This window comes from Parasphingorhabdus sp., from assembly GCF_048269865.1.
Classification (GTDB): domain Bacteria; phylum Pseudomonadota; class Alphaproteobacteria; order Sphingomonadales; family Sphingomonadaceae; genus Parasphingorhabdus.
Genome location: NZ_JBLWUA010000011.1, coordinates 1 through 57,671, shown reverse-complemented (window position 1 = coordinate 57,671; position 57,671 = coordinate 1). Strand labels below are relative to the sequence as shown.

The 57,671-nt window shown below is 59.3% G+C and carries 47 protein-coding genes and 1 riboswitch (1 of these 48 running past the window's edge); of the genes, 27 read left to right on the top strand and 20 right to left on the bottom strand.

What is annotated here, in order from left to right:
• The 5 genes from ACN0WW_RS14740 to ACN0WW_RS14720 all read right to left on the bottom strand — a co-directional run.
• Positions 1-1,245, bottom strand: partial view of a carboxylesterase/lipase family protein gene (locus tag ACN0WW_RS14740; protein ID WP_417613632.1) — the 5' portion only. 300 nt of this gene lie to the left of the window's left edge; 1,245 of the gene's 1,545 nt are visible here — the first part of the coding sequence; the start codon lies at positions 1,243-1,245; its stop codon lies off the left edge, out of view.
• Positions 1,246-1,545: 300 nt separating this feature from the next.
• Positions 1,546-2,256, bottom strand: a complete 711-nt coding sequence (locus ACN0WW_RS14735) for a TetR/AcrR family transcriptional regulator (protein WP_417613631.1) — start codon at positions 2,254-2,256, stop codon at positions 1,546-1,548.
• A gap of 2 nt (positions 2,257-2,258) precedes the next feature.
• On the bottom strand, positions 2,259-3,896 hold the full coding sequence (locus tag ACN0WW_RS14730) for an AMP-binding protein (RefSeq protein WP_417613630.1): 1,638 nt from the start codon (positions 3,894-3,896) through the stop codon (positions 2,259-2,261).
• Between the two features lie 11 nt (positions 3,897-3,907).
• A complete protein-coding gene (locus ACN0WW_RS14725) occupies positions 3,908-5,542 on the bottom strand; it encodes a carboxylesterase/lipase family protein (RefSeq protein WP_417613629.1) in 1,635 nt (544 codons plus the stop codon).
• Between the two features lie 28 nt (positions 5,543-5,570).
• Complete coding sequence (locus ACN0WW_RS14720; protein ID WP_417613628.1) at positions 5,571-7,868, bottom strand: TonB-dependent receptor; 2,298 nt, start codon at positions 7,866-7,868, stop codon at positions 5,571-5,573.
• 291 nt (positions 7,869-8,159) lie between these two features.
• Here ACN0WW_RS14720 and ACN0WW_RS14715 point away from each other — a divergent pair, with 291 nt between their 5' ends.
• From ACN0WW_RS14715 to ACN0WW_RS14655, 13 genes are all read left to right on the top strand, one after another.
• Positions 8,160-10,595, top strand: coding sequence for a response regulator transcription factor (locus ACN0WW_RS14715; RefSeq protein WP_417613627.1), 2,436 nt, complete (start codon positions 8,160-8,162; stop codon positions 10,593-10,595).
• Positions 10,596-10,732: 137 nt separating this feature from the next.
• A complete protein-coding gene (locus tag ACN0WW_RS14710) occupies positions 10,733-12,286 on the top strand; it encodes a hydantoinase/oxoprolinase N-terminal domain-containing protein (RefSeq protein ID WP_417613626.1) in 1,554 nt (517 codons plus the stop codon).
• Positions 12,287-12,291: 5 nt separating this feature from the next.
• The gene (locus ACN0WW_RS14705) at positions 12,292-13,395 is read left to right on the top strand and encodes a DUF917 domain-containing protein (protein WP_417613625.1); all 1,104 of its coding nucleotides are present in this window, start codon (positions 12,292-12,294) and stop codon (positions 13,393-13,395) included.
• Positions 13,395-14,129, top strand: coding sequence for an aspartate/glutamate racemase family protein (locus ACN0WW_RS14700; RefSeq protein WP_417613624.1), 735 nt, complete (start codon positions 13,395-13,397; stop codon positions 14,127-14,129). Before ACN0WW_RS14705 ends, ACN0WW_RS14700 begins: the two co-directional genes overlap by 1 nt.
• Before the next feature lie 13 nt (positions 14,130-14,142).
• Positions 14,143-16,323, top strand: a complete 2,181-nt coding sequence (locus tag ACN0WW_RS14695) for a TonB-dependent receptor (protein ID WP_417613623.1) — start codon at positions 14,143-14,145, stop codon at positions 16,321-16,323.
• 241 nt (positions 16,324-16,564) lie between these two features.
• Positions 16,565-18,190 (top strand): FMN-binding glutamate synthase family protein, encoded by a 1,626-nt coding sequence (locus tag ACN0WW_RS14690; protein ID WP_417613622.1) that lies wholly within the window; start codon positions 16,565-16,567, stop codon positions 18,188-18,190.
• A complete protein-coding gene (locus tag ACN0WW_RS14685; RefSeq protein WP_417613621.1) occupies positions 18,187-19,152 on the top strand; it encodes a mechanosensitive ion channel family protein in 966 nt (321 codons plus the stop codon). The genes ACN0WW_RS14690 and ACN0WW_RS14685 overlap by 4 nt, the downstream gene beginning before the upstream one ends.
• Entirely contained in the window at positions 19,145-19,951 is an 807-nt protein-coding gene (locus tag ACN0WW_RS14680; protein WP_417613620.1) for a class II glutamine amidotransferase, read from the top strand. The genes ACN0WW_RS14685 and ACN0WW_RS14680 overlap by 8 nt, the downstream gene beginning before the upstream one ends.
• A gap of 54 nt (positions 19,952-20,005) precedes the next feature.
• A complete protein-coding gene (locus tag ACN0WW_RS14675) occupies positions 20,006-21,721 on the top strand; it encodes a thiamine pyrophosphate-dependent enzyme (protein WP_417613619.1) in 1,716 nt (571 codons plus the stop codon).
• Positions 21,722-21,823: 102 nt separating this feature from the next.
• Complete coding sequence (locus ACN0WW_RS14670; protein WP_417613618.1) at positions 21,824-22,768, top strand: cytochrome c oxidase subunit II; 945 nt, start codon at positions 21,824-21,826, stop codon at positions 22,766-22,768.
• Positions 22,765-24,870 (top strand): cbb3-type cytochrome c oxidase subunit I, encoded by a 2,106-nt coding sequence (locus ACN0WW_RS14665; RefSeq protein ID WP_417613617.1) that lies wholly within the window; start codon positions 22,765-22,767, stop codon positions 24,868-24,870. The genes ACN0WW_RS14670 and ACN0WW_RS14665 overlap by 4 nt, the downstream gene beginning before the upstream one ends.
• Positions 24,867-25,493 carry a cytochrome c oxidase subunit 3 gene (locus ACN0WW_RS14660; RefSeq protein WP_417613616.1) on the top strand — a complete coding sequence of 209 codons (627 nt, stop codon included), beginning with the start codon at positions 24,867-24,869 and terminating at the stop codon, positions 25,491-25,493. The genes ACN0WW_RS14665 and ACN0WW_RS14660 overlap by 4 nt, the downstream gene beginning before the upstream one ends.
• Complete coding sequence (locus tag ACN0WW_RS14655; RefSeq protein ID WP_417613615.1) at positions 25,490-25,870, top strand: cytochrome o ubiquinol oxidase subunit IV; 381 nt, start codon at positions 25,490-25,492, stop codon at positions 25,868-25,870. The genes ACN0WW_RS14660 and ACN0WW_RS14655 overlap by 4 nt, the downstream gene beginning before the upstream one ends.
• A 52-nt stretch (positions 25,871-25,922) precedes the next feature.
• Here the strand turns inward: ACN0WW_RS14655 and ACN0WW_RS14650 are convergent, their stop codons facing one another.
• The 3 genes from ACN0WW_RS14650 to ACN0WW_RS14640 form a co-directional block, all read right to left on the bottom strand.
• Positions 25,923-26,327: a hypothetical protein gene (locus tag ACN0WW_RS14650; protein WP_417613614.1), complete on the bottom strand. Its 405-nt coding sequence runs from the start codon at positions 26,325-26,327 to the stop codon at positions 25,923-25,925.
• 28 nt (positions 26,328-26,355) lie between these two features.
• Entirely contained in the window at positions 26,356-26,754 is a 399-nt protein-coding gene (locus ACN0WW_RS14645; protein WP_417613613.1) for a hypothetical protein, read from the bottom strand.
• A 71-nt stretch (positions 26,755-26,825) separates the two neighbouring features.
• Positions 26,826-28,985 carry a TonB-dependent receptor gene (locus ACN0WW_RS14640; protein WP_417613612.1) on the bottom strand — a complete coding sequence of 720 codons (2,160 nt, stop codon included), beginning with the start codon at positions 28,983-28,985 and terminating at the stop codon, positions 26,826-26,828.
• 132 nt (positions 28,986-29,117) lie between these two features.
• Here ACN0WW_RS14640 and ACN0WW_RS14635 point away from each other — a divergent pair, with 132 nt between their 5' ends.
• The 3 genes from ACN0WW_RS14635 to ACN0WW_RS14625 all read left to right on the top strand — a co-directional run bounded on the left by ACN0WW_RS14635 (position 29,118) and on the right by ACN0WW_RS14625 (position 32,953).
• The gene (locus ACN0WW_RS14635; RefSeq protein WP_417613611.1) at positions 29,118-29,939 is read left to right on the top strand and encodes an AraC family transcriptional regulator; all 822 of its coding nucleotides are present in this window, start codon (positions 29,118-29,120) and stop codon (positions 29,937-29,939) included.
• Positions 29,940-30,056: 117 nt separating this feature from the next.
• Positions 30,057-30,746 (top strand): YoaK family protein, encoded by a 690-nt coding sequence (locus tag ACN0WW_RS14630; RefSeq protein ID WP_417613610.1) that lies wholly within the window; start codon positions 30,057-30,059, stop codon positions 30,744-30,746.
• Positions 30,747-31,093: 347 nt separating this feature from the next.
• Positions 31,094-32,953, top strand: a complete 1,860-nt coding sequence (locus ACN0WW_RS14625; protein ID WP_417613609.1) for a diguanylate cyclase — start codon at positions 31,094-31,096, stop codon at positions 32,951-32,953.
• Between the two features lie 93 nt (positions 32,954-33,046).
• Here ACN0WW_RS14625 and ACN0WW_RS14620 read toward each other — a convergent pair whose 3' ends face one another.
• The 3 genes from ACN0WW_RS14620 to ACN0WW_RS14610 are packed head-to-tail and all read right to left on the bottom strand — an operon-like array spanning position 33,047 to position 34,966.
• On the bottom strand, positions 33,047-33,922 hold the full coding sequence (locus ACN0WW_RS14620; RefSeq protein ID WP_417613608.1) for a class I SAM-dependent methyltransferase: 876 nt from the start codon (positions 33,920-33,922) through the stop codon (positions 33,047-33,049).
• A 16-nt stretch (positions 33,923-33,938) separates the two neighbouring features.
• Positions 33,939-34,337: an ArsR/SmtB family transcription factor gene (locus ACN0WW_RS14615; RefSeq protein WP_417613607.1), complete on the bottom strand. Its 399-nt coding sequence runs from the start codon at positions 34,335-34,337 to the stop codon at positions 33,939-33,941.
• A complete protein-coding gene (locus ACN0WW_RS14610) occupies positions 34,334-34,966 on the bottom strand; it encodes a peroxiredoxin (protein WP_417613606.1) in 633 nt (210 codons plus the stop codon). Before ACN0WW_RS14610 ends, ACN0WW_RS14615 begins: the two co-directional genes overlap by 4 nt.
• A 100-nt stretch (positions 34,967-35,066) precedes the next feature.
• On the opposite strand from ACN0WW_RS14610, the gene ACN0WW_RS14605 reads away from it, so the two are divergent.
• From ACN0WW_RS14605 to ACN0WW_RS14570, 8 genes are read left to right on the top strand one after another with little or no spacing between them, the layout of a single operon-like run.
• Positions 35,067-35,984, top strand: a complete 918-nt coding sequence (locus tag ACN0WW_RS14605) for an MBL fold metallo-hydrolase (protein WP_417613605.1) — start codon at positions 35,067-35,069, stop codon at positions 35,982-35,984.
• Positions 35,984-36,424, top strand: a complete 441-nt coding sequence (locus tag ACN0WW_RS14600; RefSeq protein WP_417613604.1) for a YeeE/YedE family protein — start codon at positions 35,984-35,986, stop codon at positions 36,422-36,424. Before ACN0WW_RS14605 ends, ACN0WW_RS14600 begins: the two co-directional genes overlap by 1 nt.
• Positions 36,421-36,828: a DUF6691 family protein gene (locus ACN0WW_RS14595; protein ID WP_417613603.1), complete on the top strand. Its 408-nt coding sequence runs from the start codon at positions 36,421-36,423 to the stop codon at positions 36,826-36,828. The genes ACN0WW_RS14600 and ACN0WW_RS14595 overlap by 4 nt, the downstream gene beginning before the upstream one ends.
• A 24-nt stretch (positions 36,829-36,852) precedes the next feature.
• The gene (locus ACN0WW_RS14590) at positions 36,853-38,100 is read left to right on the top strand and encodes an NAD(P)/FAD-dependent oxidoreductase (RefSeq protein ID WP_417613602.1); all 1,248 of its coding nucleotides are present in this window, start codon (positions 36,853-36,855) and stop codon (positions 38,098-38,100) included.
• Between the two features lie 8 nt (positions 38,101-38,108).
• Complete coding sequence (locus ACN0WW_RS14585) at positions 38,109-39,878, top strand: SulP family inorganic anion transporter (RefSeq protein WP_417613601.1); 1,770 nt, start codon at positions 38,109-38,111, stop codon at positions 39,876-39,878.
• A complete protein-coding gene (locus tag ACN0WW_RS14580; protein WP_417613600.1) occupies positions 39,875-41,296 on the top strand; it encodes a cytochrome ubiquinol oxidase subunit I in 1,422 nt (473 codons plus the stop codon). Before ACN0WW_RS14585 ends, ACN0WW_RS14580 begins: the two co-directional genes overlap by 4 nt.
• Positions 41,293-42,297 carry a cytochrome d ubiquinol oxidase subunit II gene (gene cydB, locus ACN0WW_RS14575; RefSeq protein ID WP_417613599.1) on the top strand — a complete coding sequence of 335 codons (1,005 nt, stop codon included), beginning with the start codon at positions 41,293-41,295 and terminating at the stop codon, positions 42,295-42,297. Before ACN0WW_RS14580 ends, cydB begins: the two co-directional genes overlap by 4 nt.
• Complete coding sequence (locus ACN0WW_RS14570; RefSeq protein ID WP_417613598.1) at positions 42,297-42,446, top strand: DUF2474 family protein; 150 nt, start codon at positions 42,297-42,299, stop codon at positions 42,444-42,446. Before cydB ends, ACN0WW_RS14570 begins: the two co-directional genes overlap by 1 nt.
• A gap of 26 nt (positions 42,447-42,472) precedes the next feature.
• Here ACN0WW_RS14570 and polA read toward each other — a convergent pair whose 3' ends face one another.
• Positions 42,473-45,277, bottom strand: a complete 2,805-nt coding sequence (gene polA, locus ACN0WW_RS14565) for a DNA polymerase I (RefSeq protein WP_417613597.1) — start codon at positions 45,275-45,277, stop codon at positions 42,473-42,475.
• A 50-nt stretch (positions 45,278-45,327) separates the two neighbouring features.
• On the bottom strand, positions 45,328-46,188 hold the full coding sequence (locus ACN0WW_RS14560) for a GGDEF domain-containing protein (protein WP_417613596.1): 861 nt from the start codon (positions 46,186-46,188) through the stop codon (positions 45,328-45,330).
• Between the two features lie 237 nt (positions 46,189-46,425).
• On the opposite strand from ACN0WW_RS14560, the gene ACN0WW_RS14555 reads away from it, so the two are divergent.
• On the top strand, positions 46,426-46,842 hold the full coding sequence (locus ACN0WW_RS14555; RefSeq protein WP_417613595.1) for an MAPEG family protein: 417 nt from the start codon (positions 46,426-46,428) through the stop codon (positions 46,840-46,842).
• A 54-nt stretch (positions 46,843-46,896) separates the two neighbouring features.
• On the opposite strand, the gene ACN0WW_RS14550 is transcribed toward ACN0WW_RS14555, so the two are convergent.
• On the bottom strand, positions 46,897-47,643 hold the full coding sequence (locus ACN0WW_RS14550; protein WP_417613594.1) for an energy transducer TonB: 747 nt from the start codon (positions 47,641-47,643) through the stop codon (positions 46,897-46,899).
• An 88-nt stretch (positions 47,644-47,731) separates the two neighbouring features.
• Positions 47,732-47,815: riboswitch (ZMP/ZTP riboswitch) on the top strand.
• Between the two features lie 18 nt (positions 47,816-47,833).
• Between ACN0WW_RS14550 and ACN0WW_RS14545 the strand changes: the two genes are divergently transcribed.
• Together ACN0WW_RS14545 and ACN0WW_RS14540 are read left to right on the top strand one after the other, a co-directional pair.
• Positions 47,834-48,517 (top strand): DJ-1/PfpI family protein, encoded by a 684-nt coding sequence (locus tag ACN0WW_RS14545; RefSeq protein WP_417613593.1) that lies wholly within the window; start codon positions 47,834-47,836, stop codon positions 48,515-48,517.
• A 51-nt stretch (positions 48,518-48,568) separates the two neighbouring features.
• On the top strand, positions 48,569-49,783 hold the full coding sequence (locus tag ACN0WW_RS14540) for an MFS transporter (RefSeq protein ID WP_417613592.1): 1,215 nt from the start codon (positions 48,569-48,571) through the stop codon (positions 49,781-49,783).
• On the opposite strand, the gene ACN0WW_RS14535 is transcribed toward ACN0WW_RS14540, so the two are convergent.
• From ACN0WW_RS14535 to groEL, 6 genes are all read right to left on the bottom strand, one after another.
• Positions 49,780-50,784 carry an NADP-dependent oxidoreductase gene (locus ACN0WW_RS14535; RefSeq protein WP_417613591.1) on the bottom strand — a complete coding sequence of 335 codons (1,005 nt, stop codon included), beginning with the start codon at positions 50,782-50,784 and terminating at the stop codon, positions 49,780-49,782. The genes ACN0WW_RS14540 and ACN0WW_RS14535 overlap by 4 nt on opposite strands.
• A gap of 106 nt (positions 50,785-50,890) precedes the next feature.
• The gene (locus ACN0WW_RS14530) at positions 50,891-51,964 is read right to left on the bottom strand and encodes an MBL fold metallo-hydrolase (protein WP_417613590.1); all 1,074 of its coding nucleotides are present in this window, start codon (positions 51,962-51,964) and stop codon (positions 50,891-50,893) included.
• 19 nt (positions 51,965-51,983) lie between these two features.
• Positions 51,984-53,360: an L-serine ammonia-lyase gene (locus ACN0WW_RS14525; protein ID WP_417613589.1), complete on the bottom strand. Its 1,377-nt coding sequence runs from the start codon at positions 53,358-53,360 to the stop codon at positions 51,984-51,986.
• Positions 53,361-53,461: 101 nt separating this feature from the next.
• Positions 53,462-54,793: an MATE family efflux transporter gene (locus tag ACN0WW_RS14520; RefSeq protein WP_417613588.1), complete on the bottom strand. Its 1,332-nt coding sequence runs from the start codon at positions 54,791-54,793 to the stop codon at positions 53,462-53,464.
• An 80-nt stretch (positions 54,794-54,873) separates the two neighbouring features.
• On the bottom strand, positions 54,874-56,721 hold the full coding sequence (locus ACN0WW_RS14515; protein ID WP_417613587.1) for a DUF885 domain-containing protein: 1,848 nt from the start codon (positions 56,719-56,721) through the stop codon (positions 54,874-54,876).
• Positions 56,722-56,873: 152 nt separating this feature from the next.
• Positions 56,874-57,671 (bottom strand): chaperonin GroEL (gene groEL / locus ACN0WW_RS14510; protein WP_417613586.1); only part of this gene is annotated, 798 nt, incomplete at its 5' end.

The following is a 57,671-nucleotide window of genomic DNA, read 5'->3' as shown; positions in this document are numbered from 1 at the left end:
GATGGCATCATCCAGATTGCCAAATACAAAGGGAAGCTCGCTGGCATGAAAAGCACAAAGATCGCGAGTGGCGGCAGCGGGATAGCAATGATCGAAGACGTACAGATAAGACGGGATGCCTGCATCCGTCTGTCGCTTCGCGATACGCTCTGCTGCCCAGCCATATATGCCGTCTCTCAGCGCAGACAGCATCGACCCTTCCATGTCGGTTGCCGGATAGTGGCGCAGGAAATCGGCCGCAAGCTTTCCATATCCGCTCTCAATCGCGTCAGCATAAGCGGCCTCCGTCGCGGGGATGGGCGGCAGAAATATCCGCTGCGATCGTACTTCACCACTGTTGAAGCCAACCAGGACAGGCACCTTGGCCTGCTCGCCCTGATCAAAGACATCGACAATTTGCTGTGGCAGAATCGTGCCATCTATCGTTCCCTGCGGTACGAAACCGCGAGCAGTGGCGACATCAGTAATTTTTTGGGCGTCCAAAGTTCTGGCCTCTTGAATATTCCCGACGTTCAGCGCCTCAACCAATTTCGCCCCCTTCGCTTCGGCAGAAGGGAGACCAAAGCGGGATTGCGACAGTTCCGGGAAGGAGCGGCTGTTCGGGCTCTGGATGATGGCCTTGTCGAATAATCCGCGCGCCGCTGGCGAAGCCATCAGATAGGTGACGCTAAGAGCGCCAGCGGACTCACCCATGATGGTAATATTGGCCGGATCGCCGCCAAAACTCGCGACATTTTTCCGGACCCAGCGCAGGGCAGCGATCTGATCGAGCAGACCGTAATTGCCTGAGACTCCTTCTGGCGATTGTCCGGACAGCTCAGCATGGGCCATCCATCCGAGAACGCCGAGCCGATAATTCAGCGAGATGAAGACGACGCCGCGTTGCGCGAATTTTGTGCCGTCATACATGCCCAGTCCGCTGCCACCAATGCGCAGCGAACCACCATGGATCCAGACGATCACCGGAGCGTTTTCGACGGATACGGGTGCCCAGACATTCAAATTGAGACAGTCTTCCGATGTGCGCGCCGGCGGATCGTTATATATGCTCGCGGCTGGAACCTGAGGCTGGATGCAGGCAGCGCCGAAAGCAGTGGCGTCGCGCGTGCCGTTCCACGAAGCAACGGCTGCAGGCGCGCTCCAGCGCAGCGGCCCGACGGGAGGTGCCGCATAGGGAATGCCCTTGTACGTGGCAATTTGCCCGTCGCTTTGCCCGCGGAGCGCACCGTCGGCAATTTCGGTCACGGGCGCCAAACCTCGGCTCTCCGCCTTGTTCACCGAAGCGCAGCCGCACAACAACAGGCAAGCCAGAAGAATATAACAGCCGATCAGGGGACGGCAATCGACGGTTATCACGCCACGATGCTCGCACTATTGAAACAAGGGACACGTCCCGCCAGCCCGGCCAATTCGCTTCCAGCGATCATCTTCCACTCCTAGTTCGCAGGGCGTTTTTGAGAACCCCCTTGCACAGTCACTATCGAGATAGTGAATGAAATAATCAACATATTCGTCCCGCATCCGTCCGCGCGGACCGGCGCAAGACTATTTTGCCAGTTTCTCTGCTCTTTCCTGCGCGCGCTGGTCGCAAATCGTGCAAAAACCGGATGCCATGAAACTGGCCAGCCGCTCTTTCACCGCGTCAAAATCATCGGAATGGCACAAGCCGTCCGAAAGACGGTCGATACGCCCAGTCCGCGCCAGGGTCAGCATCAATGCCCCCGATACGAAATGATATCCCCAGAAAATGTCTTCCTCGGGGCAATCCGGAAGCGCCCGCTTCAGCAAATCGATGAGCCGGAGAACCACAGGGTCGAACCAGTTATCAAACATTTCCGCCCCCCATTCGGGCGTGACGGCAACCAGTGCAGCGAGCGTCCCCGCGTTGCGCCAATGGTCTCCACCATTACCGTACAGATCGAGGTTGGTATCAAGAAAAGCGAGCAAAGCACCTTTTACGGTCGGCTCATCCTCCAGATTTGCTTCATATTCATCCAGCGCCTGCATCCGGACATCATTGGCTACAATCGCACGACGCGCGAACACCTCGTCGAACAATTTCTGTTTGTCGTCGAAATAGTAATTGAGCAGCGTGTGGTGGACACCGACCTCCTTCGAGACATCCTTCAGTGTGACACCATAAAAGCCATGCCGCGAAAACAGCAGTTCAGCAGCATCAAGAATCTTCTCGATCATTTCTGCGCGCTGATCAGCCTTCGACTGGCGTTTGCCGTTTGCTGGTGTGGTCGTAGCCAATTTTAGTCCCTCGTCTCAAGGCTTTCGAGAGCGTCCGACGCTCCCGAGCTCGCCTCGGCTGTGCTATATCGATCCTGTAAAAGCAACTTATTGATCTTTCCAGTCGGTGAAAGCGGCATGGTGGCGACACGTTCGATGGCGTCTGGCAACCACCATCGCGGCACTTTACCATGCAGCGCAGCGAGCAGGTCTGCGTCGGACAACCTGTCCGTTCCGCGCGTCTCCACCACCAATAGCGGGCGCTCGCCCCATTTTGCGTCTTGCCGTGCAATCACCGCGGCATGGGCGACGCCGGGCAATCCGGCGACATGCGCCTCCAGGATGGAGGGATTTATCCACTCTCCGCCAGACTTGATAAGATCTTTCGACCGCCCGGTGATCGACAACAGTCCGGCATCGTCAATCATCGCAAGATCGCCGGTTGGAAACCAACCATTGGTGCAAGCACTTGTCCTCTCGCCGAGATACCGGTCGAGCACCGAATGGCCGCGAGCATACAAATGTCCTTCGACTCCGCGCTGCTGCTCCAAAGTGCGCCCTTCATGATCGGCCAGCATCAGATCAATGCCTATCGCTGGTCGACCAACGGTCTCCGGGCTACGGTTTGGTGAGGAAAGCACTGTTGCGGTCCCCAGCGGCGACAGCTCGGTCATGCCCCAACTGGTCTGCAATATGACGCCGCTTGCTTCAATCCGCTGCATAAGAGCGGGCGGCATCGGCGCCCCGCCGACCATGATCCGTTTGAGAGACGGCAATTTAGTGCCGCTCTCATCCAGATAATCATAGAGCGCCAGCCAGAGCGTCGGCACGGCGACGCCTAATGTCACCCCTTCTTGCACAATTAGCTCCGCAAGCGCTTTCCCGGTGGTGACTTTGCCGGGCAGCACGAGCTTAGCTCCGACGGCTGGTGCAGCAAACGGGAGGCCCCAGGCGTTGGCGTGAAACATCGGCACCGCAACGAGTATGGCATCACTCGCCACAATGCCGGACACGTCCGCCTGCAATTGGCGCATGGTGTGGAGGTAATTCGCTCGATGGGTATAGGTGACGCCCTTGGGTGCCCCTGTGGTGCCGGACGTGAAGCAGAGTCCACAGGGAGAATTCTCGTCAAATTGGCCCCAGCGGACATCCATTCTGGCTTCGGAGATCAGCGATTCCAGATCCGTCCCACCACCAGAGGATCTTACCTCGCTTTCCTGCTCTACATCTATGACCAAGATATATTCAATCCCGCTGACGCGCGAGCGGATTGCCTCCGCTGCCTCTGTCATATCTGCTGCGACAATTAATATTCTGGCACGCGACTGCGAGAGCATGTCCGCCAGATCCTTTATATCCAGCCGCGGGTTGAGCGTATGGCAGACAGCGCCCATGCCCATGATAGCATACCAGCACTCCAAATGCGCTTGGCTGTTCCATGCCAGAGTTGCCACCGCATCGCCCAGTTTCACGCCATTTGCCGCCAGCACGCTGGACACCTGTTTTGCCCGCGCGTGCAATTGCGCATAGCTCGTGCGACTGACCGGTCTTTGCACGTCAGAGGCACTGCCGTCACCGGTCGCCGTAACAACTTGAGAACCGGAATGCCATTTGGCGGCGTGATCAATGAACTTATCGATGGTTAGGCTATAGTCTTGCATAGCACCGGGAATCATTGGCAGCCCTCGGTCTCGGCGGGCAGCGGCGGAGAGGCCACGCCGACATTCCAGTTCCAGGCAATATCGCCAGCCGCCCGGCGACGGCACATGACCGCTTCGTGGAGCACAGCCGTACCCGGGTGCAGCTTGTGGCTGGCGCGCGGCCTATCGGCGAAATGCATGAAGCCATTGTCCTGCGCATAGTCCGGCCAGTCGGCTTGCCCAGCTGCCTGCGGCATGCTTCCTCTGACAAAGCTCGCCCAATAGTCTCCCATCGCCCTGATCATTTTCCGTTCTGCCAGGTTGTCGGGAATTTTCGGCCACAGCGGCGGTGTTTTGCCTGCCGTATCGAAGACAAACGGCAGCTCGGCGGCATGGAATGCGTGCAATTTCCATTTCTGGGTGGCCGGATAGCCATGATCAAAATAGTACAGATAGGCGGGCTGACCGAGGGCCGCCTGATTGGACACCAGACGCTGTGCGGTCCAGCCGTACATCGCATCGCGCGTCGCCGCGAGCATGCTCTGTTCGATATCTTTCGCCGGGTAGCGCGCCAGAAAAGCATCTGCAAACTCGCCATAATTCGCCCGGATCGCGGCTTCATAGGCAGCGGCATTGGCCGGCGGCTTGGCGAGTAGGAAGCGCAACGAACGGATTTCGCCGGCGTTGAACCCGGCCAGGATCGGAACCGGTGCCTGTTCGTTGCGGTCAAAGCTGTCAACGAGCTGCCTTGGTACGGTCTGGCCATCAATATTGGGAAAAGGGAAATAGCCTGCTGCCGGAGCCTTGTTCACAATATCTTTCGCGTCCATCGCGCGGAGGGCGGCGAGATCTGTCGCTCCCAGCTTTTCAGCAAGCGCCAGCCCCTGCTGCTCGGCGGCGACCATACCATTGCGGTTTTCGCGCAAGGCGGGCGCTGAAACCGTATAGGCGCTTTGGGCGATCGCCCGGTGAAACAGCCCCTTCACCTGCGGTGCCGTCATCAGATACATTACGCTGAGCGCCCCGGCCGATTCACCCGCAATGGTCACTTGTTCCGGATCTCCGCCAAACGCGGAAATATTGGCGCGGACCCATTTCAGGGCCTCGATCTGGTCGAGCAAACCATAGTTGCCGGAAACCTGATCCGGCGATTCCGCGCTCAGCGCAGGATGCGCCAGATAGCCGAGGGGCCCCAACCGATAGTTGATCGACACCACGACGATGCCCCGTTCGGCCAGCGCGCTGCCGTCATAAAGCGGATCCCCGCCCGATCCGGTCTGTAGCGAGCCGCCGTGGATCCAGAAAAATACCGGAGCATTTTTTGCATCTTCGGGAGCCCAGATGTTGAGGGTCAGGCAATCCTCGCTCATCGACGGCAAGTCCCATGCATAGATGCTCGGCCCGCGCGGACCCGGTTGCATGCAAGCGGGTCCGAATTTGTCGGCTTCGACAATCCCGTCGTGCTCAGGCAGCGGTTGCGGCGCGGCCCAGCGCCGCTCCCCCACTGGCGGCACCGCATAGGGAATGCCCCGAAACACGTGCAGGTCGCCTTCCAGTGAGCCGCGCACGGGGCCCGCCGGCGCCTCCACCAAGGGAGACTTGGCGGAGGCTTGAGCCGGGAGCAAAGCCGCTAGCAACAGAGCAAAATATGGCAACCGACGGATCATCGGGTCTCATCCTTTCTCGGGCTTTGCATCAGAAGCGATAGTTGGCACGAATGCCGGCAGTCCGCGGCCGCATGCGCGCATAGCGGCCATCGAGAAACGCTTCGGGGTGGATATAGGTGATCGATGAACTGTCGAATATATTCTCCACATAAGCGGTCAGATCGAGCGAGCCCAGCTTGACCCCGGCGAAGAGATTGACGTTGGTCCACGCATCGGTGAAATCATAGGTCGGGCTGATGGTCGTAGGGTCGCCCGGTACGTTCGGGAACTGGTTCGGGAATGAACCGACGTGCGACGCGTTAATGGCAGCAAAAGCGGTATTGCCGCTGCCGACCGAAAAGTCGTAGCGCAATGTGCCTGAACCCTGAAAATGCGGCGACGCAAGGCGGACACCTGGGACAGCACCAGAGATGGCCGCTTCAACCGCCGACAGCTCGGTGACCTTGGCCCGGTTGAAAGATCCGTTGACAGCCAGACTGAGACCCGCAACCGGGCGCGCCAGAAACTCGAATTCCAGACCATAGCTTTCGGCGCCACCGATATTGGTCGCGAACTGGATCGAATCCGATACGCGGTTGGCCTGCACCTGGATATCTTTCCAGTCGATATAATAAGCTGCGAGATTGGCGGTCAGGTTGCCGCCCAGCCAGCTGCCCTTGATCCCGACTTCATAGTTGGTCACGCTGTCCGAATCCGCACCGTCGGGGATGACCAGATCATTGGGTGCCGTCGTCGGCGGTGCCAGTCCGGCGCGCGCATTCACAACAGGAGTTCGGAAACCGGTCGAGACAGTGGCATAAGTCGTGAGGTCGCTATTCGGCTTCCAGGAGGCGCTGGCCTTCCAGGACAGCCGATTGTCAGACACTTTCAGTCCCTCGGCATAGGCGTTGGGAGTCACGGTAAGCGGCGGGAAGAAAAAACCACAGGCCGGGAAGAATTCCCGGCAATAGGCCGCTGTCAGATAGTTGCTGGTATAGCCGCCTCCCCGCGTAAAGCTTTGCACCTTCGTATTGCCGTAGCGCAAACCTCCGGTGATCCAGAAGCTGTCGCTGAACCGATAGGTCAGCTCGCCGAAACCGGCGATCTCGCTCTGGTCGGTATAGCTGTTGAAGCGCTGATAATATTCGTCCGCAAGCCCTGTGAGGCCATTGGCTGCCAGATATTCTTCAGTCGAGCGATAAGCAAAATCGACGGTCCGGCGCTTGTCATAATAGAAGAAACCCGCAACCCATTCGAAAGGACCTGTACCGCGGGACACCAGCCGGGTTTCCTGAACGAACAGATCATCATAACCATAGGCGTCGAGAGCGAACGGAAAGCGCTGGTCATAGCTACCAGCCAGATCGACATAGAAGGATGCATCATAATTGGACAGGGTCGTCGAGCTGATCAGCTCGGCAAAATCAAACTCGTAATTGATCGTGGCATTATAGTTGGTGAGTTCCCCCTGAAACAGGTCCGGCCGGTCCGAACGGCGCACGAATTTACCGAGATTGGGATTGGTCAGCGCCGAATCCGCAGGCTTGCTGTTTTCATAGGACACAAGCAGCTTCACTTTCATCCGGTCGCTCGGCTGCATAAGCAGCGTCGCGCGACCGCCATAAGCTTCGAGACTGTTGGAATCCTTGATGCCGGTCCCGATATTGTCGACCCAACCATCTTCGTTGCGGTAATAGCCGGTGACGCGCAGGCCCAGCTCATCCGTCATGATCGGCAGATTGATCATGGCATTATACCGCTGACGCACCGAACTCGAGCCGGTCAGGCCGATGTCGACACTGGCGGACGCCTGAAACTCGTCCAGATCAGGACTTTTTGTAATGATCCGCATGGCACCGGCGAGCGAGTTTGAACCAAACAACGTCCCCTGCGGCCCGCGCAAAAACTCGACCCGCTCGACATCGTAAAGATTGGGATCGAGGATCGTCGAGTTGCCGTTCGCCGAGATCGGCAGTTCGTCTACATAGATCGCGACCGCGCTCTGCAGGCCTGCGCTATAGCCGTTGGTATTGATTCCGCGGCTGGTGAAATTGTTGAAATTCTGGGTTGGTCGGTTGACCACAATGCCGGGCGTATTCTGGGCGATGCCTTCAAAACCGACGATGCCGAGATCGTCCAGATCCTGTTGGTCATAGGCCGTGACACTGATCGGAATATCCTGAATCCGCTCGCTGCGGCGAGTCGCGGTCACGATGATTTCTTTGGTATCGCGTCGCTCGTTCTTCGCGGTGCTTTCAGCGTTTGGCTGGCTCGATTGAGCCGAGGCGGTTGCCGGTATCGCGAACAGGGCGACCGCAGATGCGGACGCTAGAAATTGAGCCTTCATTCATTCTCTCCCTACAATTCGACTCGTGATGCGGTCGATTACCCACTCGTCATGTCCCGATTTGATTCACAAGTCAACATTCACTCTCGTGTGTGTGAATATAATATTTTCGATTGTCGCGGTCGGATAGGAGCATCCCTACTCTGCTTTCCGGGTTGGAATCCGGCTGCTGGAAAGCACGACTTGCAATGTCCGGCTACCTGGTAGTAGAAAAAATCTTGCACATTCCAGGAGGCAAGGGTCACGCTGCCGCTATTATCAGATGGACATCAAAGCAAGATTGTAGATCGCTTGGTCGCGGGCCGGTCGATTGTGGTGCTTTGTGCACCACCGGGCTTCGGCAAGAATCAGCTGGCGCGCGCAGCGGCGCAGCGCATTCTGGCGGATAGCGGATCGGCACCTGTGGCCTTTGGTCAGATTGAGCATCTTGAGGACCCCCGAGCGGCGGCAAATGCCTTGCTCTGTGAACCGGCACGGGTAACAATAATCGAAGATGTCCATCTGACCGACAGACATTTTCTCGGTCTGGCCATGGAACGGATCAGCTCCGACAGCTCCGGCCCGCGGGTCATAATGACGATCAGGCAACCCGGTGATTTTCCGCTGGCGCGGCTTGCCACCCGATGCTCGATTGATATTCTCGATGTCGCTGCCATCCGTCAGCGACCGCAGGTGGTCACCCAAATTCTGAAATCGATACCGCAGGCGAAAATCCGGGCGCGTATTCGTGCGCTCGTCGGGGATTGGCCCATCGCCACAGAACTGTTGTGCGCTTGGGCAGCCAGTTCCCAGGACGGTGTCGCCGGTTGGACTGACCTCGATATCGTGCGCGAAAGCCGGCTTGGGGAATTTATCGATCAGGAGGTTCTGCCCCTGCTTTCGGCGGAGGAGCAATCGGCGCTGGTCCATGCCAGCTTGCTCGAGGTCGCCGATATCGACTTTCTTACGTCCATTGCCGGTCACCGCAATGACGGCCGGATTCTGCCAGACCTCGCTTTTCGATTTAAGGGACTGATCGATCGGCGGGAGAACCGCATCATTTTGCAGAGCGCGCTGCGCGTCTGGCTGCGCGATGCGGTGGAGAAGTTTGACGAGCAAACGCGGGTTGGGCTGCTGGTATCCATGGCTGACCAGTGTTCGGCCAAGGGCCGACTGGCCGAGGCAGCCGGTCTGGCCCGTATGGCAGGAGATACCCGGCGGATACGCGATTACGCCCACGCCCATGGCGCCCTGAGAATATGGATCGTCGACGGCTTTTCTGTGCTCAGGGAATTGCTGGAGAACTCGAACCCGGAGGACATCGCCAGCTCCATCGTCCTGCGCATGATCGAATGCATCGTCCATATGAAGGCCGGCCGGATCAATGCCGCCCAGGATCTGTTCGAGTCCCTTGAGCAGGAAGTTGGCCCAGGCCATCCGTTGACCAAAGACCTCGAAATCGTCCGCGTGACGTTGCTGGTCTATGGCTGTTCGTTTGAGCGCACGGGCGACCTCGAACTGATCCGCAACCTGATTACCGAACAAGCGGACGACGCCGCGATGCGTACATTTCTCGCAACATTATCGGCGATCCTGAACTGCCAGCGCGCGCGCTTTGATGCCGCGGTAGCGAACCTCAACGATGCCCGCGCGCAGGCAAAAAAGGTTTCATCCCACTATAATCTGATGTTCCTGCTGATGCACGAAGCCTCGATCAATCTTGCCCAAGGCAAGCTCAAGAACGCCAGAACCTGTCTTTCCGAGGCGCGGACCCGATGGAAACGGGATTTCCCAAGCGACATCGGCGTCGAAACGGTTCTTGCCGCCTTGAGCGCCTCGATCGAATTTGAGGCGGGACGTCTTACCACTGCCCGCAATTCGCTCAAAAAATCCGCGCACCGGATGCCGGAAGCGGAAGCGTGGTTCGACATATATTTTGCCGCCTATGAAACCATGATCCGGATCAACATCGCAGATCACGGGATCGGCGCCATGTCTGAGGCCGTTGAGGATGAAGCGCGCAAATTGCAGGCACAGGGTCTGCCGCGCGTCGCCGACCTGCTGATGGCGATCAGACTCTGCGTTTGCGGTGAGGCCTGCCTGCAGGATCAACCGTCGGTCATTTCCAAACTCTCATGGGACATACCGCTAGTCTCGCGGACAAGCAGCTGGCAGGAGCATGAAGTATTCACGATCGCACGGGCCTATCGCTTCTATTTCGACGGGAAACGCAAAAAGGCGCAAAAATTGCTCGAAGAGTCGATTGAAGAGGCAGCGAATCGCGGCCTTGAACGATCCCGTTTGCGCTATCTGCTCGTTGCTTCCGTCATGGCAATCGTAGCGGGTGAAGACCGCCGCGCCAGAACAATGGTGCGGAGCGCCATCGCGATCGGAGCTGCAACGGGCATGCGCCAGATTTTCCGCGAGGTCGGTGGCAGAAAGCTGACTCCTGTGCTGCAGGAGCTGCGAGAGGATCCCGACCTTACAGAGCTTGAGCTGGGCTTTGTTGACAACCTGCTCAATCGCCTGAGAGACCGACAAAGCATCGCCAGTGGAAAGCTCTCCACCCGGGAGTTGGAAGTTTTGAGATTATTGAGTTCCGGCGGGTCCGACAAGCAGCTCGCCCGTCATCTTAATCTATCGGAACATGGCGTCCGCTTTCATCTCAAGAATATATTCAAAAAACTGGGCGTCCATGATCGTCTGTCTGCCGTAGCCGCAGCGCGCGATTTAGAACTGGCCGCCTGAACCTACTCATTTCAGTAGGTCTGAATTAGGTCCATATATTTAAAACTACTGGGTAGAGGCAGCAACCTCCCAACCAGCGGCATTGAGCCAGTCCCGCCAAGCGATACACTCGATCCTTCATCCAGTGGAGGATATTGATGAGAATTGGCGTGGACGTCGGGGGAACGAATACTGATGCCGTCCTGCTGTCGGGCAAGAAAGTCCTGGGCGCGGTAAAGCGGCCCACCAGCAGCGACGTAAGCTCGGGAATTTCCGAGGCCATTGGCGCGCTAATCTCGGAATGCGATATCAAGCCCGGCGCAATCACCGCGGTAATGATTGGCACCACACATTTTACCAATGCCTTCATCCAGCGCCGCGAACTTGTTCCGGTCTACGCCGTACGGATAGGCTTTCCTGCGGGTCGGGGTATTCCGCCATTCTCCGCATGGCCCGAAGATCTCAGGGATCTGGTTTGCGGTAGTTCCGCGATGGTACGCGGAGGCTTTGAGTTTGACGGCCGTGAAATTTCTCCGTTCGACGAAGCGGCGATCGCCGACGTGGTGACGGAAGCACGCGCGAACGGAATAAGCCAAATCGCGGTCTCCTGCATTTTCAGCCAGCTCAATCCGGAACACGAAACCCGCGCCGCCGCCTTGATCCACGAACTTGCGCCCGAAATGGAAGTGTCACTGTCCTCCGAACTCGGCCGCGTCGGTCTGCTCGAACGCGAAAACGCGGCGATCATGAACGCCAGCCTCAGGCCGCTCGCCGCCACCATCACCGCAGCCTTTAAACGCGCCCTGCAGGAACAGGGAATCACGGCACCCTTTTATATCAGCCAGAATGACGGCACGCTGATGAGCGCGGACTATATGCAGCGCTATCCGGTAATGACATCCGCAGCCGGTCCAACCAACAGTATCCGTGGTGCAGCATGGCTCACCGGTGCCAGTGACGCGATCGTCGTCGATATTGGCGGGACCACTTCAGACGTCGGAGTCCTGATGGGCGGCTTTCCTCGCCAGTCGACGGTCCATGTCGATGTCGGCGGCGTCCGGACGAATTTTCGCATGCCGGACATCCTGTCGATCGGCCTGGGCGGCGGAAGCCGCGTTCGTGAGGACGGCGACACCGTCACCGTCGGCCCGGATTCGGTGGGCTACCGCTTGCTCAGCGAAGGGCGGATTTTTGGCGGCGATACGCTTACCGCAAGCGACATAGCGGTTGCCAGCGGACAGATATCCTTTGGCGACCCGGAGCGCGTTTCGGGGCTCTCTCCGGCTCTGGTATCCGGCGCGCGCGCGGCCATCCGTCATCTGATCGACGACGCCATCGACCGGATGAAGACCATGCCGGGCGATATTCCGATGATTCTGGTCGGCGGCGGTTCGGTGCTTGTCTCGGAAACCCCGCAAGGTGTTTCCGAAATGTTGCATCCGGAGCATGCCGGTGTTGCCAATGCCATCGGTGCGGCCATCGGACAGGTTAGCGGCGAAGTCGACCGGATCTACAACATCGCTGACGCGCTGGAACGGTCAGCGGCACTCGCCGACGCAGAAGCCCAGGCAAAGGCAGATGCGGTAAGCGCCGGCGCTGAGCCGGACAGCGTGGAAACCGTCAATATCGAGGCCGTACCGCTGCAATATCTGCCCGGAGGCGCCACTCGCGTCGTTTGCCGCGCTGTCGGCGACCTGGCTATGGGGGAATGAGAAAAATGGTCTCTGCAATCACGCTCGACAATATTGAACATCTGGCGATCGGGTCTTCCTTCCTTGGCACGGGCGGCGGCGGAGATCCCTATCTCGGTTCATTATTATGCCGGGAAGCGATCGCCAAATATGGGCCTGTTCCCGTCATTTCGGTCGATGAGCTCAAGGATGAGGATCATATTTTCGTCGCGGCCGCCTTGGGTGCGCCCACGGTGATGATCGAAAAGCTCTTCTCGATTGAAGATCAACATCGGGCCGTTGCGACCCTTGAGCGTTTTCTGGACCGGCAGGCCAGCGCAATCATCTCCGCGGAAATCGGCGGCTGCAACTCGATGATGCCAGTTGCCTATGCGGCGATGCGGGGACTTCCGATCGTCGATGGCGATGGCATGGGACGCGCCTTTCCCGCTCTCCAGATGACCAGCTTCAACATCGAAGGGGTCGCCTGTGCGCCGCTGACAATTGCCGACGAGCACGGCAACAGCGTGCTCTATCAGACCACGACAGGTCTCAAGGCGGAGGAGCTGTCCCGCCCTGTCGCCGCAGCGATGGGTGCCAGCGTTTGCATGTCCTGCTACGCCATGACCGGAGTCGAAGCACGGCGCGCAGCCATCCCGAAAACGCTCTCGGGTGCGATTGAGATCGGGGGCGCAATTGCGCGTAGCTCCGATCCGCGTTCGCCCCTTGACCGCTTGGTCACAGCATTGCGTGACCACCAATATTACAAAGACGCGGCGGTCATCTTTCAGGGAAAGATCACCGGTCTCGAACGCGACACGTCCAAAGGATGGGTGTTTGGCAACTGCTCGATATCGGCGATGAACGGCTCGGGAGCTGCGGAATTGCAGTTTCAGAACGAAAATCTGCTGGTGACAGTCGATGGCCAGTTGCGCTGCGTGGTCCCCGATCTTGTTACTATTGTTGATCTCGAAACCGCGCATGCGATTCCGACCGAACGTTTGGCCTATGGGCAGCGCGTCGCGGTGGTCGCCTGCAGCGCGCCACCACTGCTCACCACCGAGCGTGCACTCGATGTTGTCGGGCCAGAATGCTTTGGGCTCGACCAGCAATATATACCATTGGCCGAGCTGATAAAGGACCTGATCTGATGCGCATACATCTCATTACACCGATCGTAACCGAAGGCGTCCGGACGCTGGAAGATGTCGCCGATCTGAACAGCGCTGAGCTTTCGATTACGCAATCCCTGATCGCCAGCGGGCCGGTTTCGATTGAATGCGAATTCGATGAAGCCATGTCGGTTCCGGGTATTGTAGCAGAAGCCATGGCCGCCGAGCGATCCGGCGCGGACGCCATCATAATCGACTGCATGGGGGATCCTGGCCTGAAAGCGGCGCGGGAAACTGTCTCGATCCCGGTTATGGGGCCGTCGGAAACCTCGATGCACCTCGCGGCCATGCTGGGCCACACATATAGTGTTGTCACAGTGCTCGATTCCGTCGTTCCGATGATCGAAAATCTGGCCAAAGTCTATGGCACAAGCGACAAGCTGGCGTCGGTGCGGGTCATCAACATACCGGTGCTTGAACTCGAAGCAGCCCCTGAAAAACTGACCGAAGAGCTGGCAGAGGCATCGGTGACCGCAGTCGAACAGGATGGTGCGCACGCGATCGTTCTGGGGTGTACGGGCTTTCTTGGCTGCGCCGAAGCGGTCGAAGAAGCACTGAAGGCAAGAGGACATAGCCTGCCGGTGATTGATCCGATCCCGGCAACCGTGTGCGTCACCGCTGGCATTGTCCGCGCAGGCCTGACCCACAGCAAACGCACTTTCGCACATCCGAGGTCGAAGGATCTCAAGGGCTATCCAGACATTAAAATATAGGGGGAAGCATACCATGACCATGAGATATATTCGCACCACCAGCAGCCTCGCCATCGCCATCGGCAGTCTGGTTTGTGCCGCACCGGCCTTCGCTCAAGAGACCACTGCCGAACAGGCGGAAGCAGAAGCGGGTGATAACAGTCTGGGCGAAATTGTCGTCACCGCCCAGCGACGCGAACAGCGCGCGGATGATGTCGGTGTAACGATCAACGTTCTGACCGGAAGCGATCTGAAAGCCGCAGGCACGCAATCAATCGTCGACCTGGCTGCGATCACGCCGAACGTGCAGATCAAGAATGTGCTTGCCAATAGCATCGTCAATGTAAGCATTCGCGGCATTGGTTTGAATGATTATGCCGCCAACAACAATCCTGCGGCAGGCATGTACGTCGACAATGTCTATCTTGTATCCCCCGCAATGCTGTCCTTCGGGCTCTTCGACATCGACCGGGTTGAGATACTGAAGGGACCGCAGGGCGATCTGTACGGCCGCAATACCACCGCCGGCGCCGTCAATATCATTAGCCGCAAACCCTCTTACACCACTGAAGTACAGATTGAAGCCGGATACGGAAGCTACGACCGCTGGCATCTCGACGGTGCCGTCGGTGGTGCCCTGACCTCCACTCTGACCGCCAGATTCGCGCTCCAGACAATTCAGCAGGAATCCGGACCGCAGACCAATTATGTAACCGGCAATCGCATCGGCAAAGTTGATCGCACCAATGGCAGACTGCAATTGCAATGGGAACCAAGCGACAGTTTCGACCTGCTCCTGAACGCCCACAAGGGTTATGACCATTCCGATGTGACTCTCTACAAGGCAGACAATGTCCTCACCACCGAAGAGGATGCCTTTGCCAGCCAGCCGCGGGTATCCGGAGCAGGAATTGATCCTTATATGGAGCTGGAATCCAGCGGGCTGTCGCTCACTGCCAATTGGTCGATCAGTCCCCAGGTGACCCTGACATCGATCAGCGCCTATGAACATTTCACCAGATTACATGTCGAAGATACGGACGGGACCTCGCTAAGCTATCTCGACGCGACCTATGACAACAAGATCGATCAATATTCGCAAGAGCTTCGCCTTGCCTATGATGGAGATGACCTCGACCTGATCGGTGGCGCCTTTTATTCGCACGACACGGTTACTACCCGTGACCTGTTTTTTGCTCCCGATCTTCTGCCGCTTCTTGGCCTTGCGGGACTGGATACGATTGGCAACACCTATCGCCAGCGCACCGATGCCTATGCGGCATTCGTGCACGCGGAATGGACTTTCGCGCCGAAGCTGACCTTGATCGGCGGGCTGCGCTATACCGAAGAGAAAAAGATCTTCGATCAGGCGACAACATTGCTTTGTACCGCCGGAGCCTGTTCCAACCTGTTTGCGCCGGTCCGCAATGATTATTCGACCTCGAATGTGTCGGGCAAGATCGGCCTGAACTACCAGGCGGGTGACCGCACGCTGGTGTATGCGAGTGTAAGCCGGGGCTTCAAGTCTGGGGGTTTTCAGGGGCAATTGACCTTTGATCCGACCGTGCTCCAGCCCTTTGGTGATGAAAAACTCACTGCCTATGAACTGGGCATCAAGACGCGGCTGTTTCCCAATTTTCAGCTCAACGCTGCGGTTTTCGACTATGAATATCGCAATGCCCAAATCTACGGCCCGCTGTTCGATTCGCCGCTCGGTGTGCTGTACGGTATCGCCAATGTCGGCAATGCGCGGGTGATGGGCGTCGAAGCCGACGTTAGATGGCGACCGACCGATGGGCTCGATGTCCGCTTCGGGGCAGGCCTAATCGATACCGAAGTCACCAAGTCGGTGGTTGCTGGCGTTACCAAGGGCAGCGTCCTGCCGAATTCACCCCAGCTGACGCTCAATGGCCTGGTGAAATATGAGTGGTCGGTTTCCGATCGTGCCGTAGCAGACATTACCGTCTCGGGTAACTACCAGAGCGGTGTCCGCTTCGATATCGTTCGTAGTCCGGCGGAAGCGGTTGAAAGCGGCTATTTCCTGGGCAATGCCGAAATCGGCCTATCCTTTGACGAGCAATGGCGAGCGTCAATATGGGTCAAGAACATCTTCGATCGTCTTTACCGTACGCAGGCGCTCAACACGAGCATAGGGTGGACCAGCCAATATGGTCCTCCTCGAACGGCAGGATTCAATATCGCGTACAGTTTCTAGATGTCTTGCGCTGTGGTAAATCGGGGCTGGCAGATTACCACAGCCACATCTCGCAAGCAGCGCGTTCCCTAATATCGCTTTCCGGCACAAAACCAGACTGGGAGATTGCTCGGCAATCACCAAGCATTTGAATGTAACAGTTCCGTTCTTGGAGTAGATTAAGAGCGGTGGTTCGTTCATCTTTACATGCCGCGCGCACGGCACTACCAGTCAGCTCAGAGACGACATAAAGGAAATTCTGATGCTGGTGCGCGGGTTGTTTGCAGATAAGGGGCTGGAGAGAAATCTCGGCTTCTGGATACCGCTTGCGCTTGCGCTCGCTCTCGTCGGCCTGGGACTGCTGGTGCACGAAGGCTTTTTCTGGGGTCTGGCCATCGCTGTGCCGCTGTTGCTGATCGCTTTGTGGGACATGGCGCAGACCAGCCATTCGCTGCGGCGCAACTATCCGCTGACCGCCCGTTTCCGCTGGCTGTTCGAGGATCTCCGGCCCTTCCTGCGCAGCTATATCGTCGAAGGTCCGCTGGAAGGGCGACCCTATGACCGGGTTTCCCGTTCGCTTGTCTACGCCCGTGCCAAGAAGCAGGAAGACGCGCATCCCTTCGGCACCGAATTGGACGTCTATTCCGAAGAATATGAGGCGCTGTGCCACTCGATCAATCCCAACCCGAAGGCGCCCAAGCGCACGCGGGTGCATGTCGGGACGGACCAGTGCAGCAAGCCCTATGATGCGGCCCGGCTGAACATCAGCGCCATGAGCTTTGGCGCGCTCGGCAATCATGCAATCGAGGCGCTCAATATGGGCGCGAAGATCGGTGATTTCTATCATGACACCGGCGAAGGCGGGCTGTCCCCCTATCACCTCAAACATGGTGGCGATATCGTGTGGGAGCTGGGCTCGGGCTATTTCGGCGCGCGCGACAAGGACGGAAATTTCGATCCCGGCGCCTTTGGCGACAAGTCGCAGCACGAGCAGGTCAAGATGACCGAGATCAAGCTGAGCCAGGGTGCCAAGCCCGGTCACGGCGGACTTCTGCCTGCGGCCAAGGTGACGGAAGAAATTGCCAACACCCGCCAGGTTCCGGCGCATGAGGATTGCCTCTCGCCTCCCGGCCACTCGGAGTTCTCGACGCCGCGCAAAATGCTGGAATTCGCTGCCAAGATGCGCGAGCTTTCGGGCGGAAAGCCGGTTGGTATCAAGCTGTGCGTCGGTATGCCGCACGAAGTGTTCGCGATCTGCAAGGCCATGATCGACAGCGGCATTACACTTGATTTCATCGTCGTGGACGGCGGTGGCGGCGGTACCGGTGCTGCACCGCTTGAACTGTCCGACCATGTCGGCCTGCCGCTGCGCATCGGCCTGCATTACGTGAACAATGCGCTGATCGGTACCGGCCTGAAGGACAAGATCAAGCTGGCGGCTTCGGAAAAGGTCTTCTCCGGCTCCTCGATCGCGATGAATGCGGCGCTGGGCGCAAACTGGTGCAATGCGGCACGCGCCTTCATGTTCTCGCTGGGCTGCGTCCAGTCGCTGCGCTGCCATACCGGCACCTGCCCAACCGGCGTCGCGACCAGTTCACCCGCCCGCCAGCGCGGTCTGGTTATCCCCGAAAAGGCCGAGCGCGTGGCCAATTTCCAGTCAAAGACGCTCGACAGCCTCCACGATATCGTCGTGGCGTGCGGCCTGGAATCGCCTGACGAATTCACGCCGCGTCACCTGCGCCAGTGGAAAAACAATGCCGAAATGATTCCCTGGTCGCAAATCGTACACGAGGTGCAGCCGGGCAAGCTGCTGCACGAACCGGACGACACACCCTTCGCCGAATACTGGCGGATGGCGGATCCAGATAGTTTCCGGCCGCTTGCGTGATAGGCCTCGCGACGTTTTCCAGTCCAAAGCCGACGGCCCCTTCGTCGCCCACAACCGACGGCGGCTCGCGGGCGCTGGCTAGTCTGACACATTATATCAATCCCAACCACCTCTGGGGTGCGGTGGCACTCGGCATCCTGTTCCTGCTCTTCGGTCTGGTGCTGACCAGACTTCTGCGCCGGGCGATCCACGCGCTGATCGATCACGATCCGAACGAACTTATCGACCGGATGACGCTGAGCTTCATTTCGAACCTGGCTACCTTCATCATGTGGATCGTGCTGGCGCTGCTGTTCTGCCACGCGGTGCCCGCGCTCAACAAGCTGACGACCTCGCTGCTGGCCGGCGTCAGCATCGTTTCCGTCGTGATCGGATTCGCCGCGCAATCCACGCTCGGCAATCTTGTGTCCGGGATCAGCCTAGTAATCTACAAGCCGTTTCGCCGGGGTGACCGGCTGCAACTGACCACACCTACAGGACTGGAAACCGGAATCGTCGAGGATCTGTCGCTCGGCTACACCGTGCTGCGGACGTTCGATAACCGGCGCATCGTGCTGTCGAACGGGACGATCGCCAATCAGATCATGATCAACCTGTCCTCGGTGGACCTGCGCGTCATGATCACGCCGACCATTTCCATCGGTTACGATTCCGATATCGACAAGGCGCGCGCCATCATACTCGAACTGGCGCGCACGCATGACGATGTGGAAGAAGTTCTGGGATGCCCTGTGGTCAACCTGGGTGCCTCCAGCGTCGACCTGTCTCTCCGCGCGTGGTGCGCCGATGCCTCGACGGCCAAGGCGGTCGAGTTCGACCTGCTGGAACAGGTCAAGAAGCGGTTCGACGAGGCGGGCATCGAAATCCCCTACGCCTATCAGAACGTCGTGCTGAGCGGCGCGGTCTCTACCGAACGCGCGGGATCCTCAACTGACGATAGCCGGAGTAACCCCAATGTGTGAATTATTTGCGATGAGTGCAGCGGTGCCGCACACGGTCCGCTACGAACTCGATCTCTTCGCCGCCGAAGGTGGCGAGAAGCATCGCAATCGGGATGGCTGGGGCATTCTCTTCGCGCAGGACCGCGATGCCTATCTGTTCCGCGAACCCGATCCGGCGGCGACCAGCGAACTATCGCAAATGGTGGTGCGCAACGAGCGCCCCTGCAAGCATCTGATGGCCCATGTTCGCCGGGCATCTTCCGGAGAGCCTGCGCTGGCAAACACCCATCCTTTCGATCGCGTCGTGCAGGGCAAGCGCAATGCCTTTGCCCATAACGGGGACCTGGCAGGCATCGAGGATCGCGGGGATGCACACAAATTCATCCCGCACCGTATAGGCGAAACGGATTCAGAACTGGCCTTCCTGATGCTGCTCGATCGGCTGCGCATTTCGGGATCGACCGATGCCGCGGCGCGGCTCGATGTGTTCGCGCGTTTCGCCGCAGAGATGCGCGAATTGGGAAGCGCCAATTTCCTGTTCTATGACGGCGAGCATCTGTTCGTCCACGCCGACCGGCGGCGCTTCGAAACCGAAGACGGGTTGACCGAACCGCGCGAACCGGGACTGAATATCCGCTCTTTCGGCGGAAACAATCGCGGCGATCGCTGGCAGACGCGGGGAGCCAGTATTGAGGAAGTCTCCGGCCCGCTGCATCTTTTTGCATCGGTACCGCTGGATCCAGAGGGCTGGTCGCCACTGCCGCGCGGGACGGCAATGGTATTGAAAGACGGAGAGATTGTTTCGCAATGCATGAGCTGACACTCATGCACGGGCCTGTTGCGGATTGCCGATCTCTCAAGTGAAAGGAAGAATATGTCGAAGAATGTGGCGGAAATTGTTGTCGATGCCCTGCAGAAGGCCGGAGCCAAGCGGGTCTATGGAATTCCCGGCGATACCATCAATCATTTTACCAACGCCATAGCCAAAAGCGACCTGCGCTGGATCACCGTCCGCCATGAAGAAGCCGGGGCCTTCGCAGCCGGGGGCGAATCCTACATGACCGGCGAACTGTCGGTCTGCGCCGGGACCTGCGGGCCGGGCTCGCTGCATTTCGTCAACGGCATTTACGAAAGCCATCGCAACGGTGCGCCCGTTCTGCTGATCGCCTCGGATGTCGCGCGCACCGAAAGCGGCTTCAATTTTCCGCAGGAAGTCGACCAGAAGAAGATTTACGAGCAGCACTCGCATTTCTGCGAATATATCTCGCACCCCTCGCAGGCCCGCCGCATCGTGACCAAGGCCGCGCAGGCCGCGCTCACTAGGAAGGGCGTGGCGGTCGTCATCGTCAACGGCGACATGTTCACCGAAACCGACGACGATAAGATGGACTGGGAGGTCTATCGCCCGCAGTCGATCTGCCGGCCGAACGATGCCGAGATGGCCGAGCTCGCGGCGATGGTCGATGCTGCGGGCAAGGTTTCGGTCTATGCCGGGATCGGTGCGCGCGATGCGCGCGAGGAGATTATGGCCTTTTGCGAGAAGGTGAAGGCACCGATGGTGCACACGACCCGCGCGAAGGAATTCCTGGAACCGAATAATCCCTACAATGTCGGGGTGAACGGTATTCTTGGCAATAAGGCGGGCGTGGAAGCCCTGGAGGATGCCGATCTGGTCATCACGCTGGGCTGCGATTTTGCCTATACCCAATATTATCCGGACGCGAAGAAGATCGCCCAGATCGATATTGACCCCACCCATCTCGGGCGGCGGTCGGCCATCCATCTCGGTCTGGTCGGGGATGCGAAGACGACAATGGCCGCGCTGCTGCCAATGGTCGGGGCGAAGTCCGACGACAGCCACCTTGAAGCGCAGCGCAAGCAGTGGAACGAAGATCTGCAGGGTTATGTGAAAGAGGGCGAGGAACACGATCCCGCGCTGATCCACCCGCAATTCGTGGCCAATATGCTCGACGCCAAGGCCGCAGACGATGCGATCTTCGTATCCGATGCGGGAACCTCGATGGTGTGGATGCTGCGGCACGTGAAGGCCAACGGCAAGCGGCGCTTTCTCAACACGTTGCTACATGGCACCATGGCGAGCGGTATGCCGCAGGCGATGGGCGTCAAGCTCGCCTATCCCGACCGCCAGGTCATCGCGATGTGCGGCGACGGCAGCCTGACCATGCTGATGGGCGAATTGCTGACGCTGGTGCAGGAGGATATCCCGCTCAAGCTCGTGGTGTTCCACAACAATAGCTTCGGCTTTGTCGAGATGGAACAGCGCGTCGAAGGGCTGGTCGATCACTATACCGGCCTGCACAATCCCGACTTCGCCAAGCTGGCGGAAGCCTGCGGCTTTGCCGGATGGCATGTCGAGAATGCCGATGACCTTGAGACGGCGATGGATGCCTGGCTGCGACACGACGGACCGGGCTTGCTCGATGTAAAAGTCAATCAGATGGAACTGGTAATGCCGCCCAAGATCGAGGCTTCTCAGGTTGCCGGGACGGCCCTGTTCGGCGTCAAAGCGGTGCTCGACGGACGGACCCGGGAAGTCGTGGACCTGCTGAGGAACAATTTCCTGCGATGACCTTCACGGCAGATAATTCGATCGCGACAGCCGGGACGCTGGAAAGAAAGTACCGACCAAAACTCACCAGCATTCCGGGGAAATCCGGTGGAGCGATATTCTGTGTCTTGGGCTAAAGTCAGTACGGTTTGCCTGCTGGCGTTGATCGGCCCGGAAGCATTGGCGGCATCCGGGACGCTTCAGCAAAGCTTTCTCCAGCCGATGGGTCCCGTCGCCGAAGAGCAATTCACGCATCTGCTGCGGGTCGTGGGGATCACGATGGTCGTGATCCTGCCCGTGCTTGTCGGGGTTCCCTTCATCCTCTGGCGCTATCGCTATGCCAAGCCGCGCGGCGACTATACGCCCGAATGGGAATTTTCGAAGGGGCTCGAATATGCTTTGTGGGGCGTGCCGGTGCTGGTGGTCGCGGTGCTGGCAAGCTGGCTCTGGTATTCGACCGAAAAACTGGACCCCTATAAGCAGATCGGGCCGGACCCGCTGCAGGTGCAGGCGATCGGACTCGACTGGAAATGGCTGTTTATCTATCCCGACGAGGGCATTGCGACGGTCGGCGAGCTCGCCGTTCCTGTCGGGCGGCCGGTCGAGCTGACGCTGACCACCGACACCGTGATGCAAAGCCTGCTGATCGCTCCGCTGACCGGTCAGATTTACGCGATGCCGGGGATGACGACGAAGCTGAATTTCTCCGCCACGCGAACCGGCGAGGCCGAGGGCGAGAACACGCAGTTCAACGGCGATGGGTTCGGCCGTCAGAAATTTACCGTTCGGGCACTGGCTCCGGCCGATTATACATCATGGATCGCGCGCGGCAAAAGCGGGCTGACGCTCGATGAAAGCACGTACGGCACATTGCGTCGGCAGACGGTCCTGACCGATGCACGCGGCGACCTGGGGCTGGCAAAGCGCGCCGAGCCGATCATCATGACGCTGGGTCAGCCGGATATCTTTCGGCAGATCGTGGCGAAGTACCACAATGAGAAGTCCGCCGGCGAACGCTGGGGCGGCACCGGCCTGCCGCAAAGCAACAGCAAGGGAGCGGGAGAATGAGCGGGAAGACCAGCCCGATCTTCGGCAATCTTGACTGGAGTGTCACACCATATACCGACCTGTTGCACCATGTGGACAGCAGCACGATCATCGGCGCGGGGGCGGCCAGTGTACTGGTTCTTGGCGCGATCGCGGGCGTGGCGTTGTTCACCTATATGCGCTGGTGGGGGCCGCTCTACCGCAATTGGCTGACCTCGCCGGACGCGAAGAAGATCGGCATCATGTATATCGCGCTCGCGCTGGTCATGCTGGCGCGCGGAATCATTGAGGGCTTTGTCATTCGCGCGCATCAGGCGACCGCGCTGGGCACGCTAAGCGAGCCGGAAAGCGGCCTCGTCGCGCCCGATCACTTCGCCCAGCTGTTCAGCACGCACGGAACGATTATGATCTTCTTTGTCGCCATGCCGCTGCTGATCGGCCTTATCAATTTCGTCCTGCCGCAACAGCTCGGCGCGCGCGACATGGCTTTTCCGGTCCTCAACCAGGTCAGCCTCGGCCTGACAGCGGCGGGGGCGGGGCTCGTGATGGTCTCGCTACTGGTCGGCGATTTCGGCACGGGCGGCTGGACCATGTATCCACCCTATACCGGGATCGCGTTCAGCCCCGACGAGGGCGTCGATTACTGGCTGTGGGCGATCCTGATATCGGGCATGGGATCGACGCTGACAGGAATGAATTTCGCCGTCACGATCTTCAAGGAGCGCGCGCCGGGTATGCATTTCATGCGCATGCCGCTGTTCTGCTGGACCAGCCTGTGCGTCGCGATCATGCTGATCTACGCGATGCCCGCGCTGACCGTATCGAGCGTGATGCTGGCGCTTGATCGCTATGCGGGCTTCCATTTCTTCACCAATGCGGCCGGCGGCAATATGATGAATTATGCCAACATCTTCTGGATGTTCGGCCACCCCGAAGTCTACATCCTGATCCTGCCGGCCTTCGGCGTGTTCTCCGAAATCAGCTCGACCTTCTCGGGCAAGCGCCTCTACGGCTACACCTCGCTGGTGATTGCCAGCATGAGCATCGCGGTGATCAGCTTTACCGTCTGGCTGCACCACTTCTTCACCATGGGCCAGAGCGCTGGCGTCAACATCGCCTTTGGCATCGCGACGATGGTCATCGGCATCCCGACCGGCGTGAAGATCTATGACTGGATGGCGACCATGTGGCGGGGCAGGGTGCGGATCACCGCGCCGATCGTCTATCTCACGGGTTTCTTCCTGCTGTTCGTGATCGGCGGGCTATCGGGCATCATCCTGGCCAATCCGTCGATCGACTATCAGGTCCATAACTCGACCTTCCTCGTCGCGCACTTCCACAATGTGATCATCCCCGGCGTCCTGTACGGAATGCTGGCGGGCATCCATTACTGGTTTCCCAAGGCCTTTGGCTTCCGCCTCAGCGAGACATGGGGACGCCGCACCGCGTTGCTGTTTGTCGGCGGGTTCATCTTCACCTTCATGCCGCTTTACGTGCTGGGCCTGATGGGCATGCCCCGCCGTTCGCCCACATTCCAGAACCCGGACTTCATGCCGTGGATGTATATTGCCGCGTTCGGCGGCGTACTGATGCTATGTGCGCTTGCCAGCCTCGTCTGGACCTTCTGGACCAGCTATCGCAATCGGATTGCATTGGCCGTGCCCGGCGGCGATCCCTGGAACGGCTCGACCCTCGAATGGTCGACGCCCGCGCCCGTGCCCGAATGGACCTTCCCCTGCATACCGCATGTGAAGGCGCGTCACGATTGGGGCGAGACAAAACGCGCCGGCGACCCGTGGCAGGGGCCCGCCGAATATACCGACATCGAAATGCCCGCCGACACCGCACACGGGCTGCTGATCGCGGGGGCGTCTTTCGCGCTCGGCTTTGCCATGGTCTGGCATATCTGGTGGCTCGCCATCCTTAGCGTCCTTGCCATTCCCGGCATGATCGCGCTGCGCGGGATGCGCGTGATCGAACCCCGGATCATTCCGGCCGCGCAAGTCGAGGCAGAGGATCGCAGGTTCCGGGAGCAGGTCGCGAACCTTCCCCCCGTCACCCGCGCCGACGAAGAGAGCGAACGCAACCGCGGCGTCCCCGACATATCGGAGTTTGCAGGATGAGCGACAACGGCCTCTATCCCGGACTGAACCTCGGCGAAACGCATGGCGATGCAGATGCCGAAGCCGAAAAGACGGTATTCGGCTTCTGGGTATTCCTGATGAGCGACCTCATCATCTTTGGCATCCTCTTCGCCTCCTATGCCTCCTATCTCAATCCCATGGGGCTAGCCGGTGGACCTGGGCCGAAAGACCTGTTCGATATCAAAAGCGTCGCGATCCAGACGGTCTTTCTGCTGATCGGCGGCGTGGCCTATGGTGGCGTCTCGCTGGCGATGAAATATGATCATGGCCGCAGCAAGCTGATCGCATGGTTGCTCCTCTGCGCGGCGCTCGGCGCGGGCTTTCTGTTTTTTGAGGTCAGAGACTTTATCAGTGCGGCCGACAAGGGCGGCATCCCGCAGGTAAGCGGCTGGCTCAGTTCCTATTGGGCGTTGGTGGGCCTGCACGGCTTCCACGTCTTTTCCGGTATCCTGTGGATCCTCGCCATGATCGGGCAGATCGCAACGCGCGGCGTCGATGACGTAGTGAAAGTCCGCCTGTCGATGCTCGGCGTGTTCTGGCATTTCCTCGACCTGATCTGGGTCGGTATCTTTTCCTTCGTCTTCCTGGTGCCCCTCGCATGACCAAGCCCAATACCGGAGAACTCGACCCGCAGGACAGCGCGGCCAGCGAAATCAAAAGCTATGCCACCGGCTTCGCGGTCAGCCTGCTGCTAACGGCGGGGTCCTTCGCCGCTCTGCTCTCCGACCTTCCGACCACGTGGAAGGTCATCCTCATTTGCGGCGCGGCGCTGCTGCAGATCATCGCGCATCTGCGCAACTTCCTCCACCTCAACTTCTCGGGCGGACAGTCGGAAGAAGACCTGCTGCTCGTGCTGTTTTCGGTTGCCCTGCTGGCGATCATGGCGGGCGGCACCTGGTATATCATGTCCGATCTTGGCGGACGCATGCATCAGGCTGGCGATGATGCCGCGGCCATCCACGAAACCCCGATGCCCTGAGCCTCGGCTGCTCGCAGGTGAGCGGTGTCGGATTCGGCCAGCCGGTTCTTGGTCAGGCCGTTGCCGCCCCGGTGGTCTCGGAAAGCAATTTTGCTGCGACCTCCAAGGCCTCCTCGTGCGAAGAGGTGAGCTTCATCGGAAAGCCCCAGACTTTGCTAAAGGCGACGCCGAACGTCTTGAAGGCCATGCGCTTCGCCGTGCTCGGCTCGATCACGATCATCGCCAGCACCAGTGTCCGCAATTCGGTCCTGTGCTTCTTCAGCCACAGCATGGTGCGCTTCTTGTCGTCATGGCTGTGATCATGGTCTTCGCTCGGCGCGTTATCGGTCAGGATCACGAACGGCGCGCCGCGCTTGAAGCTCGCCTCCAACGCCGCGAAATCCTCTTCATGATCGTGATTGGGCGCTTCTTCATAGCTCATCCACACATGTGGGAAATTCGTAATATCCAAAGGCATGCTTCTCTCCTTGCAGGGATGGATGGTGTCAGTTTGAGCGGATGTGCCGCCACGACATAATGAGCGCGACCAGGCCGGGAAGCGTTACGGCCAACAGCTCCAGTCCAACGAGATGGCTGCCGTCACGCAATCCGTCGACGACGCCGGCAAGCGTGCTCATGGTGAACAGGAAACCACCAAGGACGAGCATTGCCCAGTCCGTTGCACGCTTGCCGGCCAGCGCCAGGAGGGGTGGGAGGACCCAGGCGCCGTAAAAGATGACAATGCCCCACATCGCGGCAGGGTCGAAAGTAATCCCCTCGATCGTCCCGCCGCTGGCGACATAGGCGTTCAGAAAAGAGAAGCTCTGGATGGTGACGAAAAACACGGCACCGACCGCCGGGATGAGCCAAGCGAGGGCGAGCTTGAGGGGGCTAGTGTCGGTCATGTAAAAACTCCTGTCTGAATCTGCTCGATCATGGCGAGCGATAGGGATGGCCGGATGATATCCATGACCGGTCAAAAACTCTTGCTGACGCCGAGCCCGATGATGCGGCCCGGTCCAACGGCGACGGTTTCGACGCCCAGATAGAGCGACCCGAATGTTTCGGCCCGTTCGTCGAAGAGATTGCGCCCAAAGGCATAGATTTCGAAATTGTTCGCATCGTTCGTCCAGCCAATCCGGGCGTCCACAATATGGTAGGATTTCAGATCGAAGGACTCGTCGATATCGGCGGGCCGGCTGCCGGTGAACTGATACTGCACCCCAAGGGACAGCGAGCCCGGCAGATTGAGGACGCTGGCCAGGGCGTCATATTGCAGTCCGGTCGTGGCCGTCCATTCCGGCGTGTTGGGAACCTCATTCCCCGCGACAGTGTTGATATTGGCACCATTGGGACCGAGCTCGCTGTGCGTGTAGCCGAGGCCGCCCGTAAAGGTCAGCCCATCGGTGATCAGCATACGGGCCTGCAGCTCGAAGCCTTTGGTCTCATAATCCTGATAGGTGGTGCGGAACGCCCCGAGCGCAGGATCGATATAGGTCAGCACCCCATTGGCGATATCATTGTAATAGACATTGGCATCGAACTCGACGCGGTCGTCGAGCAGGCTCGCCTTGATGCCGGCTTCATAGGTCCAGCCGGTCGCCGCCGGATAGGGATCGGCCACGATGCCATTGATCGGATAGCCGAACAGGGGATAGACCCGCGTGGCGTGGCCGCGCGCCACCGAGACATAGGTCTGGACGTCATCCGACCAATTGTAAGACAGCGCCGCCCGGCCCGTCGGATAGGTTTGCGAGGTCGAATCCGAGCCTGTGAGAGCGGCAATATTGTCCGAGTTGCTGCGCTTGATTTCGATGTCATCATAATTCAGCCGTCCGCCGACCGAAAACTCGAAGCGCCGGGCGAAGGGTATCGAAATATCGGCAAACAGGCCAAGATTGGTGCTGTTGAGACCAGTGCTCATCGCAATGGTATCGAAATAAGGGGCGGGCGCGCATTGCGCGCTGACGCATGTGCGCGTGCCTTCGGTGCGGGAGGCGCTGGCGCCGATCACCCAGCGGACGGGAGCGCCTTCCAGCGAATTCAGCCGAAGCTCCTGGCTGAAAATATCCTCTCTATCGACGAGGCGGCCGCGCGCGCTGAATGCCGGAAAGCCGATCTGGTCATAGAGCAGCTTGTCCGCATTGTCGGTCTCACCGACCAGCTTATTATACTGATAGGCGCTGACGGAGGTGAAACGGAGTGCGTCGAATTCATGCTCGATGGTCAGCGTGCCGCCGCCCTGGGTCGCCTCCGAATTCGGTTCGGTCAGGGTGCCGCTGAGCGGAAAGTCCGGCGTATTGCGAAGGAGATAGAAGGGCGCATTGCCTTCGTCGCGCAAATAGCTGCCGGTCAGCGTGACCGTCGTATCGTCGAGTCCCGTGAAGCGCAGCCCGCCACGCACCGCCGCGATATCGCGCTCGCCAAGGTCGTCGGTGAACAGGCTGTCTACGTCACCGTCCTGATGACCAAACCGCACGGCCACGCGGCCATCCAGCGTATCGGGGATGAGATTGCCGCCCATGACCGTCTCACCCATGAGATAGCCGTTCGTGCCGATCTCTGCGGTCACATGGATATCGCGCGTGCCGTCCGGCTGATTGGTCACGACATTGATCGCACCGCCCAGCGCATTGCTGCCCCACAGCGTGCCCTGCGGGCCGCGCAGGACCTCGATGCGGTCGACATCGAGCAGGATGTTGGAGGCGCTCATCAGGCTGTTCGGCACACCATCCACATTGAAGGCGACCGTGCCATCGGCAAAATTAACCGGTGTCCCCAGCGAACTCACACCGCGAATGGAGAAGAATTGCGACCCTGTGGCCCGGTTGACCCACTGCACATTGGGCGAGTTGCGGGCGATGGCGGCACCGGGATCGAAGGGCGCGGCCCTCAGGCTGTCGGCAGAAACCACGGTGATGCTGGCCGGGATATCGCTGAGATCTTCGTTCGTCTTTCTGGCCGTGACCACGATAGGAGCGAGGCCCGTACCATCGGCGTCGCCATGGGTTTGAGCGACCTTTGTCTCTACCGACGCCGTTTGCGCCTGCGCGGTACAGCCCCATCCCGAAGCAAGGGCCATCGCGAGCAGGGATAGGGGGCTCGCCGATCGCTTATACATATTCGATTCAGTCACTAGTCATCCTGTTTGATAAAATTGCGAATGATTCGCATTACCAACGGGATAGACTGAATCGGCCGAATAAGATTGCGCAATCCCGCCATTATATGTTTTAATCCGGCCAAATTTATAACACCGAGATTTTTGATGCAGTTAGACGTCCGCACCGACTGGCTTTCCTATGTTGATGAAGTTCCCCGCGCGCTCGTCGCGGCCAACGCCGTCGCAAATCTCGAGACGCTGGAGCAATCGCCACGACACCATCATGAGAAAGCGCAACTGATTTTCACGATTCTTGGCATCATCAACTGCGAAATTGAGGACGCTGTATGGATCGTGCCGCCGCAATGCGCGGTATGGATCCCCGGGCGGCTGCCCCATACGGTTTTCGGCTCTGGCGAGGTCGAGTGTATCTCGCTCTTCATAGACCCTCCCAAGGCTGCAAACCTGCCGGAGGAATGCTGCACGATCACGGTGTCGAGCTTTTTGCGTCAGTTGTTGTTGCGGACCACCGAACTGCCAGAGCTCTATGACGTCGACGGTCCGGACGGCCGTATCGTATCGGTTATCTTCGATGAGCTGGCCATGGCACCGGTCGAAGACCTCCGCCTGCCGATCCCTGGCGATCCGCGCCTGAAGAGACTCACCGACCTGTTGATCGCGGCCCCTGCGGATCGCGCGACTGTCGGACAGTGGGCCTCCCGCGTCGCGCTCAGCGAGCGGAGCCTGAGCCGTATGCTGGCCGAAGAAGTGGGCATGAGTTTCGGTCGCTGGCGCCGTCAGTTGCATGTGATCCTCGCCCTGCGCAGTCTGAGCGCCGGCCAGACGGTCCAGGCCGTCGCCATGGACCTCGGCTATGAAAGCGCCAGCAGTTTCGTGACCATGTTTCGCAAGATGGTCGGCAAGCCGCCAAGCCGCTATCTGCTCGAGCGACGCGGGCCTGCGCCTCACGATCATGACGCGCGATAGAAACGGCTGGCGATCATGGCAGATGGAACCTGTCCAACCTTGTCGGGCGAATGCATCGAGCAAGCGGAAGCAAAGCGGCGATGCATGACGCGCCGGCACATTGAAGGGTAAATAACAGTGATAACGCGTAAGCAGGCCGTCTTCACTCTCAATAGCGTAGCCGGGTGGGTCGACGCGGTCGGCTTTCTTGCTCTGGTCGGCTCGGTGCGGGCCTTTCCATCTTTCATGAGCGGCAACTCTACCAAGGTTGTAACCGACCTCGTCTCCGGCAAGCTGGCCCTGGCCGCGATGGTCGCAGGCGTCGTCCTCATGTTCATCGGGGGCACGGTCATCACGCGCCTGATCAATGACGGGACGCGTTTTCGGGAGACAGCTGCTCTGGCAACCGTTGCCGGTGCGCTGTGGCTGGCAGTGGCGGGCGCACTGTCCGGATGGAGGGACTACGGACTGCTGGTGATTCTCGCGTTTAGCATGGGAATGATCAACCGCGCTCTGCAGGGCAGAAACGGCTTTACGGTACATACGTTCGTTAGCGGAGCGGCCGTGGCCATCGGATCCGACATTGCCGACGCCCTTTCGGGGCGGGGCGAATGGAAGCAAATCCTGCTGCCGCTCAGCATCTGGGGCGCGATCCTTATCGGGGCCGTCGTCGGAAGCATCGTAACGCTGAAGATCGGCTTGGTTTTCGCCCTGGCCGGACCTGCGCTCGCTGTGATGCTGCTCGCGTTGTCGAACGGCGCCGGTTGGCTGGAGGCAGCCAGCGAAACCAGGGATGGCCATTCCGACACCATTGAAACACACGGTTGAGCCGCCTCGTGCGGATGCCGATACCGCGCCTACATTTCTTCTTTCATCGCTGACCAGAATACCGAGCGCCCCCCGCCGCAATGCAGAACGGCCTTGGCGACCTTGGCTGCTGCCAGCACATCGTCTGCGCCCGGCCCAGCATAGTATCACATTCGGGTTTCCGGTTCCCGGTTGGGCGAGAAAGGAAATATTAACCATAGCCACGTAGCGCTGTGAGGCTCTGGCGTTGTGAGGGTCGAAAGTTTGTGAAGCACGAAGGCAATTTTGTTTCTGGCGAGTATTATCGCTCCGCCGAACATGCTGTCGCTCGCAAGCATGTGTCTTTCACGCGCAAAGTCGCGTTCCGCATGATCGTGCTGGCCTTGTGTGCCGCAGGGGTCGTCGCACTTTACTCTTTCCATGCCGCCAAGAACGTGGCGGAGAACACTTTGATTACCGAGTGGAAAACGCAGATCGAGCTGCGAGGACGCTTCGAAAGCAAACGCTTCCTGCTCGCGGAGGAAATGGCTGATCGTATGGCCGACAGCTTCCTCGCGCTCTATTCCGATCCTGACGTCGCATCCGCCGACAATTTTTTCGACTATTTCTATCGCCCCGGTGATGGGACCATTCGCCTTCGCCAAAAATATTTCTCGCAAACCCAAAAGGCGGGAGATGCGGGCCTCGGTCGTACAGGCGTGTCCGGGTTCATCGCACGAAATCGGCCGCCGCTGACGCGCGAATTACAGCGCCGCCTCATTCTCACCTACGAGACTGTGGCCCGGTTTGGACCAGGCGCATCGGCGGGATTCGCCAATGTTCACGCCAGCTTGCCGGAAAACGCGCTGATCATCCACTGGCCCGATGTACCGTGGGGTCTGGATGCGGCGAGCGATCTGAATATGACCAACGGGTCGGTGATTCGATCCACGCTGCAAGCCTATAATCCCGATCGCAAACCGGTTTGGACCGGACTCTATTTCGACTCCACAGCGTCGAACTGGACGATAACCTACCAAAAACCGGTCGATTGGCAGGGACGCCATCTGTTCACTCCGAGTTTGGACGTGAGCCTTACCGATCTCGTCGGGGACGTTGTAAATGGCGAGCCTGACGGAACGTATGACCTCATCCTGTCGCGCGACGGCATGCTTGTCGCATATCCCAAAGGTCTCGAAGGCCTTCCTGAAGGTGCCGGTCAGATCGAAATCGAGGAAGCTGGCAATCCTGCCCTGAGCGACATCTATCGCAGGTTGATCGAGGCCGATCCCGAGGGAGCCGATCAAGCGAACGTCGTTTTCGGCCGAGAGTTGAATGCCTACATCGCCAGCACACGCATCGAAGGGCCGGACTGGTGGCTGGTTACGGTCCACCCCCAAGCGCAGGTGGAGGCCCGTGCGCTGCGTTCTGCCGGCTCGATACTCATACTCATCGCCGTTCTGTTCGGAGCATTTATCCTGACGGCCATCCTGGTTCTGCGGACCTGTGTGTCTGCGCCAATCAAGAAACTCACTCAGGCAGCGGATTATGTGGCCGACGGTCACTATGATTCCATTGTAGGCAGCGACCACGACCTGCCGGTTCGCCGCAATGACGAGATTGGAACCCTCGCGCGTACCTTCCGTCAGATGGCCGAAAAGGTGGACGACATGCGAAGCGGATTGGAGCGCACCGTTGCCGAACGGACCCTGGCGCTGGAACTGGCTAACCAGCGGCTACTGGACCAGAGCCGCAAGGATGCGTTGACCGGAGCGCTGAACAGACACGCATTCGACCAGGATCTGCGTCAGGCGGTGCTTGATGCCAGGGAAGGCACTGCCATCGCGCTTGCGCTGTTCGACGTCGACTTTTTCAAACCTTTCAACGATCACTACGGTCATGTGGCTGGCGACCGGGCTCTGGAACGTGTTGTTTCCGGGATCAGTGCTGCTTTACCCGGCGCCTCGATTTACCGATATGGGGGAGAGGAGATCGCGGCCATCATTCCGTGCCTGGCCACGGAGGGTGCGCGCAGCGCGGTCGACGGCGCGGTGCAAGCCGTAGCCCGGATGGGCATCCCTCATACGAAAAGCCCCCTCGGCACTCTAACGGTCAGTGCAGGGGCAATGACAATCCCGAACGACGCCGATGACAGCGTCGAGGGGCACCGAACCATCCTGGAAATCGTGGACAAGGCCCTTTACGTTTCGAAAGATGACGGGCGGAACCGCTCCGAATGGGTCTCCTGAGCCATTTACCGCAGTTTATCGGCGAAGGCGTTTATAGATCGCCCCTGCGCGGAATACGGTTGCGATGCCTCACTGATTTCCCTCAGTCGTAGCTCAGGCGATGGCTGACACCAGCCAGGCTTTGCCTGTCATCATCACGCCCTCTCCGGGCACATGATGCCGAGCGAAAACGTCGTGCAGTTCCTTGCTGGCTGCCGCCGCGACCGCGTCACCTGCCTCATCCAATACACGACCAAAAGCCATGGCCGAGAAAGCAAAAGCGACCGCCTTGTCCGGAGTCGCGCCTACCCCGCCGACCGGTTGCAGGCCTTCATAGGCCGCAACATCGACATCGCGGAATCCGCTGCCATCCATAACCTCCGCGAAATACTCGAGATCTTCGAAGGCAAATGGCCCGGGCGCCCGCGGTACCGCAGGAGGGACTTCAACATGATTGCGCAACACGCCCATCATTTCCATCATCCACAAATTATCGCGCGGCGGGCCCCATATCGCCATGTCAATCCGGCCACCCTCGCGGATCAGTCCGCGCAAATTTGAAAAGGCGCTGACCGGACCCTCAAAGAACATGCTGCCAAAGCGCGAGAACAGGCGGTCATAGGGGCCGTCGGGCAATTGGACCGTCGAGGCGTCAGCGCAAGTAAATCCGATATGCGATGCGCCGCTCTTTTCCGCGCGTTCCCTTGCCGCGCCGATCAGATCGGGGGAAATATCGACACCGATAACCTTCCCCGTCGGCGCCACGGCTTCCGCGATCGCAAGCGTTGTTGCACCGCCTCCGCAACCAAGATCAATCACCGTCTCACCAGCGTGATAATCTGCCCGCGCCAGCAAAGCATCGCCGATCGGCGCGATCATCTCTTCAAACAGGGAAAGATTGGCCAGCCATTTCAACCCCTGGCCACCCGCCCAGTCTTCGGTTTTCAACTGCTCAGGCTGCTGCCCTTGATCCATGCTATCATTGGCCATCGACAATTTTCCTGCTCTATAAAATTTTCGCGAATCCGGCTGTGCCGCTGCCGGTCGCTAGCCGGTCCGTTGTGGCATCATTCGTGGTAGCCGCCTTCATAACCTGTTGCGGATCCGGTTGCTCCGCCAACAATGCCTCCATTGTCCGCATACACAGGCGAACGGATTCATCGGCAAGATCATAGCAAATCTGTTTGCCCTGGCGTCTGGTTTTGACCGCATCCGCCTGCCGCAAAGCCGCCAGCTGCTGACTGAGCGCCGGTTGTCCGATACCCGTCGCTTCATCGATCTCACTGACATTGCGTTCACCGCGGAGCAGGTAGGAGAGGATCATCAGCCGCTGCGGCTGGGCAAATATTTTCAGCTTTTCGGTAGCCGCATCGGCGCGGTCACGGCTTTCAAAAATCGCCGTCACGGATTCTTCACCATCTGACAGAACCAGTCCCCATCATCGCTTATATCGACCGCCGATTCCGGCGGAATCGCCAGAACATCATCGCCCGGCTGCCACCCTTCCGGAGTCAGGACGTCATGCTGATCGGTCAGTTGCAGCGCGGCCAGCATCCGGATCATCTCCTCAACCGACCGGCCAACATTATGCGGGTAACAGGTTGTCGCGCGGATAACGCCCTCCGGATCGATAAAATAGCTTGTCCGCATCGCCGCTGAATCGGCAGCATGTTCATCAATCATGCCAAAGGCGCGGCCAACCGCCATGCTGGGGTCTTCGACAATCGGAAACGATATTTTGACGCCAAACCTGCCCTCAATCGCCCGCACCCAGGCCAGATGAGAATAGAGGCTGTCGACGGACAGGCCGAGCAATGCACAGTCCAGCGCATCGAACCGCTGCTCTTGGCGCGCCAACGCGACAAATTCCGTGGTGCATACCGGGGTAAAATCGGCCGGATGCGAGAAGAAGATCAGCCAGCGCCCGCGATAGTCAGACAGCTTGACCGGACCCTGGGTTGTCCGCGCCTGAAAATCTGGTGCGGGATCGCCGATACGGAGCGAACCGGACTCTATCTGCACCGCGTCTGTCATGAACTTCACCCTCTCTTGCAAAATGCCAATGCTCGCATATTGACGCAAGCCATATATTGTATTACATAGTTTATGTAAATATGAATATGAGGAATTATCTATGGTTGATTCGCCCCTGATGCAAGCGACAGAGCAGATTTCCCAAGCGCAGAAAAATATTCCCGTGATCAAGGCATTTTTCGATCCCGCAACCTATACCGTCACCTATGTGGTCCATGATCTGGGCACGCGATGCGCCGCGATCATCGACAGCGTTTTCGACTTTGACCCGGCCTCCGGCCGCACATCATTCGAATCCGCCGACAAGGTGATCGAATATGTGAGGGAACAGGAACTGACGGTCGAATGGCTGCTCGAAACCCATGCCCATGCGGATCATCTGTCGGCCGCGCCCTATCTGCAGGAAAAACTCGGCGGGAAAATTGCGATCGGCGAGCATATCGTCACAGTGCAGACTGTATTCGGGAAATTGTTCAATGCCGGCACTGAATTTCAACGGGACGGATCGGATTTTGATCGTCTTTTCGCCGACGGTGATTCATTCAAGATCGGCTCGATCGATGTCACTGTGATGCACGTGCCCGGCCATACACCGGCTTGCATTGCCTATGTCGTCGGCGATGCGGTGTTTGTCGGCGATACGATGTTCATGCCCGACTACGGCACCGCCAGAGCCGATTTTCCAGGCGGTGATGCCCGGCAGCTCTACCGGTCGATGCGGCGGATCCTGTCGCTCCCCGACACCACCCGCCTGTTCATGTGCCACGATTATCTGCCGGAGGGCCGGACCGAATATGTCTGGGAAACCACCGTTGCCGAGGAGCGCAAGCACAATATCCATGCCCATGACGGCGTTACCGAAGACGAATTTGTAAAAATGCGGACCGAACGGGACAAGACGCTGGACATGCCGCGCCTGATCCTGCCGTCGGTGCAGGTCAATATGAGGGCCGGCCATTTGCCGCCGGCCGAAGACAATGGCGTGCGCTATCTCAAAGTGCCGTTGAACGCCGTCTGATGCGCTCCGTATTTCCTCAGGCCATGCCACTCGAGGGTCTGATCGGCGGCCTTATGATCGGTATCGCCGCAGCGATCATGCTGCTCGGCCTGGGCCGTATCGCGGGCGTCAGCGGTCTGACCGCGCGCGCCACCGGGATAGCCGATAGCGGCGCACCGCGCAGCATTGCCATCGCCTTCGTTGTCGGCTTGCCGGTGGGTGCCTTTCTGATGTCCTCGCTAGTGGGCGGCGTCGAAACCCGCTTTCCGTCCTCAATCATTCCGCTTCTCATCGGCGGTGTGCTGGTCGGCTACGGAACGCGACTGGGTTCTGGCTGCACCAGCGGCCATGGTGTCTGCGGCATGTCACGCCTGTCCCCGCGCTCGTTAACCGCCACCGCCATCTTCATGATGAGCGGCTTTGCGACCGTAGCCCTGATGCGCGCCGGAGGTTTCTTGTGAAGCAGATAGTGGTTGCCCTTTTCGCCGGCGCACTCTTTGGCGCCGGCCTCGCTTTTTCGGGCATGGCCGATCCCGCTAGAGTACAGGGCTTTCTCGATCTTTTTGGCGCCTGGGACCCCACGCTCGCCTTCGTCATGGGCGGCGCAATGATTCCGATGGCCTTGGCTTGGATCATACAGCGAAAGCTCGACAAGCCCTTGGCCGATGCGCATTTCTCTCTCCCGGCGACAACGCTGATCGATCGCAAGCTGACGATCGGTGCAATATTATTCGGCACCGGCTGGGGCATCAGCGGTCTTTGCCCGGGGCCTGGACTGGCCGACCTAGCCATCAATCCATTTCCAGCCCTCGCTTTTGTCGCCGCATTGCTGGCGGGCATGCTCGCTCACCGCGCCACCAGCTGAACAGATTTTCGAAAGGACGCCGCCATGACAATCGAAAGTACCAGGAGATATGATGTGCTCATTGTCGGCGGCGGATCCGGCGGCATTGCGACCGCCGCCAGCATGCTGAAGCGCGACGGCAGGATATCGCTGGCGATTATCGACCCGGCCGAAGACCATTATTACCAGCCCGGCTGGACCATGGTGGGCGGCGGGGCCTTTTCCGCAGAATTTACCCATCGCAAGGAGAAAGACCTGATCCCGGCCCGCGCCGAATGGATACGGTCGGCAGCCGCCAGTTTTGATCCCGACAATAATACCGTCACCACCGCCGACGGGCAGGAGATACATTATGACGTGCTGATCGTTTGTCCGGGTATCAAGCTCGACTGGGCGGCAATTGACGGCCTCACCGAAACATTGGGGAAAAACGGCGTCACGTCCAACTATCGCTTCGACCTCGCGCCCTATACCTATCGGCTGGTCAAGAATATGACCGGCGGCACCGCCCTGTTCACCCAGCCGCCGATGCCGATCAAATGCGCCGGCGCGCCGCAAAAGGCGATGTATCTCTCGTGCAGCCGATGGGAACGGGCCGGCGTCCTGGACAAGATTGACGTACAGTTTCACAACAGCGGCGCGGCGCTATTCGGCGTGCAGGAATATGTGCCGGCGCTGATGGAATATGTCGAGCGCTACAACGCCCATCTGAACCTGGAGTCAAAGCTGGTCGGCATCGACGGTCCGGCGCAGATTGCAACCTTCGAACAGAAGCAGGGCGAAGAAACGAAGAGAGCGGACGTAAAATTCGACATGATCCATGTGGTGCCGCCACAGATGGCGCCCGATTTCATCCGCTCCAGCCCGCTGGCTGCGGACAGCGGCTTCGTCGATGTCGATCCGACTACCCTGCGCCACCCGAAATATGACAATATTTTCGCGCTCGGCGACGCCTGCGCCGCACCCAACGCCAAGACAATGGCGGCGGTCCGCAAGCAAGCACCAATCGTTGCCGTCAATGCGCTGGCTGCGCTCCGTGGAAAGCCACCCGTCGCCGATTATGATGGCTATGGCAGCTGCCCGCTGACCGTCGAACGGGGCAAAGTGGTGCTGGCTGAATTCGGCTATGGCGGCAAATTGCTGCCAAGCTTCCCCAACTGGCTGATCGACGGTACGCGGCCATCGCGGCTGTCGTGGCTGCTCAAGGACACAATCCTGCCACCGGTCTACTGGCATGGCATGCTGAAGGGGCGCGAGTGGATGGTCAAACCGCACCGCATCGGATCGGATTGAGCCATTCCATGAAAATATCCCGCTATCTGCCAATCCTCGATTGGGGCAGCCGTTATAATAGTACGACCCTGACTAATGACGGCGTCGCTGCGATCATTGTGACCATCATGTTGATTCCACAAAGCCTCGCTTATGCCATGCTGGCCGGGCTGCCGCCGGAAATCGGTCTCTATGCCTCGATCCTGCCGCTGATCGCCTATGCGATATTCGGTACCAGCCGGACTTTGGCAGTCGGGCCGGTCGCGGTTGTGTCCTTGATGACTCTGACGGCCGCAAGCGCTGTCGCCGTTCCGGGCAGCGCCGAATTTGTCGCAGCCGCATTGGTACTGGCTCTATTATCGGGCCTTTTCCTGCTGCTGCTGGGCATCTTCAATCTCGGCTTCCTCGCCAATCTGCTTTCGCATCCCGTCGTCTCGGGCTTTATCACCGCCAGCGGTATCATCATCGCGACCAGCCAGCTGAAATCGATCTTCGGTATCAAGGCGAGCGGCGCGGCGATGCCGGAACTGGTTTCCAGCATCGTCTCCGCAATCGGCACGACCAATATGCCCACTCTGATCATCGGTGTTTCCGCGACCGCTTTTCTTTTCTGGGTCCGCAAAGGCCTCCGGCCGCTGTTGATGCGCTTTGGCTTGCCAGCGCGTCCGGCGGAACTTGTCGCCAAGGCCGGTCCCATTGCTGCAGTCGCGATCTCCACCGTCGCCACGATCCTGCTCGGACTGGAAGCCCAAGGGGTTAAAGTCGTTGGCGATATCCCGCAAAGCCTGCCGCCTTTTTCCGTACCGCTGATTGATCTGGAACTATGGAAAACGCTCGCCGTGCCCGCCATGCTGCTGAGCGTGATCGGCTTTGTCGAATCCGTTTCCGTCGGGCAGACCTTGGCCGCCAAGCGGCGTCAGCGGATCGACCCGGACCAGGAACTGATCGGTCTCGGCGCAGCCAATATCTCGGCGGCTTTCTCCGGGGGCTATCCGGTCACCGGCGGCTTTGCCCGTTCGGTGGTCAATTTCGATGCCGGCGCGGAAACCCCCGCAGCCGGTGCCTTCACCGCCGTCGGCATCGCTCTGGCTGCCCTGTTTCTCACCCCGCTCCTGGCATCGCTACCGATCGCCACCCTCGCCGCGACGATCATCGTCGCTGTGCTCAGCCTCGTCGACCTCAAGACCCCGCAGACTATCTGGCGCTATTCGAAAATGGATTTTGCGGCGATGGCGGCTACCATCGGCGTTACCTTGCTCGCCGGCGTTGAGCCGGGCGTCATCGCTGGCGTCGGCCTCAGCCTCGCGCTGTTCCTCTGGCGCAGTTCGCGGCCGCATGCCGCAATCGTCGGGCGGGTTCCCGAGACCGAGCATTTTCGCAACGTCAACCGCCACAAGGTATTCACCGACCCCCGCATCCTGACCATCCGCATCGACGAGAGCCTGACCTATCTCAACGCTCGCTGGCTGGAGGAATTTCTGCTCGAACAGGTGGCCGAGCAGAAGACGGTCCGCCACGTCATATTGATGTGCTCGGCGGTCAATGCTATCGATGCCTCGGCGCTGGAAAGCATCGAGGCGATCAACCACCGGCTCGAGGATGGCGGCATTTCGCTGCACCTTTCCGAAGTGAAGGGACCAGTGATGGACCGGCTGAAACGCTCCCATTTTCTCGAGCAACTATCCGGCAAGATCTTCCTTTCGCAAAATGCAGCCTATTCGGCGTTAATTGCAATTGCGGATGCCGAGGATGAAGCCGACACCGACCCCGACAACTGGATGGCCAGAGGCATGATATGATGGAAAACGATCTCGCAATCAATTTGGCGCGGGCGCAATTTGCCTTCACCGTCAGCTTTCACTTCCTGTTTCCTGCCTTCACCATCGGCATCGCCAGCTATCTCGCGGTGCTGGAAGGCCTGTGGCTGAAAACCGACAAGGGCGTCTACGCCAATCTCTACCGCTACTGGCTCAAGATTTTTGCCGTGGTCTTCGCCATGGGCGTCGTCTCCGGCATCGTCATGTCCTACCAGTTCGGCACCAACTGGTCGGTATTCTCCGACAAGGCCGGACCGGTGATCGGCCCGCTCATGGCCTATGAAGTGCTGACCGCTTTCTTCCTCGAAGCCGGTTTTCTCGGCGTGATGCTGTTCGGGATCAACAAGGTCGGCCGCAAGCTGCACTTTGTCGCGACCCTGGCAGTGGCCGTCGGCACTTTCATCTCCGCTTTCTGGATCCTCTCGGTCAACAGCTGGATGCAGACCCCGGTCGGCTATGCGATCAACGATGTTGGGCAATTCGTCCCGGCGACCGGGTGGTGGGACATCATCTGGAACCCCAGTTTCCCTTACCGGCTGGTCCACACTGTGCTTGCTGCCTATCTGACCACCGCCTTTGCGGTCGGTGCCGTCGGTGCCTGGCATCTGCTGAAAGACCGGACCAACCCCGGTGCCCGCAAGATGTTCTCGATGGCGATGTGGATGGCGGCGCTGGTGGCTCCGGCCCAGATATTCATGGGCGACATGCACGGGCTCAATACGCTCGAGCACCAGCCCGCAAAAGTGATGGCCATGGAAGGCCATTACCAGAGCCATCCCGATGGCGCGCCGCTGATCCTGTTCGGCATTCCCAACAGCAAGGACAAGCGGGTCGACTATGCGGTTGAAATTCCCAAGGCATCCTCGCTGATCCTCAAGCATGACATGAATGCGCCACTCGCCGGACTGGACACGGTTCCGGAAGCCGACCAACCGCCGGTCGGCATTGTCTTCTGGGCGTTCCGGATCATGGTCGGTCTCGGCTTCGCCATGCTCGGTCTCGGCCTGTGGAGCTTGGTCGCCCGGGCGCGCAAGAAGCTCTACGACTGGCCCTGGCTGCACCGCGCGGCGCTGGTGATGGGACCATCGGGCTTCATCGCCGTGCTCGCCGGCTGGGTCACCACCGAGGTCGGCCGGCAGCCATTCACTGTCTATGGCCTGCTGCGCACCGCCGAAAGCGCCGCACCGCTCGACGCGCCGGCGGTTGCCGCTTCGCTGCTGGCTTTTGTCGTCGTCTATTTCATCGTCTTCGGAGCAGGGATCGTCTATCTGTTCAAGCTGGCGGCGAAAACACCCGAAGCCCACGAACCAACGCCTGACGACGCGCCGATCCGCTCGGCAGGGACAACCCCGGCAGCGGCGGTGCTCGACGGCGATCATGCGGAAGGAGCAACGTCATGAACGGCATCGACCTGACCGTCATCTGGGCCGGCATCATCGCCTTTGCCGTCATCGTCTATGTCGTCATGGACGGATTCGATCTCGGCATCGGCATCCTGTTCCCCAATTTCAAGGTCGGACCGGATCGCGATACCGCGATGAACAGTATCGCGCCGGTCTGGGATGGCAATGAAACCTGGCTGGTGCTGGGTGGTGGCGGCTTGCTGGCCGCTTTCCCGCTCGCCTATGCGATCATCCTGCCGGCGCTCTATGCGCCGCTGATCGCCATGTTGCTGGGACTCGTCCTGCGCGGCGTCGCCTTTGAATTTCGCTGGCGGGACTCCGCCCACCGCGCCCGCTGGGATTTTGCCTTTACCGCCGGCTCGGTCATCGCGACCTTCGCGCAGGGCATCACACTCGGCGCTCTTTTGCAGGGTATCACAGTCGAAGGCCGCGCCTATGCCGGCGGCTGGTGGGAATGGCTGACCCCGTTCAGCCTGCTGACCGGCTTCGCTCTGCTCGCCGGCTATGCGCTGCTGGGCTGCTGCTGGCTGATCTGGAAAACCGACGGCCCCTTGCAGCGCCAGTGCTACAGCTACGCCGGCCGCCTCGGTATCCTGTTGCTCCTCGCCATCGCTGCCGTCAGCATCGTGACACCGTTTCTCGAGGCAGAATATTATACGCGCTGGCTCGCCTATCCGGGCGTCATTGCGACCGCCCAGATTCCGCTTGCGACGCTGGTCGTCTCTGTCCTGTTCTTCCGCAGCCTGTCCAAGCGCCAGGAAGCCGCGCCATTCTTCTATGCGCTGGGTCTATTCGGACTAAGCCTAGTCGGACTGGCGGTATCGATGTGGCCCGATGTGATCCCCGGCCGGATCACGATCTGGGAAGCGGCTGCTCCCCATGAAAGCCAGCTGTTCATGCTGATCGGCGCAGGCATCATGGTGCCGATCATCCTCGCTTACACCGCGTGGGCCTATTGGGTGTTCCGCGGCAAGGTCGGATCGGACGGCTACCACTAGTGGCTTTCGACCCGCTCTCGTCAAAAGGGAGGACCGCCGATCACGCGCCCTTGCCCAAACGCCTGCTGTGGATGCTGGCATATTGGGCGATGGGGGTGCTGGCGGTCGGGGTGGTCGGCTTCTTCATCCGCTTCTGGATCAAGACCTGACGGATCGCCGCAGCGTCGTCCGTCGCTTAATGCGCCTCGTCCCAGCTCTTGCCGGTCCCGATATCCACATCCAGCGGCACGGATAGTTTCACCGCCGGTTCGGCTGCGCCGGACATGACAGTGCGGATGACTTCACTGGCGGCTTCCACATCACCCTCGGGCACCTCGAACACCAGTTCATCGTGCACCTGCATCAGCATTTTGACATCGCCGAGTCCGGCCTCTTCCAGCGCCGGGCCCATGCGCGCCATAGCGCGTTTGATAATGTCAGCACTGGTGCCCTGGATCGGCGCATTGATCGCGGCGCGTTCGCTGCCCTGCCGCTCGGCCTGATTGGACGACTTGATCCGCTCGAACCATGTTTTGCGGCCAAATAATGTTTCCGTATAGCCAGTCTCGCGCACCGACTGCAGCGTCGTAGAGATATATTGATTGATGCCGGGGAAGCGCTCGAAATAGGTATCTATCATCGCCTGTGCTTCATCCGCATCGACTTCCAGCCGCTTGGCCAGCCCCCAGCGGGAGATGCCATAGAGGATCGCGAAATTGATCGTCTTCGCGCGCGCCCGCGCATCGCGGTCTTCACTGCCGAACAGCTCCCTCGCCGTACGGTTGTGAATGTCCTCGCCGTTCGCAAATGCCTCTTTCAGCGTTTCCACATCGGCGATATGCGCCGCCAGCCGCAGTTCGATCTGGCTATAATCGGCAGCTAGAATAACGTTGCCGGGCGCGGCGACAAAAGCCTGTCTTATCTGCCGCCCGATCTCCGTCCGGATCGGAATATTCTGCAGATTGGGCTCGGTCGAGGACAGCCGCCCGGTCTGCGCACCGCTCAGCGAATAGGACGTGTGAACCCGTCCGGTCTTCTCGTTGATCTGTTCCTGCAGCGCATCGGTATAGGTTGATTTCAGCTTCGAAAGCTGCCGCCAGTCGACAACCATCTGGGCAATCGGCTCGCCATCACCCGCCAATCGTTCAAGCACCGTGACATCGGTCGAATATTGGCCAGACTTGCCTTTCTTGCCACCCTTCAGCCCAAGCTTGCCGAACAGGATTTCGCCCAATTGCTTGGGGCTGCCGATCGAAAAATTCTCTCCGGCCAGTTCGTGGATCTGCTGCTCTAGCTTCTCCATTTCCTCGGCAAAAGTGGCCGACAGCCGCGACAGCTCCTCGCGGTCGACCAGCACGCCGGTCTCTTCCATTTTCGCAATCACCGGCACCAGCGGCCGGTCCACCATCTGATAAACTCGCGTCACCCGTTCCGGGGCCATCCGCAAGCGCAGAATCTCCCACAGCCTTAGTGTCACATCGGCATCTTCCGCGCCATATTCGGTGGCCTTGTCGAGCGGTACCTCGGCGAACCCGATCGCTTTCTTCCCGGTACCGGTCAGGGATTTGAAGCTGATACATTCATGCCCGAGATGCAGCTTGCTGAGCTCATCCATCCCGTGGCCGTGCAGACCCGCATCGAGGTTGAAGCTCATCACCAGCGTGTCATCAAACGGCGCGATCTGGATATCATGCTGGGCCAGGACACCCATGTCATATTTGAGATTCTGCCCTACCTTGAGCACCGCATCATCCTCAAGCAGCGGTTTCAGTTTCGCCAGCGCTTCGTCGAAGTCGATCTGGTCGGGGGTCTCGCCAAACATGTCGCCGCTACCATGGCCAAGCGGGATATAGCAGGCCTGATTGGGTCCCGTGGCAAGGCAGACACCAACGATCCGGGCGGTGACGCTTTCGAGGCTGTCGGTTTCCAGATCGACCGCGCAAACGCCCTGTTCGGTAGCACGCGCAATCCACTGGTCGAGTGCGTCGACCGTCTGCACACATTCATATTGCGACCGGTCGATCGCCGGGGCCTCGGGCATTTTGGCTGTGGCCTCGGCGGGGGCGCTTTCTACAACATCGGGATTTTGCGGCTCGACATGACCGTCGCCGCCCAATTTCCTGAGCAGACTGTTAAACCCGTGATAGGAGAGAAACTCGCGCAGCGGCGCATCGGGAATATCCTGGATCAGAAAGCTGTCCAGCGTGTCGGGCAACGGACAATCGTCCCGCAAGGTCACCAGCACTCGCGACAGCCTTGCTTGCTCGGCAAATTCGATCAGATTTTCGCGCATTTTGGATTTCTTCATCTCCGGCGCGGCATCCAATACGCTTTCGATATCGCCATATTCGTTGATCAGTTTTGCCGCCGTTTTCGGGCCAATGCCAGGGACGCCCGGGATATTGTCGGAACTGTCACCCATCAGGCCAAGAACATCGCCCAATTTTTCCGGTCCGACGCCAAATTTTTCCTCGACCGTCATCTGGTTCATGCGCGCGTTTTTCATCGTATCAAGCATATCGACGCGGCTGTCGGCGCTCGGCTCGATCAGCTGCATCAGATCCTTGTCGGACGAGACGATAGTGACTTTCCAGCCTGCTTCCAGCGCCGCCTTGGTATAGGACGCAATCATGTCGTCGGCCTCGACATTCTCTTCCTCGATCAAGGGGAGCGAGAAGGCGCGCGTCGCATCACGGATCATCGGGAATTGCGGCTTCAGATCCTCGGGCGCTTCCGGCCGGTTCGCCTTATACTGGTCGTAAAGATCGTTGCGGAAACTGGTTCCCGCCTTGTCGAGCACGACCGCCATATGCGTAGGGCCGTCGGCCTGGTTCAGTTCATCGGCGAGCTTCCACAACATTGTCGTGTAACCATAGACCGCCCCGACCGGCTCTCCGCGGACATTGGTCAATGGTGGCAAACGGTGATAGGCGCGAAAAATATACGCTGAGCCGTCAACGAGATAGAGGTGATTAGGCTTGCTGTCTGAACTGTCCGTCATGGTAGCGAGCTCTAGCAGCGCCAGACGGCCCCGTCATTTCAAATTCTGCGTCACATGAAATTTGAATAGAGCGGTGCTCGCTCTGAATCCCGCTCCTTTTCGTTGAGGGGCTGCGGCTTGCCCTGCATGCCCGGCTCAAACAAAACCACCTGATTGCGCCCCTTGCGTTTGGCAGCGAACAGCGCCGTATCGGCGTTCCCCAGAAGCGTCCCCCGCTCCTGATGCGCGGCGACAGCGGTCAAACCTATGCTGACAGTGATCACATGGCGCATCTTTTCAACCGGTTCAAAAATGGTTTTTTCGATCTCATGACGAATGATCTCACCAATAATACGGCCTTCCGGCACGCTGGTGGCTGGCAGGAACAAACCAAATTCCTCACCGCCAATACGCCCCACCAGATCGTTCTCGCGCAGCGTCTTCCGGAACACCTTGCCGAGAAGCGACAGCGCCTTGTCGCCAACCGGATGTCCGAAATTATCATTGATATGCTTGAAATGATCAACATCCACGATCATCAATACATGGGGACACCCCTCCAGATGCTCGGCTGTACGCAATTTGTCGAGCTGGGTAAAAAAACTGTCCCGGCTCAGCAACCCGGTCATTCCATCGTAATTGGCCCTCAATTCGAGCGCCTTGTTGGCTATGCGCAAACGGGCCTGCGTTTCCTGCAATCGATTGGTTATGCAAAAAAGCTTGAACCGCTGTTTTGACATGTGCAGTCCCAAAGGGATAGTGATAGCCCACGGGATCAGAAACGACATATTGATCGCGGCCCAAAAGCGGTCGTCTACGCCGAAAAATATGAAATAGACGGTCCCTGTAAACGTAACCGACAACAATGCCGCGATCGCCGAGATGATCGCCGTTTGTCGCACGGGCGACAAGCTGGACAATGTTGTTTTCATGGAATCGCCAATTAGCAGGAATATCTTGAACGGCTATGCAGAGTCATGGTTAACATCCTGATAAGGAATGCCGCTGAAATTGTTCGGAAATGGGACTGTCGGTTGTATCCTGGACCAGCAATGGCGCAGGTTTGCCAAAATCAGGCCTTTTGACTTGCCGCTGGGCCAGCGCTAGACAAGCTGCACGGGCAATCATATCCCGCATAATCGTCCTGTTTCCGATCTGGAGATTGCCGAATGACCATACCGATTATTGCGGCCGTTGCCGGAGCGCTGCTTGCCATCCTGCAAGCAATTTTGATGATCCTGGTCGGTGCGCACCGCCTCCGCAACCGGATTAGTCTGGGCACCGGCGACGATCCGGTGCTGGAGCGCAAAATCCGCAGGCATGGCAATCTGGCCGAAAATGCCGCGCTGTTCATCGTCATATTGGCGTTGGCAGAAATGACCGTGGTACCGAATGATGTCGTTGCGATCATTGCGGTGATCTTTGTGGTCGGTCGTGTGCTTCATGCCATTGCGCTGTCGCCCTTCGCCGGCACCGATGACTCCGGTGGCGGCAAGTTTTTTGCGGTTCTCCGGGCGATTGGCGCGTTCAGCACATTCGGCTGTTTCATCGCGCTCGGCCTCTATCTGCTATTCGGCATATTTTAGAGACTCAGAGCGCGATCGCCGGCAACAGTGGTGACAGGCGAATGGTGACCGAACTTAATTCGTGCGCTGAGGGCCGCGCCCATCCCGCCACCATTCCTGCACCCAACCATAAGGGCTGGCGACCGGCCTGCCGCGTGCATCACGCGCCGGCTCAAAACGGAACCGCGTCTCGATCAGGCGGCAGGTGGTCGCATCCAGCTCAGAATGACCGCTGGATTGTTTGATCTCACAACCGCGCGCGCGCCCGTCCGCGCCGACCGTGAAGCGGGCGATGACATTGCCTCGGGCTTCGGCTTTCCAAACCGAACGGGGAATGTCCCTGCGGGTCATCGCGCCGGACAGATGGCGCGGACCGGACACTATCCCGCCGCTGCCATTGCCATCGCCGCTACCACCGCTTCCTGACCCTTCGCCTTCTCCGCCACTACCGGCACCGGGCCCGGGCCGATCCGATGCGCCCGCATTGTCATCGTCTCCGATTCCGGCAACTGGCGCCGCGACCACCGGCGTCACGATATCCAGCTTCACTTCCGGGGGAGGCAGCACAATCTGGCTGGCCTTGGCCTGCAGATTTTCCGGAGAAGCCGCGCCTTCTTCAGACTCTGCAGGCTTCTTGTCAGGCTGCGCCTCTGCCGGTTTTGCTGGCGTGAGATCGATCACATTGAGGCCTGCGTCGACACTCTTGCTAATCTCGAGGCCCATGCCGCTGATCAGCGCATAACCAAGGGCAGCATGAATCGCGATGACCGCTGCCAGCGACTGGGCGCGGTCCTGCTTGCGGCTGTCCAGGCTATAACTCATTCGCTAGGTTTAGCATTTTCCTGATGAATATTCTCTGGCTGGCATCCAATCAATCAGATTGCCTGCCGCAATATAGGATGGTAAACGGACGCTTGTCCGTGACTAGCGAGATCAAGATGGAAATCCATCGGGGAGCGGGCAATTTTTCACGCCGATCGCCTGGGCATTTCTCTAAACTGGGAGTAGCCCGATGACCGATAGTCCAACGCCCTTTCATATAGTTTTCCTGCTGTTCGGCGGCATTACCCAACTGGATTTCACAGGTCCGGCGCAGGTACTGTCCCGCATTCCCGGCGCCATGGTTCATACCGCGGCCAAGGCGGTACAGCCGATAGAGACCGATAGCGGTTTTGCCATACTGCCCTCGACCAATTTCCCGGACTGTCCGCAAGCTGATCTGCTCTGTGTCCCCGGCGGTTTTGGCATCAGGGACGTGATTCAGGATGAAGCATCGCTGCAATTTTTGCGCGATCAGGCGGCTGGCGCTCAATATGTGACCTCCGTCTGCACGGGTTCGCTGGCCCTCGGTGCCGCTGGCTTGCTGGACGGTAAACGCGCAACCACCCATTGGGCCTATACCGGCTTGCTTGAAACATTCGGAGCAGCGCATGAAAAAGCGCGAGTGGTTCAGGATGGCAATCTGGTCACCGCCGGCGGCGTAACGTCGGGAATCGACTTCGCCTTGACCGTCGTTGCGGAAATCGCCGGACAACAGCTCGCCGAGTCGATCCAGCTTAGCCTGGAATATGACCCCCACCCGCCCTTCAACAGCGGCCACCCCGACGTCGCCGATCCTGCCGTGTTGAAGCTGCTGCAGGAGCGCGTATATGCTCGTCAGGCGTCGGAACTGGCGCACATTATTGATAGGCTATAGCCTGGGAATTTTGTTTTGCGCCTTACGGTTATCGCGTAAGCGCACAGCCTAATGAGCAGCCCTGACCCCATTGAACGCCAAGCACCCGCCCGGATCAGCGAGCTCAGGCTGTTCCTCTTCGCTCTGTCATCAGCGGCGGTGGTCGCCAATGGCTATTATATCCATCCCCTGATCACGCCGGTGGCCGAAGAGTTCGGGGTCAGCGGCGCGACGGTCGGGCTTGCTCCGGCGCTCAACCAGATAGCGCTGGCGCTCGGCATATTGTTTCTGCTGCCGCTCGGCGACCGCATCAACAACCGCAAGCTGGTGACGATATTCGTTATCGGTCAGTTTCTGGCGATGCTGGCGATGGCGCTGTCGGCCAGTTTTATGTTGTTTGCCGCGGCCTCTTCGCTGCTCGGCTTTTTCACCATCGCGCCCTATTTGCTGCCCGCCTATGTGACCCAGCGCGTCGCGCCCGAACGCATTGGTCATGTCACCGGTATAATGACCGCCGGCGTCACGCTGGGGATATTGGGCAGCCGGGTCGGCGGCGGCTTGCTCGGTCACTATTTCGGCTGGCGCTCTGCCTATTGGGTCGGCGTTGCATCGATGGCGCTGCTGATCATCCTGCTGCCCCTGATCATGGAGCGCAAACGGGATGAGAAGCCGTCCGGCACGGAACCGCCGCGTTATGCAGAGCTGCTCCGTTCGCTGTGGCCAATCATGAAATCTCTGCCGGAAGTGCCGCTCGGCGGATTGATCCAGGCGCTTTCCTTCGGCCTTTTTCTGGCACTGTGGCTGGCGATAGGGCTGCATTTGCCGCGCAATGGCTATGGTGTCGATACGGTTGGCTATCTCGCGATCATTGCCATCATCAATGTTCTGGGCTCGCCTTATGCCGGCCGGCTCGCGGACCGGATCGGGCCGGAGCGCGCGCGCATCTATTTCTGCCTCGCACAGCTGGCGGGCGTCGGCCTGCTGCCCTTTGCCAGCGACAATCTCTGGCTGCTGATCATAGCCATCATTTGCAACAGCATTGGCGGCGCATCGGTCGATATTTGCAGCCGGACGATCCTGTTTAGGCGTGCGCCGGAAATCCGGACCCGCCTGATGACCATCTATATCGTGATTATGTTCATCGGCGGCGGCATATCGAGCTGGCTTGGAGCCGCAACCTATGAATATGCCGGATGGCACGGCATTTCGATAATGGCTATCAGCTATGCAGCGACGATCATGTCCCTGTCGCTCTGGGGTCTGCGCTTCCGCCAGACCGGGTCCTAGATTTTCACCAGCACCTTGCCGATATTGCCGCCGGTGAAAAGCTTCTCATAAGCGGTCAGCACATTTTCGATCCCGTCCGTCACGTCAAACGGCGTGTCGATCAGGCCCTGGTCCAGCCAAGTCTTGAGTTCCGCCGTCAGCCGCTCACCCTGATCCGCAAAATCCGGCGAGAAAAAGCCCTCGATGCGCAGCCGCTTCATCAATATCTGGTCGAACTGGTCCGGACCCCTCCCCCGGCCGTCACCTTCATACTGGGCGAGCAAACCGCAGAGCGCGATCCGGCCATAGAGCGCCATATTGGGCAGCACCGCGTCGAGAATCGGCCCGCCGACATTGTCGAAATAGGCATTGATCCCGCCCTCGACCTTGGCGAGTTCAGCAGCGATATCATCCTTCTTGTAATCGATCCCCTTGGTGATCCCCAGTTCCTCTTCCAGCCAACGGCATTTCTCCGGCCCGCCAGCCAAGCCATAGACATTGGCACCCAATATCTTCGCGATCTGACAGGCCAGCACACCGGTCGATCCGGCCGCCGCAGACACAAGGACATTGTCGCCAGCCTTAACTTCCGCAGTTTCCTTGATACCCCACAGCGCGGTCCAGCCATTGAACCCGAGCACGCCAAAATGCTGCTTGATATCGGCGATGCCATCCTCGACCTTGACCAGCCCGGCCAGCTGCGGCTGCATCACACTATGCTCCGCCCATTGCCCGAAGCCGCGGACCAGATCGCCCTCGGCAAAGCCATCATGACGCGAGGCGGCAACATGGCCGAGCACCAGCCCGACCATCTTCGTGCCCAGCTCCAGCGGCGGCTGATAGCTGTCCTCGCGCTCGGTCATCCACATCCGGGTACCGGCATCCATCGACAGATAGGCCGCCTTGATCAGCACCTCGCCGTCCGCGAGTTCGGGCATCGGCTCACTCTCAAGCGACAGCGCGCCCGATACGTCGCTACCCTCGGGTCGGCTGTTCAGACGCCAATATTGGTTCATGCTCATAGTCGTGCCCCAGAAAATGCGGGGGCCCATCTCCCGCTCGTTCGTTCCAAAACAGGTTCAGGAGATGGGCTCCTGCCTGTGCAAGAGCACAAGTATCGCGCCCAAATTAGAGCAAATCACCCTGTTCGATACTGTCTTTATTGGCGGGAAGGCTGAACAGCATCCCGTCCTCCCCAAGCACAACCGGTCCGTCATAGGCGGCATCGACGCCCTTCAGATAATAGCTTTCGAGATAGGCGAACGGCAATGCCGGCACGATGTGCGACAGGACCAGCATCTTCGCCCTGCCTGCACGCGCGGTCTCGGCCGCCTCTACCGGTGTCGTATGATAGTTCTCGATATCCGCCATTATTTTCGCCATGCGCTTCCGACCGGCTTTCCCGAACGCCTTCTCCATGACACCCACCATCTCTGCATTCAGCGCTTCATGCATCAGCAGGTCGCAGCCACTGCAGGCCTTCGCTGTCGATGGCAATTTGACCGTGTCGCCACTGAACACGACCGAGCGGCCCTTATAGTCGAAGCGATAGCCCACGGCCGGCGCAATCGGCTTGTGGTCCACCGCAAAGGCGGTGATCCTGATCCCGTCCTTGTCATAGACGACCATCTCCGTCTGCCCTTCCGGAAAAGCAAATGGGCGGGCCTCTCCGCCCGCACCCGTCGGGAGGATGGTCGCTTCCCCATGGTGCGCGATCCGATATTGCGCATCGGCGGCATAAGCGGCGTTCAGGCCCTCAACGATCGCAGTCACACCCTCCGGCGCAATCACTGGCAGCGGCGCATCCCGGCCCCCACCGGCCCAGCGCTGCATCATCAGCTCGCCCATGCCGTCAATATGGTCGCTGTGAAAATGGGTCAGCAGCAGCGCTTCTATGGCACCGGGATTGAGGCCCATCTGCCCGAGATTGCGGACCGCGCCGCCACCCACATCGACCATGAACATCTTGCCGTCGATGACCACCGCCGAACAGGGTCCTGCACGACTGGGATCAGGGAGTGGCGAGCCGGAGCCGCACAGCACCACATTGATCCCGTCCGGCAAATCACCAATCACATCGCGGGACACGGCCGTGTCCACCGCTCTGGCAAACATCCGTTCACCGATTTGCTGCTGAAACAGCACCGCTGCTCCCGCAATCAACAGAATCAGCAGCAGCAATCCCAAACCCAGCTTCTTCATCGACGATCCCCCGTTTCGCTCAGCATTCAACCAGATTGACGGCCAAACCCCCTTGCGATGTTTCCTTGTAGCGGTCGCTCATGTCGAGACCCGTCTTCCGCATCGTCTCAATGACCTCATCGAGACTGACCCGGTGGGTCCCATCGCCGAGGATCGAGAGCCTTGCGGCTTCAATCGCCTTGACCGCACCCACCGCGTTGCGTTCAATACACGGCACCTGGACCAGTCCCCCGACCGGATCGCAGGTCAGACCCAGATTATGCTCCATGCCGATCTCGGCTGCATTTTCGACTTGCGAGGGCGTGCCACCCCAGGCGGCCGTCAAGCCGGCGGCAGCCATCGAACAGGCGACCCCGACCTCGCCCTGACAACCGACCTCGGCGCCGGAGATGGAGGCATTCTCCTTGAACAGCGACCCGATCGCCGCCGCTGTCAGCAAAAAGGTCTCGACCCCGGCTGCATCGGCCTTTGGCGCAAAGCGCTCATAGAAGCGCAGCACCGATGGCACGATGCCGGCGGCACCGTTGGTCGGCGCAGTGACCACCTTGCCGCCAGCGGCATTTTCCTCATTCACCGCCAGCGCCCACAGATTGACCCAGTCCAATATGGTCAGCGGGTCGGACAGCGCCCGTTCCTGTCGCTCCATCAGGCGCGCATGGATTAGCGGAGCCCGGCGTTTGACCCGCAGGCCGCCCGGCAACAGGCCGCCACTCTGGACCCCGCGATCGATACAGGCCGACATCGCATCGGCAATCGCCCTGATCCCGGTGCTGATCTCCTCGGCACGGCGTGCGGAGCGCTCATTCTCGCGCATGATCTCTGCAATGCTGGTGCCCTGTTCTGTCGCAATACGCAAAAGGTCGGCACCCGACCCGAACGGATGCGGCACATCCCACAGCCCGGCTTCCGGATTGTTGCTGCCGATTTGGTCCTCGTCCAGAATTGCACCACCGCCCACCGAATAATAGACCCGCGTTTCGATCAGCCTGTCACCGGCAAAGGCATTGAACCGCATCGCATTGCTGTGAAAATCGAGGCGCTTCTTCTGGTCGAAGACAAGGTCGCGATCTTCAACGAACGGGATCTTGTGGCTGCCGTTCAGGCGAATTTCGGAAAGGGAGCGGATTTGCTCGACCAGGGCATCAGCCGCATCGGGTTCAATCTGGTCCGGTCTCTGGCCTGCCAGACCCAATAATATCGCGCGGTCGGTGGCGTGCCCCTTGCCCGTCAGCGCCAGCGAGCCAAACAGCAAGGTCTCCAGTCGCGTCACATCATCCAGTTTTCCGGACTGATCCAACCGCTCGACAAACGTTGCCGCTGCCAGCATCGGACCCATGGTATGGGAACTCGACGGCCCTACGCCGATCTTGAACAGATCAAATGTGCTGGCGACCATGTGGCGCTATCCTCCCGGGACCTGCTTTATTCCGGCAGCGGTGGACAAGCCAGAACTATCGCCCCCAACGGAAAGATTGCGAACCCTTGCTGAGGTCGATATTATCGGCGCATCACATAATATGCCAGCGCCGCCGCGCCCAAGCCGCCGACGATATTGGCCGCGAGCTCGGCGCCATATATGGCATTGGAGCCAAACATGCTGCTTGCCAACCAGGCCACGGGGACCATGACCAGAAACACCCTGGCCGCAGATTGCCCCAGCGCCACCGGAGCCCGGTCAATCGCGTTAAAGGCACCATTGACGACCACCAGCACTCCATAGCCCGCAAAGCCCCAAGCCGCGATCAGCAAATATCGGCTCAGCGCGTCCAGCACCTCGGGATCTTCGCTGAAAAATGCGCCAAACCAGTCGCGGGCAGCCACCAGCAGCGTGGCAATCAGCAATCCGTAGACGAGGCTGAAAGCGATAGAATAGGAGAGCGCCTGGCGGGCACGCCCTTTTCGATCCGCACCCCAATTCTGTCCGACAATCGCACCAATTGAACTGGACAGGCCCAGCATCGGAACCACCGCAAAACTTTGCAAACGACCGGCGGCACCAAAACCGGCGACCTCGTCCTGACCATATTTCGCGAGAAAGGCGGTCAGTATCGACAGGCCGATCGGATTGATGGCATTGGACATCGCCGCTGGTCCCCCCACCTTCACCAGCGACCATATTCCGCTACCCCAGCGAGCGGACGTCAGGCAGGCCGGGTTGATCTTGATATCGCTCGACTGGACAAAGACAATCGCCAGCCCTGTACCCACCGCCCATCCCGCAATGGTCGCATAGGCCGCCCCGGCAATACCAAACCCTTCGAACGATCCGATCCCGGTGATCAGGATCGGGTCGAGGATCCAGTTGGCACCAGCAAAGGCCAGCAGAATGGAAGAAGCCCGCTTGGCGGCGCCTTGCCCGCGCAACACGCCATTGCCGCCCATGTTGGTCAGCAGCAGGGGAAAGCCGAGCGCATAGGGCGTCATATAGGCATCGATCAGCGGCAGCAGATCGGCATCGGCCTGCATCAGCTCAAACAGCGGCCCCTTCAGCAAATACAGCGTCAGGGCGACGAACAGCCCGAAACCCGCAGCCAGCGCCATGCCAAGATTGCCAAGCTGTTGCGCCCGACCAGGATCATCCGACCCCAGCGCACGCGATACCACCGAACTGATGCCGGCGATAACACCGACGCCGAGCGAAGAGAGCGCGATGGTAATCGGGAAAATGAAGCTGACTGCCGCAAGCTGCTTCGAGCCGAGTTGGCCGATAAAATAGGCATCGATAATGCCAATCGACATAATCGCGGCAATCCCGAACAGCATGGGAGCGGTTTGGGAAACCAGATGGCCGCTAATGGATCCGGTGGTAAGCTTGGCGGGTTCCGACATGACGGCCTAATCCACGAGACATAGAAGCATGGCTATCTGCCCCTTGGAACAGGGAGCGGTGGCAACCAGAAGCGCTGTCCTTAAGCCTCCTTGGTCGCCGCAATCCACTGATCGACGCGCTGTTCCAATATGCCCAGCGGCAACGCACCGCCGCCCAGAACAACATCGTGGAACGCGCGGATATCAAATTTGTCGCCCAGCTCTTCCTTGGCCCGAGCCCGCAGTTCGAGGATTTTGATCATGCCGATCTTGTAGCTGGTCGCCTGGCCCGGATTGACCAGATAACGACGCACTTCTGACCGCACCGCCGCTTCCGGAATGGATGAGTTTTCCAGGAAATAGGCCACCGCCTGCTCCTCAGTCCAACCCTTGCTGTGCAATCCGGTATCCACGACCAGCCTGATCGCCCGCCAGATCTCGCTGGTGAGCCGCCCGAATTCGGAATAGGGGTCCTGATAGCCACCCATTTCCTTGGCCAGCGTCTCGGCATAGAGGCCCCAGCCTTCGCTATAGGCCGTATAGCCGGCCTGCGTGCGGAAGGTCGGGAGGCCGGTCAATTCCTGGGCGATGGAAATCTGCATATGATGGCCCGGCAGACCTTCATGATAGGCGATCACTTCCAGCGTCGGGATCGGCATCGCCCGCATATCGGACAGATGGGCATAATAGATTCCCGGACGCGAGCCATCTGGCGTGCCGCTGCGATAATGCTGGGCAGCGCCATCACGCTCGCGGAAGGCTTCGACCCTGCGCACTTCCAGATCGGCCTTCGGCAGGATACCGAAATAATCCGGCAACTTCTTTTTCAGCGCTTCAATATGATTCTTGGCCGCCGCGATATATTGATCGGCTCCGGCATCATCGTTGGAGAAGTAGAAACGGTCGTCCTCGCGGATATATTTGAAGAAGGCTTGCAAATCACCGTCAAATCCGACCTCGTCCTTGACCGCTTCCATGTCGGCGCGCAACCGCGCCACTTCCGCCAGCCCGAGATTGTGAATCTCGTCGGCGGTCAGTTCCGTTGTGGTCTGATTGGCGAGACGATAATTGTAAAAAGCCTCCCCGTCGGCCAGCGCGCCAACCCCTTTCGCAGCGGGGTCGGTATTGGGAAGGTCAGCCTCATACCAGGCAATAATCCGCTCATAGGCAGGCGCAAAGTCAGAGATCAGCGCTGCTTTCGCCTGTTCCCGCAACACCGCGGCGCGCGATTCATCAATCTCGCCGCTTTCGACCAGCCCTTGCAACTTGGCTTCAGTCGCGGTCCAGATCGCCGACGGCTCGCCATCATCAAACGGCGCACCGCTGACAATCTTGGTCGACTGGTCAATCACCCCTTCATAGGCAAATCGCGGCGGACGCGTGCCAGCCGCTGCATTGGCTTGTGCCCGAACGAGCAGCTGATCAAGGGCGGTGGCAACGCCGGAAAGGCGCTGGATATAGGCCAGCATGTCGGCCTCGTTGGCAACCTTGTGGGTGTTGATCAGAAACGTCGGGAAAAAGGATTGCAAGCCATTATGCTGGTGCAGCACATAACGGTTGGTCCGATACGGCAGACCCGCTTCCGCCTGCTTCAGATTATACGACCAGATATCATAAGAGGCCTGCGCCTCGGGCGAGAGCTTGTCATAGTCAAAGCGGCTCTGCATTTCCGCAACCGTCTTCCGCAACCAGGCCAGTTCCCGGTCCGCACCGGCTTCGCTGAAGTCGTCGATCAGACCATAGTCGGTCTTGCGCCCGATGAAGGTCTGCTCGATCGGACTGAACGCAAGCTCTTCCTCATATTTCTCGTCGAACCATTTGTTGATCCGGTCGGTTTCCGTTTCGGCTGCCTGCGCTTCGCTCGCCGGCTGAGCCGCCATCAAGGTCCCCGGCATTGTGAGAGTGAGCCCAAGCAAGGCGGTCGAAAAGAGCAAAGCTTTTTTGGTCATGCGAAATCTTCCCCGGAGAATTTGAATCTTGTGCCCTGCATGACACAACCGGCCTGTTTTGCAAGCATGCCAAACATCGCATTAAAAAAAGGGCCGGAAGTTTCCTTCCAGCCCTTCTTGATATTGTGTCAGCTTGCGCCGGACGTTTGGGTTTAGAAACCCATGCCGCCCATGCCGCCCATGCCGCCCATGTCTGGCATGCCGCCGCCGCCGCCAGCCTTGTCGTCTGATGGCAGTTCCGCCACAGCCGCTTCGGTGGTGATCAGCAGACCGGCAACCGAGGATGCGTCCTGCAGAGCTGCACGAACAACCTTGGTTGGATCGATAACGCCAGCTTTGACAAGGTCTTCATAAACATCGGTCGATGCGTTGAAGCCGAATTCCTTGCTCTTCTGGTCGAGCATCTTGCCGGAAACAACCGCGCCGTCAAAGCCCGCATTTTCAGCGATCTGGCGAACCGGAGCCTGCAACGCACGACGAACGATGTCGATGCCGCGGGTCTGGTCGTCGTTGACGCCTTCGAGGCCCTTGAGCGCTGCCGTAGCATAGAGAAGCGCAGCACCGCCGCCTGGGACAATGCCTTCTTCAACAGCCGCACGGGTTGCGTGCAGTGCGTCATCGACACGGTCTTTCTTCTCTTTCACTTCGACTTCGGACGCGCCGCCGACCTTGATCACGGCAACACCGCCAGCGAGTTTCGCCAGACGTTCCTGCAGCTTTTCCTTGTCATAGTCGGACGTCGTATGTTCGATCTGGTTACGGATCGCTTCAACACGCGCCTTGATGTCGCTCTTCTTGCCAGCGCCGTCGACGATCGTGGTGTTATCCTTGTCGATCGTGACATTCTTGGCTTCACCGAGCATGTTCAGCGTAACGCTTTCCAGCTTGATGCCGAGATCTTCGGAGATCATTTCGCCCTTGGTCAGGATCGCGATATCTTCGAGCATCGC

What these genes read in the sequence shown, in the direction of transcription:
- ACN0WW_RS14730 (WP_417613630.1), bottom strand. Translation starts at nt 3,896, where the DNA reads ATGCAAGACTATAGCCTAACCATCGATAAGTTCATTGATCACGCCGCC.
- ACN0WW_RS14645 (WP_417613613.1), bottom strand. Translation starts at nt 26,754, where the DNA reads ATGACCGACACTAGCCCCCTCAAGCTCGCCCTCGCTTGGCTCATCCCG.
- ACN0WW_RS14580 (WP_417613600.1), top strand. Translation starts at nt 39,875, where the DNA reads ATGATGGAAAACGATCTCGCAATCAATTTGGCGCGGGCGCAATTTGCC.
- ACN0WW_RS14605 (WP_417613605.1), top strand. Translation starts at nt 35,067, where the DNA reads ATGGTTGATTCGCCCCTGATGCAAGCGACAGAGCAGATTTCCCAAGCG.
- ACN0WW_RS14540 (WP_417613592.1), top strand. Translation starts at nt 48,569, where the DNA reads ATGAGCAGCCCTGACCCCATTGAACGCCAAGCACCCGCCCGGATCAGC.
- ACN0WW_RS14520 (WP_417613588.1), bottom strand. Translation starts at nt 54,793, where the DNA reads ATGTCGGAACCCGCCAAGCTTACCACCGGATCCATTAGCGGCCATCTG.
- ACN0WW_RS14530 (WP_417613590.1), bottom strand. Translation starts at nt 51,964, where the DNA reads ATGAAGAAGCTGGGTTTGGGATTGCTGCTGCTGATTCTGTTGATTGCG.
- polA (WP_417613597.1), bottom strand. Translation starts at nt 45,277, where the DNA reads ATGACGGACAGTTCAGACAGCAAGCCTAATCACCTCTATCTCGTTGAC.
- ACN0WW_RS14545 (WP_417613593.1), top strand. Translation starts at nt 47,834, where the DNA reads ATGACCGATAGTCCAACGCCCTTTCATATAGTTTTCCTGCTGTTCGGC.
- ACN0WW_RS14550 (WP_417613594.1), bottom strand. Translation starts at nt 47,643, where the DNA reads ATGAGTTATAGCCTGGACAGCCGCAAGCAGGACCGCGCCCAGTCGCTG.
- ACN0WW_RS14610 (WP_417613606.1), bottom strand. Translation starts at nt 34,966, where the DNA reads ATGACAGACGCGGTGCAGATAGAGTCCGGTTCGCTCCGTATCGGCGAT.
- ACN0WW_RS14625 (WP_417613609.1), top strand. Translation starts at nt 31,094, where the DNA reads ATGATCGTGCTGGCCTTGTGTGCCGCAGGGGTCGTCGCACTTTACTCT.
- ACN0WW_RS14695 (WP_417613623.1), top strand. Translation starts at nt 14,143, where the DNA reads ATGACCATGAGATATATTCGCACCACCAGCAGCCTCGCCATCGCCATC.
- ACN0WW_RS14535 (WP_417613591.1), bottom strand. Translation starts at nt 50,784, where the DNA reads ATGAGCATGAACCAATATTGGCGTCTGAACAGCCGACCCGAGGGTAGC.
- ACN0WW_RS14585 (WP_417613601.1), top strand. Translation starts at nt 38,109, where the DNA reads ATGAAAATATCCCGCTATCTGCCAATCCTCGATTGGGGCAGCCGTTAT.
- ACN0WW_RS14560 (WP_417613596.1), bottom strand. Translation starts at nt 46,188, where the DNA reads ATGAAAACAACATTGTCCAGCTTGTCGCCCGTGCGACAAACGGCGATC.
- ACN0WW_RS14525 (WP_417613589.1), bottom strand. Translation starts at nt 53,360, where the DNA reads ATGGTCGCCAGCACATTTGATCTGTTCAAGATCGGCGTAGGGCCGTCG.
- ACN0WW_RS14635 (WP_417613611.1), top strand. Translation starts at nt 29,118, where the DNA reads ATGCAGTTAGACGTCCGCACCGACTGGCTTTCCTATGTTGATGAAGTT.
- ACN0WW_RS14665 (WP_417613617.1), top strand. Translation starts at nt 22,765, where the DNA reads ATGAGCGGGAAGACCAGCCCGATCTTCGGCAATCTTGACTGGAGTGTC.
- ACN0WW_RS14700 (WP_417613624.1), top strand. Translation starts at nt 13,395, where the DNA reads ATGCGCATACATCTCATTACACCGATCGTAACCGAAGGCGTCCGGACG.
- ACN0WW_RS14660 (WP_417613616.1), top strand. Translation starts at nt 24,867, where the DNA reads ATGAGCGACAACGGCCTCTATCCCGGACTGAACCTCGGCGAAACGCAT.
- ACN0WW_RS14680 (WP_417613620.1), top strand. Translation starts at nt 19,145, where the DNA reads ATGTGTGAATTATTTGCGATGAGTGCAGCGGTGCCGCACACGGTCCGC.
- ACN0WW_RS14655 (WP_417613615.1), top strand. Translation starts at nt 25,490, where the DNA reads ATGACCAAGCCCAATACCGGAGAACTCGACCCGCAGGACAGCGCGGCC.
- ACN0WW_RS14620 (WP_417613608.1), bottom strand. Translation starts at nt 33,922, where the DNA reads ATGGCCAATGATAGCATGGATCAAGGGCAGCAGCCTGAGCAGTTGAAA.
- ACN0WW_RS14555 (WP_417613595.1), top strand. Translation starts at nt 46,426, where the DNA reads ATGACCATACCGATTATTGCGGCCGTTGCCGGAGCGCTGCTTGCCATC.
- ACN0WW_RS14650 (WP_417613614.1), bottom strand. Translation starts at nt 26,327, where the DNA reads ATGCCTTTGGATATTACGAATTTCCCACATGTGTGGATGAGCTATGAA.
- ACN0WW_RS14675 (WP_417613619.1), top strand. Translation starts at nt 20,006, where the DNA reads ATGTCGAAGAATGTGGCGGAAATTGTTGTCGATGCCCTGCAGAAGGCC.
- ACN0WW_RS14705 (WP_417613625.1), top strand. Translation starts at nt 12,292, where the DNA reads ATGGTCTCTGCAATCACGCTCGACAATATTGAACATCTGGCGATCGGG.
- ACN0WW_RS14690 (WP_417613622.1), top strand. Translation starts at nt 16,565, where the DNA reads ATGCTGGTGCGCGGGTTGTTTGCAGATAAGGGGCTGGAGAGAAATCTC.
- ACN0WW_RS14590 (WP_417613602.1), top strand. Translation starts at nt 36,853, where the DNA reads ATGACAATCGAAAGTACCAGGAGATATGATGTGCTCATTGTCGGCGGC.
- cydB (WP_417613599.1), top strand. Translation starts at nt 41,293, where the DNA reads ATGAACGGCATCGACCTGACCGTCATCTGGGCCGGCATCATCGCCTTT.
- ACN0WW_RS14710 (WP_417613626.1), top strand. Translation starts at nt 10,733, where the DNA reads ATGAGAATTGGCGTGGACGTCGGGGGAACGAATACTGATGCCGTCCTG.
- ACN0WW_RS14600 (WP_417613604.1), top strand. Translation starts at nt 35,984, where the DNA reads ATGCGCTCCGTATTTCCTCAGGCCATGCCACTCGAGGGTCTGATCGGC.
- ACN0WW_RS14725 (WP_417613629.1), bottom strand. Translation starts at nt 5,542, where the DNA reads ATGATCCGTCGGTTGCCATATTTTGCTCTGTTGCTAGCGGCTTTGCTC.
- ACN0WW_RS14720 (WP_417613628.1), bottom strand. Translation starts at nt 7,868, where the DNA reads ATGAAGGCTCAATTTCTAGCGTCCGCATCTGCGGTCGCCCTGTTCGCG.
- ACN0WW_RS14515 (WP_417613587.1), bottom strand. Translation starts at nt 56,721, where the DNA reads ATGACCAAAAAAGCTTTGCTCTTTTCGACCGCCTTGCTTGGGCTCACT.